Below are 57,671 nucleotides of genomic sequence, written 5' to 3'. Positions count from 1 at the left end.
GTTTACTGCAGAAGATACTGGTGTGGCTGCAAAATTAGACGGCTATCTTGATTCATATGTTGGCACCGGTTCTATTATTGATAGCCGTGATAGCTCCCTAGACGGTAACTTAGAGCGTTTAAGTGATCAACGAGAAGTGTTTGCGCGAAAAATGGCGGCATTTGAAGCGCGCTTGTTTAAACAGTATAACTATATGGATTTGATTGTCGGTCAGTTAAGTACCCAGAGTTCCGATTTACAATCACGACTCGATTCGCTTCCTGGGCTTGTGAGTCAAAATAATTAATTGAATGGTTAATTAACCGTTTAAACAATCTTTTGGTAAATCTGTTTAATCAATTTGTTTAAAAGATGACAGTGAGTTGAAAATTAAATGTCCACAACAGAACAGCAAGCGCTAATTGATGATTTGGATGCTACTGGCGAACAATGTAAGGCAGTACTAAACCGTTTAAAAAACAAAAATGACATCGAAGAGTTTGATGAGTTGGTATTGAATTTGCAAGAGTTGGTTACTAAGCGTCAAAAGTTATTGAATGTTTTGATTGCGGATGATTCGTTTGTGCAAAGAGATTATTTGGAGCGTCAATTGGAGTTGACATTAAGCCTTGAAGTGAAAGCAAAGCTAGTGTTAAACAGTTTGCATTCTGAGATACATCTAGGCAAGAAAAACCAACGCCAAGTTAATGTTTATAAGAGTATTGATTCAGATAGGTAGGTATTTATGAGAAGCTCACTACAGTCATATCGAAAAGTATCGTTAGAAAGTGAAATAGCGGTGGCTTCGCCGCATCGCATTATACAAATGATGTTTGAAGGCGCATTGCAACGTATAGCCCAAGCAAAATACGCTATTCAACAGAAAAATCCTGCTCAAAAAGGCGAGAATATCGGTAAAGCCGTTAGTATTATTGCTGGGTTGAGCGGTAGCCTAAACATGGATGCTGGTGCTGATGTTTCTGCTAATTTAGATTCGCTTTACGAATACATGTTGAGACGATTATCTGAGGCTAATGTAGCGAATGATATAGAGATGCTCGAAGAGGTTTCTGCGTTACTCAGAACCATTAAAGAAGGTTGGGATACCATCCCACAAGATATGCACGAGTTAACCTCTGAGCCTAGTTAATCGTTACCGCATACTGTATTTAACCTAAAAAAGACGCCTAGCGTCTTTTTTGCTGTCTGGCTTAGTATTTAATTCAAGAACATCATCTATTTGTTGCCGTGAGAGAGTGTTTCTAGCGAGTCGATAACTAACCTCACCACCAAAACAAAACTTGCTCCATTAGATTTTTTGAATGAAAAATCATCATTTTTAACATAAAATGCTATCTGTTGTAGATAAAATGTAACTGATGCTTGCTTATAGTGGGCTGATAATACAATATTTAACCTCAACTCGGGTTAAGATGTGGGTTATGTAAGGCAAAATGACAACATGCGGCCTATTTCATATCAAACTTGTCATTTGTTTTGCTAACAAGGCGCAGTCTCTTATTACTAGCTGCGCCAATAGCTAGCCTATTGCAAGTCAATGCAACACAGTTAGCGAGACAAAGGGCTGTTTGATAACCATTTATTATCCCTAGCTGAGGTTATTTACCATTGAGTTCGTTTTTCTTCACTGTATTTAGCTGATTAACGATCCTGTTTTAGGAATAATGCTAGAATAATGTCAGTGTTGTCAGTTTTAATGACGGCAATGTACTTTGGTTTATGTGGCGATATGCGGCATAATCATCCCGAATCAATACCTATAACAAGAGCTTTTGGCCTTCTGAATGATGCAAATAGAACAAAGAATTTTAATTGTCGGTACCCCATCAGAGCGCGTGACTCGTTTGTGCTGCATTTTCGAATTCCTAGGCGAGCAGTGCGAAATTGTCTCTAATGAATCTTTTCTAGCCCTGATCGAGCAATCTCGGTATCGCGCTGTTGTCATTGTTGATGAAAACATTAGCGTCGAGAGTATCAAAAACATAGCCGCTATAGTGCCTTGGCAACCGATGTTGTTATTAGGCGATACCGATATCAATTTATCCAATATGCTCGGCACAATTGAAGAGCCGATAAATTACCCGCAATTGACAGAGCTGCTGCATTTTTGCCAAGTTTTTGGCCAAGCCAAGCGAGAACACACTTTAACCAGTGGCAACCAAACCAAGCTATTCCGTAGTTTAGTTGGACGTAGTGAAGGTATTGCTAAAGTCCGCCATTTGATTAACCAAGTTTCAAGTTCTGATGCGACAGTATTAGTATTGGGTCAATCGGGTACCGGTAAAGAAGTGGTAGCGCGTAATATTCATTATTTATCTGAACGACGTGATGGACCGTTTATTCCGGTCAATTGTGGTGCGATTCCTGCTGAATTACTTGAAAGTGAATTGTTTGGCCATGAAAAAGGCTCTTTCACTGGGGCGATATCATCTCGTAAAGGCCGTTTTGAATTGGCAGAAGGTGGCACGCTATTTTTAGATGAAATTGGCGATATGCCGCTGCAAATGCAAGTTAAGTTGTTACGTGTGTTGCAAGAAAAGGTATTTGAACGTGTCGGTGGCAGCAAAACAATTGCTACCGATGTGCGTATTGTTGCCGCAACGCATCGTGACCTTGAAACCATGATTGTGGATAACACATTTCGTGAAGATTTATATTATCGACTCAATGTGTTCCCAATTGAGATGCCAGGTTTAAGTGAGCGTCGTGACGATGTGCCGCTACTGTTGCACGAATTAGTTAGCCGAGTGTTTAATGAAGGCCGCGGTAAGGTTCGTTTCACTCAACGCGCGATTGAATCGTTAAAAGAACACCCTTGGTCTGGTAATGTGCGTGAGTTATCAAACTTGGTCGAGCGTTTAACCATCTTATTCCCTGGTGGATTAGTCGACGTTAATGATTTACCGCATAAGTACCGTTATATAGAGGTACCTGAATATTGCGTTGAAATCAGTGAAGAACAATTAGAGCGCGATGCTTTAGCTTCAATATTCAGTGATGAAGAGCCTGTAGAAATACCTGAAACGCGTTTCCCTAGTGAATTGCCGCCAGAAGGGGTTAATTTAAAAGATTTACTAGCTGAATTAGAAATTGACATGATCCGTCAAGCACTTGAGCAGCAAGACAGTGTTGTAGCAAGAGCCGCTGAAATGTTGGGTATTCGTCGTACAACATTAGTCGAAAAAATGCGTAAATATGGTTTGAGTAAAGACTAGACCATTATCTGAATTTTGGATTTTATAAAAACACACCCTCAGGTGTGTTTTTTCGTTTTATCAGTAACTGAAAAATTAATGATCTCATGTTTCTAGTGCTTCAGATAATAGCTTGGCACAGCAAATGTTTTTTAACTTGAGAAGTAATATATTGTTACCGTTAGATAGTATTGCGATTAAGTAGTTTTATTAAGTAGTGTCATTAAGGAGTGTTATTAAGGAGTGTTATTAAGGAGTGTTATTAAGTCGTTTTATTGCATGCTGGCCGAAATATTGGTTTTGCTAAATGTGGTAAGGCCAATGAACTAAACTCATAAGGATGTTGCTTTATCATTGGCTTAAAACACGGTCTGCCGATGCTTCTATTACTATAAGAAATTGCTTGGCACAGTAAATGCATTCAGCTAGTCAAATGTTATTTTTTTGACGGAGCGACCATGTATTTAGCACGAGCGTTAACACATACAGATCATTCAGACTATGAGTTACCTGCGTCAGCTTCGTCTATCACCACAACTGATACAGAGGCGGAATCGCCAGCTATTGGGATTAATTCAGTTCAGCAGCGTAATGTGAACTTTGCTGCCAGCTTTGCTAGCAGCTTAGTCACTAACTCAGTCACTAATTCTGCCACTAACTTAGCTACTAATTCTGCCAATCCGGTTATCAGTGCTTATTCTAGTAAGGCCGCCAATATGTCAAATCAAATGGCGCATATTCTTCAAGCCATGCCATCTGGTGTGGTGATCCTTGATGGTGACGGTGTGGTTACGTTAGCCAATCCAGTTGCAACCGAACTATTAGGACGACCTCTGCAGGGGGCTCGTTGGTTTGATATTATTCATCGCGCGTTTGCCCCACAAGATGATGACGGCCATGAAGTGTCGCTTAAAAATGGTCGACGAGTAAAATTGGCTATTACACCATTAGCGCCTGAACCTGGGCAGTTGATTGTGTTAACCGATCTCACTGAAACCCGTTTGTTGCAGAAAAACCTGTCTCATTTGCAACGCTTATCGGCATTAGGCAAAATGGTGGCGACATTAGCACATCAGGTGCGCACCCCATTGTCGGCAGCTTTGCTGTATGCCTCTAATCTTGCTAGCCCTAAATTATCTGATTCTGCCCGGTCTAAATTTCAATCTAAATTGGTTGACCGGCTTAATGAGCTAGAACGTCAAGTTAATGACATGTTACTAATGGCAAGGGGACGTCAAGATGGGATGGCTGAATCAGTCTCAATGGATGAAATCATTAGCCAAGTAATGGCCAGTTGCGAACCGATTGCAGATAAAAAACATTGCCAGCTTGTTGTGGAAGATACTTCACATTCATTGATGCTTGCCAATGCGAATGCTCTCAGTTCTGCGGTGAATAATCTAGTGATGAATAGTATTGAAGCGGGCGCCACAAAAATAAAGGTCAGTGCCAGCGAGACACCTGATGGGCTATTGTTAGATGTCATCGACAATGGCAAAGGGCTCGAGCCGTCAATGCAACAACAAATCCTTGAACCCTTTTTTACCACTAAAAGCCAGGGTACAGGGTTAGGTTTAGCGGTTGTGCAGTCGGTAGTGCGTAACCATGGTGGACAAATTCAATTGTCGTGTAAGCCGGGTATGGGTTGCCATATTAGATTGAGCTTTCCACACATGAACAAAGCAAGTCATCAGGAGGTGAAGCGTGGCTGAAGCAAATATTCTATTAGTTGAAGATGATGCTGATTTACGTGAGGCATTGCTTGATACCCTCATGCTTGCCCACTATGACTGTATTGATGTAGGTAGCGCTGAAGAGGCTATTTTGGCCCTAAAAGCCAACCAATTTGATTTGGTGATTAGTGATGTGCAAATGGACGGTATTGGTGGCATGGGCTTGTTAAGCTATTTACAACAAAACCAACCTAAATTGCCAGTATTGTTAATGACCGCTTATGCCACTATTAACAGTGCCGTGAGTGCGATGAAATTAGGCGCGGTGGATTATTTGGCTAAACCGTTTGCGCCTGAAGTGTTATTGAATCAGGTGTCACGCTATTTACCTTTAAAACAAAATCATGATAAACCCGTGGTAGCAGATGAGAAAAGTTTAGCGCTGTTGTCGTTGGCTCAACGGGTAGCAGTATCTGATGCATCGGTAATGATTATGGGTCCAAGTGGCTCAGGTAAAGAAGTGTTAGCGCGCTATATTCATCAACATAGCCAACGCCATGATCAGCCGTTTATTGCGATTAACTGCGCAGCAATACCAGAAAACATGTTAGAGGCCACTTTATTTGGTTACGAAAAGGGTGCATTTACGGGCGCTTATCAAGCATGTCCAGGCAAGTTTGAACAGGCTCAAGGCGGCACTATATTACTTGATGAAATATCTGAGATGGAACTTGGCTTACAAGCTAAATTGCTCAGAGTATTACAAGAGCGCGAAGTAGAGCGTTTAGGTGGCCGTAAAACCATTAAACTTGATGTTCGAGTGTTGGCAACCTCAAACAGAGATTTAAAAGCGATGGCAACATCAGGTGAGTTTAGGGAAGATTTATACTACCGAATTAATGTGTTTCCGTTAACGTGGCCAGCGCTGCATCAGCGTCCTGCAGATATATTACCGCTAGCGCGCCATTTGCTGATTAAACATGCTAAAGCATTTAATATGGCTTCTGTGCCTAAGCTTGATGATGCTGCCACTCGGCGTTTATTAACTCATCGTTGGCCGGGTAACGTGCGCGAGTTAGATAATGTTATTCAACGAGCGCTGATATTACGGGTTAATGATGATATTGGTGTCAATGACATTATTTTAGATTGTGCCGATGTGAAGTTAGTTTCAACTGAATGTGTTGATGCGGATAAGCCAGCCGAAGTTGACGGTTTAGGTGACGAACTAAAAGCCCAGGAACATGTCATTATTTTAGAAACTCTAAATCAATGTCAGGGCAGTCGAAAAATGGTCGCTGAAAAGCTTGGTATAAGCGCCCGTACGCTACGTTATAAAATGGCCAAAATGCGTGATATGGGTATTCAATTACCTGCTTAACGCAAATGTTGTCAGCAATTCGTTAGTTTACGTTATGATTTAATAGCCTAATCAAGTCTATTTTTTTATTGTTAACTCACATTATTAAAAAAGTAACCTGTTGCATTTAATGGAGAGGTTACTTTTGCTTGTGCTTGTGTTCTCTCCCTCTTTTATCGACGAATCTTTTACTAATTGTAATACTGGCATCTAAATTGCTTTAACTCCTTATCAGTTATTGTTGTCGTCAAAAAGTCGACGAAAGGGAGTTACACCATGCAGATTAGCGCAAATCCATTAATGCAAGAAATGCAATCGCTTCGCGGCGAAATAGCCCCTTCTATTGGTTCATCAATTCGTCCCAACCTTACCCAGCAAGTGAATAACACCACGGGTGCTGATTTCAGTCAGTTACTGTCTCAAGCGGTGGGTAGCGTTAATGAGCTGCAACAAGCATCATCAAGTTTAGCGACTCGTTTAGACATGGGCGACACCACGGTGACGTTGTCTGATACCGTTATTGCGCGTGAGAAAGCCGGCGTAGCCTTTGAAGCAACGGTGCAAGTACGTAATAAGCTCGTCGATGCTTATAAAGAAATTATGAGTATGCCTGTTTAGTCGCCGACGGTTTTGAGCACTAAATAACATAACAACATTAGATATAGCAGGTACGTATTGTGAGCACAGACATTATGGTAGGTTCGGGTTCAACAGCCGATGGCGGTGTCCAACAAGAGAACAAATCTGGACTTCTTGGTGGCGTTGGTGGTGCAGATATGATGCGTCAAGTCATCATGATTCTGGCATTAGCAATATGCCTTGCTATGGCTGTTTTTGTGATGATGTGGGCTCAAGAGCCTGATTATCGCCCACTTGGTAAAATGGAAACCGCTGAGATGATCCTCGTCTTAGACGTGCTTGATAAAAACCAAATCGATTATCAAATTAACGTCGATGTGGTTAAAGTGCCTGAAGATAAGTATCAAGAAGTTAAATTACTGCTCAGCCGTGCCGGTATTCAAAGTAGTACTCAAGCAAATGATTACTTAAACCAAGATAGTGGTTTTGGTGTCAGTCAGCGTATGGAACAAGCACGCTTAAAACAAAGCCAAGAACAAAACCTAGCCAGAGCCATTGAAGAGTTAAAAAGCATTAGTCGTGCGAAAGTGATATTAGCATTACCAAAAGAAAATGTTTTTGCCCGTAATGCATCTAAACCCAGTGCCACAGTGGTCGTTAATGTACGTCGTGGTGGTTTGGGCCAGGAAGAGATTGATGCCATTGTTGATATCGTAGGCTCTGCTGTTCAAGGGCTTGAACCTACTCGTGTGACGGTAACCGATTCAAATGGGCGCTTACTCAATTCCGGTAGTCAAGATGGCGCGTCTTCTAGAGCACGTCGCGAGCAAGAGCTAGTACAACAGCAAGAGGCTGAATACCGTAAAAAAATCGAATCAATCTTAATGCCAATTTTAGGACCTGAGAATTTTACTTCTCAAGTCGATGTGAATATGAACTTTACCGCAGTAGAGCAAACCGCGAAGCGTTTCTCTCCTGATTTACCGGCGATTCGCAGTGAAATGATCATTGAGAGAAATTCGTCAGGTCAAAACTCTGGCGGTATTCCTGGTGCGCTAAGTAATCAACCACCGATGGAATCTGATATTCCGCAAGTGGCAGGTGAAGCAACAACCTCAACCATGTCTGGTGACTCATCAAAAGAAGCTACGCGTAATTATGAATTAGACACTACCATTAGCCATACCCGTCAACAAATTGGGGTGGTTCGTCGTGTTAGTGTGTCTGTTGCGATTAATTTTAAACCTGGCCAAGTTGATGAGAACGGCCAAGTCACTCGCGTGCCGAGAACAGAACAAGAATTAACTAATATTCGCCGCTTATTAGAAGGCGCGGTAGGTTTTAGTACCCAGCGTGGTGATGCGTTAGAAGTGGTAACGGTGCCGTTTATGGACCAGTTAATTGAAGTGCTACCTGAGCCAGATATGTGGGAGCAGCCTTGGTTCTGGCGCGCGATTAAATTGGCATTAGGTGCAATTGTTATTTTAGTGCTCATTCTCGCCGTAGTGCGACCTATGCTTAAGAAGCTAACCAATCCTAATGGCATCAACATGCCTGACGATATTCGTCCAGGACATGAGTTAGCTGAAATTGAAGATCAGTATGCAGCAGATACCTTAGGTATGCTTAATACCAAAGAGGCGGAATACAGTTATGCCGATGATGGGTCAATTCAAATACCTAATTTGCATAAAGATGATGATATGATTAAAGCAATTAGAGCGTTAGTGGCAAATGAGCCTGAACTTTCCACTCAAGTGATTAAAAACTGGTTACAAGACAATGGCTAATGAAAAAAAAGATAAAGCAGCTAAAGCAGAGAAATCAACAGCATTTGACCCCGAGTTAATTACTGGTGTTGAAAAAACGGCTATTTTACTGCTCAGCTTGAGTGAAGCAGATGCGGCGTCAATTTTAAAACACTTAGAGCCTAAGCAAGTGCAAAAAGTGGGTATGGCGATGGCAGCAATGGATGACTTTGGTCAAGAAAAGGTCATTGGCGTTCACCAATTATTTTTAGACGATATTCAAAAGTTTTCTTCTATTGGTTTTAACAGTGAAGAATTCGTCCGTAAAGCGTTAACTGCAGCACTGGGTGAAGATAAAGCCGGTAATTTAATTGAACAAATTATCATGGGCAGCGGAGCTAAAGGTCTGGATTCATTAAAATGGATGGATGCACGTCAAGTGGCCACCATTATTCAAAATGAACATCCGCAGATTCAAACAATTGTATTATCGTATTTAGAACCCGATCAAGCTGCTGAGATTTTTAGTCAGTTCCCTGAAAATACCCGTTTAGATTTGATGATGCGTATTGCCAATCTTGAAGAAGTTCAGCCTGCGGCATTGCAAGAATTAAACGACATTATGGAAAAACAATTTGCGGGTCAAGGCGGTGCGCAAGCGGCTAAAATGGGTGGCCTAAAAGCGGCTGCTAATATCATGAACTATCTCGATACCGGTGTTGAGAGTCAAATCATGGAAACCATGCGTGAGTCAGATGAAGAAATGGCGCAGCAAATACAAGACATGATGTTTGTGTTTGAAAACCTCATTGACGTTGACGACCGCGGTATTCAGGCATTGTTACGAGAAGTACAGCAAGATGTGCTGATGAAAGCACTCAAAGGTGCGGACGAAGCGTTGAAAGAGAAAATTCTGGGTAATATGTCTAAACGTGCAGCTGAATTGCTCCGTGACGACTTAGAAGCCATGGGACCTATCCGTATTAGTGAAGTTGAAGTGGCACAAAAAGAAATTCTGTCTATTGCCCGTCGACTCAGTGACAGTGGTGAGATTATGCTAGGCGGCGGCGGTGGTGACGAGTTCTTGTAACCATGCGCATATTCATTAGTGTGACAGTACTGGCGGGTATTTCTATTTGGATATCTGTCAGCTATCTGTATTATTAGGTTGTTAGTAGTACTCTTAATATTGTGTACTACTGTTAATATTTTTGTTTTGAGCCAATGTTTTTAACAACACAAGTGATGAATTATGCCTGAATCAAAACCGCCTAAAGATGCACTCACTACCGATAGCGAGGCTGAATTTAGTCATTGGCAGCTACCTGATATTACCAAAGATAGCAGTCTAGAACCTTCAAACTTTTTTGGTCATTTCGCTGAAGCTCACACACCTAGTCCTGTTACTGGGGCTGAGAAGTCTATGGCGCCACCGACGATGGCGCAAATTGAAGAGATTCGTGCTGCAGCTGAGCAAGAAGGGTTTGAACAGGGTAAGCAAGACGGTCATCAACAAGGATTAGAGCAAGGGCGTTTAGAAGGACTGGAGCAAGGTCATCAACAAGGTTTTACTCAAGGCGAGCAACAAGGATTAGAAGCTGGGCAAATTAAAGCCAATGAGCTTATAGCACAACTTAACCACATTATTTCCCAATTCGAGTTGCCATTATCCATTTTAGATAATGAAATTGAAGCGGAATTGTTGGCCATGACAATCAGTTTAGCCAAATCGGTTATCGGCCATGAGCTTAAGACTCACCCAGAACATATATTATCGGCGCTACGCCAAGGCGTTGACGCACTTCCATTAAAAGAACAGTTGGTTAAACTACGCTTTAATCAGGCTGATGCTGAACTCGTAAACCAATGTTACAGTGCCGAGCAACTGCAAAAAAATCAGTGGCAAATCGATATCGATCCGACGTTATCTAATGGTGACTGTATGATTGAAAGCGTTCGTTCTGCTGTCGATTTACGTGTAGAACAGCGTATTAACCAAGTGTTTAGTGAGTTAGACGCTCAATCGAATCAGTTAGCAAAAAATGTCCAGCAGCAAAAATCAACTCATCCACAATATCAAACCACAGCAGTCGATAATTTTAGTGAACATCAGCAAGCAGCTGAACTTGCTGGTAGAACCGATAATACAGAAAACACCGATAGGGACGAGATTGGCCAAGGTGATGTTGAAGAGTCTGGCGCAGAGATGGGCGCTGATACCGTTACTGAAACATTAGAGCAACACGTTGATACTTCTTCGGCAGCGTCAATCGATGCTGAAGACTCTGATGTTGTTGATTCTGATGCTACTGTAACTCTCGATACAAGCACGACGTTCAATACAAATGCGCCTCTTAATTCAAATGCACAAGCCGATACCTCAACAGCTGGTAAAGTCGCAGACGCTCAGCAACAGACGAAAGACCTATCTCAAGGAAATACCGATGAGCACTCGTCAACATAAACTACTGAACAAATTCGCGGTACATCATAAACACGTTTTACCGCTGCGACCAGTTGCAAGCGGCCAGTTAGTTAGGGTAGTTGGTTTAACGCTTGAAGCGACTGGATGCCGCGCGCCTGTTGGTAGTTTATGCTCTATTGAAACCATGGTTGGCGAGTTGGTTGCTGAGGTTGTCGGCTTTGATGACAAATTACTGTATTTAATGCCTATTGAAGAGCTCAGAGGCGTTTTACCAGGTGCCCGTGTAAAGCCTTTAGGTGAACAATCAGGATTAAATGTAGGCTTGTCATTATTAGGCAGAGTATTAGACGGTAGCGGCGTGCCGTTAGATGGTTTAGGCCCGCTTAATACAGATCAACATGCATCGCGTCATGGTCCTTATATTAATCCATTATCTCGACGAGCGATTACTGAACCGTTAGATGTCGGCGTTCGTGCCATCAACTCGATGTTAACGGTTGGTAAAGGGCAGCGAATGGGCTTGTTTGCCGGTTCTGGTGTGGGTAAAAGTGTGCTGCTTGGCATGATGACTCGAGGATCGAAAGCCGACATTATTGTGGTGGGGTTAGTGGGCGAGCGTGGTCGTGAAGTTAAAGAGTTTATTGAAGAAATTTTAGGTAAAGAAGGTCGTGCGCGCTCAGTCGTTGTGGCGGCACCAGCGGATACTTCTCCGTTAATGCGCTTACGAGCCTGTGAAACTTCCACGCGTATCGCCGAGTATTTTAGAGATTTAGGTTACGATGTACTATTGCTGATGGACAGTTTAACGCGTTACGCACAAGCACAACGAGAAGTCGCTCTTGCTGTCGGTGAGCCACCTGCAACCAAAGGCTATCCACCTTCAGTATTCGCTAAGTTACCGCGTCTGGTCGAGCGAGCGGGTAATGGCGGTGCCGGACAAGGTTCAATTACCGCTTTTTATACGGTATTAACCGAAGGTGACGACCAACAAGATCCTATCGCCGATGCTTCTCGAGCAATTTTAGATGGTCATATTGTATTATCTCGTCAGCTTGCTGATTCGGGCCATTATCCCGCTATTGATGTAGAAGCATCGATTAGCCGTGTCGCGCCAATGGTGATAAGTGAAGAACATTTAGAAGCGATGCGTAAAGTTAAACAGATGTATTCGCTGTATCAGCAAAATCGCGATCTGATTTCAATTGGGGCGTACTCACAAGGCAGCGATCCTAGGATTGATAATGCCATACGCCTACAACCTGCAATGAATGCCTTTTTGCGGCAGGGGTTTAAAGACCCGGTGACGTTTGAAGAAAGCCGAGTCATGTTGACTCAAATTGCCGCACAGTGTCAGGGATAATATCAATGACTCGAACTGACCCACTATTAACGGTATTGAAGTTAGCTACCGCAGCAGAAGACCAAGCGGCATTACAGCTTAAGTCTGCGCAATTTGAAAAACAAAAACGCCAGGGGCAGTTGGACGCGCTAAACAACTATCGTTTAGATTATATGAAGCAGATGGAAGGGCACACAGGGACTACATTACGTGCTAACCAATACCATCAATTTCATCAATTTATTCGCCAAGTCGATAGCGCTATTACCCAGCAAGTTGCCGCGGTTAAAGATGCTGAAAAACAAGTCGGTTATCGTCAAATTCATTGGCAAGAAAAACAACAAAAACGCAAAGCGGTAGAGATGCTATTAAGCCAAAAAGCAACTAAAGCGATGGTGATAGAAGCTAAGCGCGAACAAAAAATGTCGGATGAATTTGCTATGCAGCAATATTTTCGCCGAAATCTTAAATAACACTACCTGCCAAATGACTCTCTAGTCCTAATATCGTTTTACGGTTAACTTTTTTCATTACTCTTTTTGTTTATTTAATCCACCGAAAAATTAACCAGTTAATGAGTATTGGCATTTAAATTGCTTATTATCAATAATTGAAATGAAAATCGTCAGCGAAGCGACAGTGAATTCCTATTTATAAGGTTTTCATGATGACCTTATTGATATAGCGAAATGAACCGTTATATGACGCATAAGGTTTGAATACTGAGCAATTTTTTAGATGACCAATAACTTAACCTTGTTTGATTGAGTGGAGTAGATTATGCAGCAGATGAGCAATATCTTACTTGGCAGTAGCAGTAAATCTGCCGATGTGAGTACGAAGGGGAATGTACAAGATGTTGAAAATACATCATTCTTATCTGCTTTCAATCAGGCGAGTGAATCCGATCTTGTTATACGGCGCAGTGGTAATACAGCGCAGGTGTCAATGGATGCTGAAGTGGACAAAACCAGTGTTGCCTTAGCAAACGAGTTGTCTACCGAAGAAAATGCTGATGCGGAATTGATTTTTGCTCAACTTAATATGGCAGATTCATTTAATAAACGTCATTCCTCTGGCGGAAATGAATTGCCGCATGTCGATAAATCCGACGTTTATTTTGACGTAGCAGTTTCTACAGAACCTAAAAGCAATACCGTAGATGTAGATCTTCTTGAGCTTGAAGCTGATGTTTCTTCTATTAAAGATGTTCTTTCTCAGCTTAGCCCAGAAGAACTCGACAACTTAATGGCATTTGCTGATTTATCTGCACAAGATTTACAAGCTCTAGATAATCAAGATTTAAGCAAATTACTTAGTGACTTCAATTTACAAGCACAGGTTATGACTAGCAGTGATGAATCGCCTGATAGTGTGCTTAATAGTGAAGAACAGAGCCAAATTGATAAATCAGTTGCCACAAGTGTAGCTGTTCAAGGCCAAGTTAGTGCGACAAACCAGAGTTTAGCAACCGCTAAAGTCGATAAAACTGTTGCTTCTGGCGTTAGCAGTTCTGCAGCGTTAACTGCAGCTACATCAGCGATGACAATTGACCCTGAGATCATTTTAGGTGACAAAACTCGTATTGATGGCAACATCCAATTAGACACTGATAATGCCAAAGTACTAGCAAAAGCTGATTTTTCGGTGGTCCTAGATTCCTTAGCGGCAAAACGCGCCTCCGGTGATCCTTCAACCGCTGTAAATCAAACTAGTTTTGGATTAGATACTCTGGCTGACATTGGTGACACTGACAGTAAGGCGTTACAAAATCAGAGTAGTTTTACCTCGGTCCATAAAAGTGATGTTCCACAATTTCAGCTATCGTTAAGACCACAGGGAGAGCCTGGAGCTCAGATGCAAGAGATGATCCAGCGTTTTTCTCCTGTAATGAAACAGCAGTTAATAACCATGGTCAGTAATGGTATTCAACAAGCTGAAATTCGTCTTGATCCACCAGAACTTGGACATTTAACGGTTAAAATTCAAATTCAGGGCGATCAAACTCAAGTACAGTTTCATGTAGCGCAGTCGCAAACCCGCGATATAGTTGAACAAGCTATGCCTCGATTACGCGATATGCTGGCTCAAGAAGGATTGCAACTGACAGACAGCCAAGTGTCCCAAGGTGATGGTGGTAGTGAACAACCGCATGAACAATCATCTAATCAAGGTGGGGGAGACAGTCAGTTGGACGAAATTTCAGCACAAGAGGTCAGCTTGATGACAAATCCATCAAGGAGTTTACATTCAGCTATAGATTATTATGCTTAAGCAGGTAACCTATAGCAATAATATGACTTTTCAATAAAAGCTGACCACTTAGCTAAGTTTCAATATTAATCACAATGTTGATTAGGAACCAGAATGCCTGAACAAGAATTAGAATTAAACGAACCCGCTGAAGGCGGTAAAAAAAGTAATAAGCTGCTCATCTTTGGTGGTATTGGTTTAGTGTTGGCTTTACTGATTGGAGGCGGATTGTGGTTTTTCATGGGGACGGATGAGCCAGCCCCTGTTGCTGTAAACGCTGATGACGCTACAGAAGCTGTTGCACCGGTCAATAATGCTCAAGCTGATTACGTTGGCATGCCTAGGCCTTTCCTATTTAATTTACCAGGTGTCGATCGAGCTAGATTAGTTGAAATAAAAGTTCAATTAATGGTGCGCGGTGAAGATGATAGTGTGCTTACACAAAAACATATTCCATTAATTGAAGATGCATTACTAACTACTTTTAGTGCAGCTGACGTACAAAAACTCAGTACCCAAGCCGGTAAAGATGAGCTGCGTCAGTTAGCGTTACTCAATGTTCAAAATACGCTGCAACCAATAACAGGCAAGAAAGTTGTTGAAAAAGTCCTGTTTACTGGTTTTGTAATGCAATAACCAAAAGCATTAACTGCTAAGGCGATGATGTGAGTGATTTATTAAGCCAAGATGAAATTGATGCGCTTTTGCATGGTGTTGATGATGTTGATGATGATGAGATAGAAGAGGACAGCGCTGATGCGCGTTCTTATGATTTCTCTTCTCAAGATCGAATTGTGCGTGGCCGTATGCCCACGCTTGAAATCGTAAATGAGCGATTTGCACGGCATTTACGCATCAGTATGTTTAACATGATGCGTCGCGCAGCCGAAGTGTCGATCAATGGCGTACAAATGCTGAAGTTTGGCGAGTATGTACATACTTTATTTGTGCCAACCAGTTTAAATATGGTGCGTTTCAGTCCACTTAAAGGCACTGCATTAATCACCATGGAAGCACGTTTAGTGTTTATTCTGGTAGACAATTTCTTTGGTGGTGATGGCCGTTTTCATGCCAAAATCGAAGGCCGTGAATTTACACCAACAGAACGTCGTATTGTACAGTTGTTGCTTAAAATTATTTTTGAAGATTATAAAGAAGCGTGGGCACCAGTAATGGATGTGGAGTTTGAGTACCTCGACTCTGAAGTGAATCCTGCAATGGCGAATATTGTCAGCCCGACAGAAGTGGTCGTGATTAATTCGTTCCATATCGAAGTTGATGGCGGTGGTGGTGATTTCCACATTACCATGCCGTATTCGATGATTGAGCCCATTCGTGAATTACTCGATGCCGGTGTTCAAAGTGATAAACAAGATACTGATATGCGCTGGTCGCAAGCATTACGTGATGAAATCATGGACGTGCAGGTCGGTTTTGATGTCAATGTTGTTGAACATGAAGTGACATTACGTGATGTGATGGGGTTTAAAGCTGGGGATATTATCCCGATAGATTTACCTGAACACATTATGATGCGAATTGAAGGTTTACCGACTTATCGTTGTAAAATGGGTAAATCGCGCGATAATTTAGCATTAAAAATCAGTGAGAAAATTCCGCGGCCAGAAACGGTTAAAACAGAGATGCAATTAGTGACTCGCAAAGGCAAGTCGCGTGATATTTCAGATTTATAAGGTGAAGTAGAATGAGCACAGAAGATACAGGCGATGACTGGGCCGCAGCAATGGCAGAACAAGCTTTAGAAGAAGCTGAACACGTTGAGCTTGATGAATTAGTCGATGATTCCAGACCTATCACGAAAGAAGAAGCTGCCAAGTTAGACGGTATTCTAGATATTCCGGTAACGATTTCCATGGAAGTGGGTCGCAGTTTTATTAGTATCCGTAATTTACTCCAGCTCAACCAAGGTTCGGTGGTCGAACTTGATCGTGTAGCCGGTGAGCCTTTAGACGTTATGGTTAATGGAACCCTGATTGCTCATGGTGAAGTTGTGGTAGTGAATGACAAATTTGGTATCCGTTTAACGGATGTTATTAGCCAAACAGAACGTATCAAAAAACTTAAATAACTAAAAAATATAATAAACAATAATATAGCAAAGATTGGCGTGTGTTGAGCTTTGCTAAGTTGGTTGCACAAACAAGGAATAGCAGTGGCGAATATGATACTAATGCTGAGCATTATGAGTGAGGCGTTAAGCGTCCCTGAAGTGTCTAGTACTCTGGCTAAAAATGCCTCTGCTCATCCCGCTGAAGTGTCTAATGTGGCAACATTAGCCAACATGGTTGGTGGATTAATTGTCGTATTAGCGCTTATTTTTTTGTTAGCTTATATTGTAAAACGTCTTAAGTTAGTGCCATCTAATGGCGGTGTGATTAAAACGATTGCAGTAACTCCCATCGGTCAACGTGAAAAAGTGGTATTGGTGGAGGTCAATGGCCAGCAATATCTACTTGGTGTAACCTCGCAACAGATTAATCTGATTGATAAGTTAGCCACCCCCGTCGACGTTCCCATTTCTTCGTTTGCTAGCCGTCTAAAACAAGCCAAGGAACAGCAATAATGAATAAGTACACAACAGCATTGGTATTGGCGATGATGGCGCTAGTGGCAATGGTTTTATCGCCTTCAGCACTGGCTCAAGATGGTGTGTTACCTGCGTTAACGGTTACAACAGCTGCAGACGGAACAACTGAATATTCGGTAACAATGCAGATTTTATTGCTGATGACAGCAATGAGTTTTATTCCTGCAATGGTCATAATGCTCACTTCATTTACCCGCATCATTGTGGTGCTATCGATATTAAGACAAGCTTTAGGTTTACAACAAACACCCTCGAATCAGGTATTGATCGGCATCAGTTTGTTCATGACGTTTTTTATCATGGCACCGGTTTTTGATAAGATTTATGCTGAAGCTGTAGAGCCTTATATCAATGAAACCATGACCTTAACGCAAGCTTATGATGTTGGTAAAGAACCCATTAAAACATTTATGCTATCGCAAGTGCGTACCACAGACTTACAAACATTTATTGAAATTTCTGGTTACAAAGACATTCAATCTCCTGAGCAAGCACCAATGAGCGTGGTGATCCCAGCGTTTATTACCAGTGAACTTAAAACGGCGTTCCAAATTGGCTTTATGCTGTTTGTGCCTTTTTTAGTACTCGATTTGGTCGTTGCCAGTATTCTAATGGCCATGGGTATGATGATGTTGTCACCGATGATTGTGTCACTGCCATTTAAAATTATGTTGTTTGTACTCGTCGATGGTTGGGGCTTAGTGATGGGCACATTAGCGAATAGTTTCGGAATATAAGGCCGCGTATTTATGTCTCCAGAATCGCTCATTGATATCTTTCGAGAAGCACTGTCAGTTATCGTACTGATTGTGTCAGCGATTATTTTACCCGGCTTATTCATCGGTTTAATTGTGGCGGTATTTCAGGCCGCGACATCTATTAACGAACAAACCTTAAGTTTTTTACCACGTTTATTGGTGACGTTATTCGCGTTGATGTTTTTAGGCCATTGGCTAGTACAAACCATGATGGATTTTTTCTTTGAGATGGTTAATCTCATCCCACAGGTTATAGGTTAAGCCATGGATATTTTGTTTGATGAAATCAGTCAAACAATTGCCGCATATCTTTTGCCGTTTTTCCGTATTTCATCCATGCTCATGGTGATGGCGGTATTTGGCGCAAATACGACTCCCGCTCGAGTTCGATTGATGTTATCCGTGGCGATAACGATGGCCGTTGCGCCTATTTTACCCCCTATTGAAAATGTCGAGCTACTGGCATTGAGTTCAGTTTTTGTCATTGTTCAGCAAATTTTAATTGGCGTCACCATGGGATTTGTAACCTTAATGGTGATGCAAACATTTGTATTAACAGGGCAAATAATTGGTATGCAAACCAGTTTAGGTTTTGCCTCCATGGTCGACCCCGGTTCTGGTGAGCAAACGCCTGTTGTGAGTAACTTTTTCCTATTATTAGCAACACTTATCTTTTTAGCTGTTGATGGCCATTTGTTAATGATACGGATGTTGGTGGCCAGTTTTGAAACTATTCCTATTTCAAATCAAGGTATATCACTCGCTAATTATCGTGCGCTTGCTGATTGGGGTAGCTTTATGTTTGGTTCGGCATTAACAATGTCGATTTCGGCTATTGTGGCGTTGTTATTAATCAATTTATCCTTTGGTGTAATGACTCGCGCCTCGCCTCAGTTGAATATTTTCTCTATTGGTTTCCCGGTCACTATGGTTAGTGGTTTATTGATTTTGTGGTTAACGTTAGCACCTATCATGGCGCATTTTGATGAAGTGTGGATGGCTGCGCAGTTACTTATGTGTGACGTTTTGCAACTTCAATGTCAACTTAATGGCTCAGTGGTATTTTAAGGGGCACATATGGCAGAAAGTGACAGCGGTCAAGAACGCACAGAAGAACCCACATCCAAGCGACTTGAACAAGCTCGAGAAAAAGGTCAAGTCGCTCGCTCTAAAGAGTTAGGTACCGCAGCGGTACTGCTTGCTGCATCTGTTGGGTTTTCGATGACAGGTCCTGCTATTGCCAAAAGCCTCTATACCATTATGGAGCAGATATTTTCCATGGAGCGCGATCAGATTTTTGATACTAACTCCATGTTCCGTGTGTGGGGGGTCGTCGGCAATGAGCTCGCAGGGCCATTAATTAGCTTTATTGCTTTGTTGGCGTTTGTGTCTTTCCTAGGCAATATTGTGCTAGGTGGCATGTCTTTTTCAGTCAAAGCGTTTATGCCTAAAGGCAGTAAGTTAAACCCCATGAACGGCTTTAAGCGTATGTTTGGCACCCAGGCATTGGTAGAGCTTACTAAGGGGATTGCTAAGTTTTCGGTGGTAGCATTATCGGCTTATTTTTTACTAAAATTTTATTTCTACGATATTTTGACTCTGTCCAGTGATCACCTGCCGGGTAATGTATACCATGCGCTAGATTTACTTATTTGGATGTTCATCTTACTTTGCAGCTCGATGTTATTAATCGTTATTATTGATGTGCCATTTCAAATTTGGAATCACAATAAACAGTTAAAAATGACCAAGCAGGAAGTCAAAGACGAGTATAAAGATACTGAAGGTAAACCTGAGGTTAAAGGCCGCATAAGACAAATGCAGCAGGAGATGGCGCAACGACGCATGATGACCGAGGTGCCTAATGCGGATGTTATTGTGGTTAACCCAGAACATTATGCAGTGGCAGTTAAATACGATGTCAGCCGATCATCAGCCCCTTTTCTAATCGCTAAAGGTGTCGATGACGTAGCCTTTAGAATACGAGAAATAGCTCGAGAGCATAACGTTGCTATTGTATCGGCCCCGCCGTTGGCTCGTGCTATTTACCACACGACTAAAGTGGATCAACAAGTGCCAGAAGGCTTATTTACTGCTGTTGCGCAGGTCTTGGCTTATGTATTCCAGCTTAGGCAATATCAAAAAGGTAAAGGTCGTAGGCCAAAACCTATCCCGCTTAAACAACCCATACCAGATGATTTAAAGCACTAATAACTAATCTATTTTAGATAGATAATATTTGTGGCTTAATTTTTGCTTTGTATGTCTATTCGCGTCAAATAATAGTCCATTGACGCCGTGATCTGACATAAAGGGTTCATCTTAATATGGATGCAAAAGCAGCTTTTGGCCAAATGAAACAAATGAAAGTATCTACTTTTAAAGGGATCGGAACGCCTTTATTAGTACTTGCTGCGTTAGGAATGGTGGTTTTACCTATTCCTGCTTTTTTGCTAGATATTCTGTTTTCATTCAATATTGCGTTGGCTTTAGTTGTACTCTTAGTTGCTATTTATGCTGACAGACCACTCGATTTTGCTGCTTTCCCTACCGTATTATTAATTGCAACGTTACTAAGACTCGCTCTAAACGTCGCCTCTACCCGTATTGTATTGCTTGAAGGTCATAATGGTGGTGCCGCTGCGGGTAAAGTCATTGAGGCTTTTGGTTCTGTGGTTATTGGCGGCAATTATGCCGTTGGTTTAGTGGTGTTTATTATCCTTATTATCATTAATTTTGCAGTGGTAACTAAAGGTGCGGGGCGTATTGCTGAGGTGAGTGCTCGTTTTACCTTAGATGCAATGCCGGGTAAGCAAATGGCCATTGATGCTGATTTAAATGCTGGCACATTAACCCAAGACCAGGCGCGGATCCGCCGTGCTGAAGTAACTCGTGAAGCCGATTTCTACGGTGCGATGGACGGTGCTTCAAAGTTTGTTAAAGGTGATGCCATTGCAGGGATCATGATCCTAGTCATCAATATGATTGGTGGATTTGTGATTGGTATGATCCAGCATGGATTAGACTTTTCTAGCGCGGTTGAAATTTATACCTTACTAACCATCGGTGATGGTTTAGTTGCGCAAATTCCCGGTTTATTACTGTCTATTGCCGCGGCCTTAATGGTGACGCGTCAAAACGAGTCTGGTGATATGGGCCAAATGATGTTCAGTCAGATGTTTGACAGTCATAAATCATTAGCCATTGCTGCTGGGTTACTTTTTATCATGGGTATTGTGCCTGGTATGCCTCATGTTGCGTTTTTGACATTTGCATTTATTACCGCTGGTGCTGCGTACTTTATTTACAAGCGTAATGTTGACAAAAAGCAAGCTGCATTAACGTTAGCGACTAAAGGGCCGGTTGAGAGCAAGGATAAAGAACCTAAAGATTTAAGCTGGGACGATGTGCGCCATGTTGATACTATTGGTCTTGAAGTCGGATATCGCTTAATTCCGCTGGTTGATAAGTCTCAAGGTGGTGAATTATTAGGCAGGATCAAAGGCGTACGTAAAAAACTGTCACAAGAATTAGGTTTTTTAGTGCCAGCGGTGCATATTCGTGACAATCTAGACTTATCACCCAATGCGTATCGAATTTCGTTAATGGGCGTCGTAGTGGGTGAGGCTGAAGTTAGGCATGATTGTGAATTAGCCATTAATCCTGGCCAAGTTTACGGTAAACTAGACGGTATTGAAACTCGCGACCCAGCTTTTGGTTTAGAGGCAGTTTGGATAGCGCCAGAGCAACGTGAACATGCACAAACTTTAGGTTATACCGTCGTTGATACTGCAACGGTTGTAGCGACTCACATAAGCCAGTTACTGAGTAATAATGCTGCTAAGTTATTAGGTTACGAAGAAGTCCAGCAGTTAATGGATATGCTTGCTAAGAACTCTCCTAAATTAGTGGATGGTTTTGTACCAGATGTCATGCCTCTGGGATCAGTTGTTAAAGTGATGCAGAACTTACTTAACGAAGGGGTATCGGTACGAGATTTACGCACCATAGTGCAGACACTATTAGAGTACGGTACTAAGAGCAATGACACTGAAGTATTAACGGCAGCAGTGCGCATAGCGTTAAAACGTATGATCGTACAAGAAATCTCTGGACCAGAACTCGAAATTCCTGTCATAACATTGGCGCCAGAGTTGGAACAGATGTTGCATAAGTCTATGCAGGCGACTGGCGGTGAAGGACCTAATATTGAACCGGGTCTTGCAGAGCGTATGCAGCAGTCATTATTAGACGCTGCACAGAAGCAAGAAATGGTAGGGCAACCAGCCATTTTATTGACATCGGGTATGCTTAGGTCAACGCTGTCAAGATTTGTTAAATACACTATTCCAAATTTACGAGTGATTTCATATCAGGAAATCCCGGACGAGAAACAAATTAGAATTGTTTCTGCAGTAGGCCAATAGTGATAACGTCAGTTTATAGAGGTGCATAAGTGAAAATTAAACGATTTTTTGCCAAAGATATGCGCGCTGCATTGGCTCAAGTAAAAGAAACCTTAGGTTCTGACGCTGTCATTATGTCAAATAAAAAAGTCACTGGCGGAATCGAAATTGTCGCTGCTGTAGATTATGATGAACCTAAAGCCGCCATCGCATCACAAGCGCCGACTACCGGTTTTATGGATGTTAGTGACGATAGGGTGTCATTAGGCGCTAAGCCTGTGATGAAAGCTCAATCAAAGGTGAACCCACCTCCTGAGGCCGACTCTTTACAAGCCTTACTTCAAAAACAACATAATCGCATGACACAACAAATGTCTGTCAGCCAAGATGAACCGGATTTACCAGAATGGGCCCGCCAATTACAAGGGGCAAAGTCTGCTAAACCAGCATCAACTTTTCAATCGCAAGCGGCACCAGAGCAAGCTAAAAAAACCAATAAAAATCAATCTGCTGATATGGATGCTCTGCGCGAAGAAATGGCTTCATTGCGTAACTTATTGACCCATCAAGTTTCATCGTTGATGAAAGATCAAAAAAAGCGTACCGATCCTGTTGGCGCCATGCTAGAAAGTAAATTGATTGCAGCAGAGTTTTCTCCAGCCGTTGCTGCTAAACTAGCGGGGCTAAGTCAACACTATACCCCAGCCGATTTAGTGAGAGCATTACCACAAAGTTTAGCCAATTTACTCGACAATCAAGGCGACGATATAGTTAAACGTGGTGGTGTTGTGGCGTTTGTTGGTCCAACCGGTGTAGGTAAGACAACTTCTTTAGCTAAAATAGCCGCTCGCTTTGCCGCCCATCATGGCCCAGAGCAGGTAGCATTGATTACCACCGACCATTATCGTATTGGTGCCTATGAGCAATTAGCGACTTATGGCAAAATAATGGGCTGTCCGGTTAAGCAAGCACATGATTTAACCGAATTAGAACAAATTTTATATCAATTTAGAAATCGTAAGTTAGTATTAATTGATACCGCAGGTATGGGACAGCGAGATATGCGCTTATATCAGCAACTGGATAATTTAACAGCAAATAGTAGGATCCCAATTCGGAGCTACTTAGTCTTATCTGCGACTGGTCAACGTCGTGTGTTACAAGATGCTGTAGAACATTTTAAACGAATTCCATTAGCGGGTGCGATTTTAACAAAGTTAGATGAATCGATATCAATTGCAGGTGCATTGAGCGTATTGATTCAAAATGAGTTACCATTAAGCTATGTTACTGACGGTCAACGTGTTCCTGAGGACATGAAAGTAGCAGATACGTTAGAGTTGGCTAAAAAGGCTCTCGCGGCGTTAAATGAAACAGAACAACAATCGTCACAAGACACAGTGTGGTCTAATGACACAGCCTATGCATTTGAGTAAAGATATGACTCGGGATCAAGCAAGTGGTTTACGTATGATGAATCAACCAAATAACGATAAAGTTAAAGTAATTGCCGTATCCGGTGGTAAAGGCGGAGTGGGTAAAACCAGTGTGTCAATTAATACTGCGGTAGCACTAGCTGAAAAAGGCAAACGCGTATTAGTGCTTGATGCCGATTTAGGTTTAGCCAACGTCGATGTCATGCTTGGGATACGTGCTGAGAAAAATTTATCTCATGTTTTGTCCGGAGATGCCGAATTAGATGACATCATTGTTCGTGGACCTAAAGGTATTGGTATTGTTCCTGCCACATCGGGTTCTCAAGCGATGGTTGAGTTGTCGCCAGCACAACATGCTGGACTTATCCGTGCATTTAGTGAAATGCGAACTCAGTTCGATATTTTAATTGTGGATACTGCTGCTGGTATATCAGACATGGTGCTGAGTTTTTCTCGTGCATCACAGGATGTATTGATAGTCGTTTGCGACGAACCAACATCAATTACTGATGCTTATGCGCTGATTAAAATTTTAAGTCGTGAACATGGTGTGTTCCACTTCAAAATTGTGGCAAATATGGTACGTAGTTTACGAGAAGGTATGGAATTATTTGCTAAACTCAGTAAAGTGACGGATAGATTTTTAGATGTTGCTTTAGAATTAGTGGCAACAATACCATTCGATGAAAATTTACGTAAAGCTGTTCGTAAGCAAAAGTTAGTTGTTGAAGCGTATCCTAAGTCGCCTTCAGCTATTGCTTATCATGGATTAGCCAATAAAATTATGACTTGGCCAGTTCCACAACAGCCAGGTGGTCATTTAGAGTTTTTTGTTGAACGTCTTGTACAACGTAAGCCGATACAAGAAGGAAGAACGAGTGAATAAAGCCGCCGCGTATACTCAGTTCGATAACAAAACGTCTATTGTTGAACAGTATGCACCGTTGGTAAAAAGAATTGCTCATCATATGCTGGCAAGATTACCAGCATCGGTGCAACTTGATGATTTATTACAAGCTGGGATGATGGGGTTACTTGAGGCCTCATCTAAATTTGATAACAGTAAAGGGGCTAAGTTTGAAACCTTTGCAGGCATCAGAATTCGTGGTGCAATGATAGATGAAATTCGACGTGGTGACTGGGTTCCGCGCTCAGTTCATCGTAATAATCGTCTAGTAGCACATGCAATTGATGAATTGGGGCAACTGCTTGGAAGAGATGCCAATGATACAGAAATTGCTGAAAAACTTGATATGTCTCTCGATGAATACCATCATATCTTAAATGATGTTTCTGTTGGTAAAATCATAGGCATAGAAGACCTTGGCGTGTCGCAAGATGTGTTAATCACAGACAACGAAACGCCAGATGAAACCTTTGACTCGCTTGCTGAAATTCAATTCCAATCTGCATTGGTTGAAGCAATTAAGACATTGCCAGAAAGAGATGCATTAGTGTTGTCGTTGTATTACGACGAAGCATTAAATTTAAAAGAAATCGGTGCCATCCTTGAAGTTAGCGAATCGCGAGTAAGCCAGATATTAAGTCAGGCAATGCTCAGATTAAAAGCGAAACTCAAGCATTGGACACAAGAATAATAACTTATCTAGAGCAAACGAGTGTCAGCTCACCGGAGGAAACCTTGGACAAGAATATGAAGATTCTTATTGTTGACGATTTTTCAACAATGAGGCGTATCATTAAGAACTTGTTGCGAGATTTGGGATTTAATAATACCCAAGAAGCAGATGATGGCTCAACAGCCCTACCTATGTTACAAAAAGGCGATTTTGATTTTGTGGTAACAGACTGGAATATGCCTGGAATGCAAGGTATTGATTTACTTAGAGCAATCCGTGCAGATGATTCGTTAAAGCATTTACCTGTGCTAATGGTAACTGCAGAAGCTAAGCGTGAACAGATTATTGCTGCAGCGCAAGCCGGTGTAAATGGTTATGTCGTAAAACCTTTTACCGCAGCTACGTTAAAAGAAAAGTTAGACAAAATCTTTGAACGACTCGCATAAGCAAGGATAAGTCATGCAGGCATCAATATCGGGGTTAATCACTCTCGAACAGGCCCAAGAACTTGTTGAATTGCTTACCTTGGGTCAACAAGATAAAGCCGATGAAATGATCAGAGAGCTTGCAACGCCATTGCAGCGTGAGCTTTTTGAAGAAGTCGGTAAACTAACTCGACAACTCCATAGTGCACTAAAAGATTTTCAAGTTGATAACCGTTTATCTGAATTAGCCAATACCGAAATACCAGATGCTAAAGAAAGATTGAACTATGTTATCGACATGACAGAACAAGCTGCAAATAAAACCATGGATGCAGTTGAAGAATGTCTACCTTTGGCCGATACCATCATTAGCAATATACAATCAGTGACGCCAATGTGGGATAAATTGATGCGTCGTGACATAGAAATGGGTGAGTTTAAGTCACTTTGTCATGATGTTCAGCAGTTTATGTTACATAGTGAAAATGATTCTAATCGTCTTCGCGAGTTATTAAATGAAATTTTGATGGCGCAAGACTTCCAAGATTTGACGGGGCAAATGATCCGTCGAGTGATTGATTTAGTTCGTGAAGTAGAAAGTAATCTGGTCTCAATGCTAACGGTATTCGGAGATCATACTACCGAATCATTGCCAACTATAAACGAAAATAAAATAGAAGCAGAAGGTCCCATCATGCATGCTGAACTGCGTGAAGATGTGGTGACAGGTCAAGATGAAGTAGACGATCTGCTATCAAGTCTGGGTTTCTAATTAGGAGTCAATTTAATGTCTTTTGATGTTGATGAAGAGATACTCCAGGACTTTTTAATTGAAGCTGGCGAGATTTTAGAGCTTCTACAGGAGCAGCTAGTTGCCCTTGAAAATAATCCTGATGACAGTGATTTACTCAATGCTATTTTCCGTGGATTCCATACTGTTAAAGGTGGGGCTGGTTTTTTAAGTCTAAAACCGATGGTTGACGTGTGTCATGAAGCTGAAAACACGTTCGATTTATTACGCACCGGTAAACGTGGCGTAAATGCAGAATTAATGGATATTATTTTGCAAGCGGTCGACGCGATTAATTCCATGTTTGCTCAAACTCAACAGGGAGAATCACAAGACCCTGCTGATTCTGCATTACTTGCTAAACTCAAATTATTAAGTTCAGGTGCGCCATTACCTTCAGAAATGTCGGCAGATGAGCCAGAACCAATTGAAAATATTGTTGAATTCAGTGATCCTGAATATGTCGAAGATATTAGCATTCCCTCAGCGGAAGTATCTGACACTGGTAGTATTGATGACATTGATGAGTCAGAATTTGAGGCGTTGCTTGATGCCTTACATGGTCCGGGTAAAAGTCCTGTTGCAGCTAAACCTTCTGAAGTAAAAAAAGACAGTATTGATTCAAAGCCTGCCGCAAGTAGTAGCGATGAAATCACTGATGATGAGTTTGAAGCATTATTAGATGAATTACATGGCTCAGGTTCATTTGAAGCTAAAACCAAAACTGCAGCTCCAACTAAGCCTGCTGCAACGCCTATTGTTGAACCCCTTGTTGATTCTGATGAAATAACTGACGATGAATTTGAGCGTCTTTTAGATGAATTACACGGAAAAGGTACTGCGCCAGTTGCTAAATCGCAAACGCCTCCTCCAGCTCAACCTACTAAAGCCGTTGCTCCTGTGCAAGCAGCAAAAGTTAGCCCAGCTCCTGTTGTTAAACCAGTAGCGACATCAGTCCCTGTAGTTGCTCCAAAGGTTGAACCTGTAAAAGACAAAACACCTGCTAAAGCGGCGTCTGTCCCACAAGGTGAAACAACGGTTCGTGTTGATACTGCTCGTTTAGATCAAATCATGAATATGGTTGGTGAGTTAGTGTTAGTGCGTAACCGATTGGTTAGTTTAGGCATTAATCGTGAAGACGAGGAGATGTCCAAAGCGCTAGCAAATCTGGATTTGGTTACGGCTGATTTACAAGGTGCGGTGATGAAAACCCGCATGCAACCGATTAAGAAAGTTTTTGGTCGTTTCCCGCGTGTTGTTCGTGATTTAGCACGTACCTTAAATAAAGAAATTGATTTAATCATGATTGGTGAAGAAACCGATCTTGATAAAAACTTAGTTGAAGCGTTAGCCGATCCTTTAGTCCACTTGGTTCGAAACTCAGTCGATCACGGTATCGAAATGCCGATAACTCGTGAAGCTAGCGGTAAATCTCGAACCGGTACCATTACCTTATCGGCTAGCCAAGAAGGTGACCACATCCTGCTTAAAATTGAGGATGATGGCGCGGGAATGGACCCTGAGAAGCTAAAACAAATTGCGATAAGTCGTGGTGTGCTTGATGAAGATGCCGCTTCGAGAATGACCGATAACGAAGCTTACAATTTGATTTTTGCCCCAGGGTTTTCAACCAAAGTTGAAATTTCAGATATTTCAGGCCGTGGAGTGGGCATGGATGTGGTGAAAACCCGCATCAACCAACTTAACGGTACTGTTTATATTGACTCAATGAAAGGTAAGGGTACTGTTCTCGAAATTAAAGTGCCATTAACCTTGGCTATTATGCCGACATTGATGGTTGATGTGTCTAATCAAGTTTTTGCACTACCATTATCAAGTGTGAATGAAATCTTTAATTTAGATTTAACAAAAACCAATATAGTCGATGGTCAATTGACGGTGATTTTCCGTAATAAGGCCGTGCCATTATTTTACCTAGAACATTGGCTGCACAGTAAAAAATCAACATTTAAACATGGTGATAAGAAGCATGGTCATGTGGTTATTGTTCAGCTTGGCACTATGCAAATTGGTTTTGTTGTAGATGCATTGATTGGACAAGAAGAAGTGGTCATTAAACCGCTTGGCAGTATGTTACAAGGTACTCCAGGTATGGCGGGTGCGACAATTACATCCGATGGTGGTATTGCACTGATTTTAGATGTGCCAGGACTGCTAAAACATTACGCTAAAAGCAAAAAAATAAAATAAAAATAAAAGTTCCATTATTTAAGGAATTAAATGGCCATAAAAGTACTAGTTGTAGATGATTCTAGCTTTTTTCGACGTCGAGTCAGTGAGATTGTCAATCAAGATCCTGATCTCGAAGTCGTTGCCGTTGCTGTTAATGGCAAAGAAGCTGTTGATATGGCTGCAAAGTTAAAGCCTCAAGTCATTACGATGGATATTGAAATGCCTGTGATGGACGGTATAACTGCTGTCCGTGAAATTATGGCTAATAATCCTACTCCCATTTTAATGTTTTCATCGTTAACTCATGATGGTGCTAAAGCGACACTTGATGCGTTAGAAGCAGGTGCACTAGATTTTTTGCCAAAACGTTTTGAAGATATAGCAACCAATAAAGACGATGCGATTCTTTTGTTACAGCAACGAATTAAAGCATTAGGTCGACGTAGGATGTATCGGCCAAGTTCGTTAACACCTACTTCATTACCAGAATCTCGTCGTTCAGCTATTGCGGCTCCAGATATCAACACGCCTCGTCGTCCGCTAAGCAGTCGTTTAGCTTCCACAGCAACGCCTGTAGCGACTCGTTCTAGTTTATCCACAACTTTAGCAGATCGTCAGAGCGCTAATCCGACAACGTCTTCAATATCGTCTATTCGGGCCAGTGGTAAGCAATATAAATTGTTACTCATCGGGACTTCAACCGGTGGGCCAGTAGCATTACAGAAAGTATTAACTGCATTTCCTGCAAATTATCCTCATCCCATAGTGTTGATACAGCATATGCCTGCGGCGTTTACTCCAGCCTTTGCAGCTCGTTTAAATACCTTGTGTAAAATTGAGGTAAAAGAAGCCGAAAATGGTGATGCCATGCGCCCTGGTTGTGCCTATTTAGCGCCCGGAGGCATGCAGCTCATGATTGAGCGAAGCGGAATTTCTGGAAGACTTAAAGTCATTTCCGGAACCCAAGAAATGAACTATAAACCGTGTGTTGATATTACTTTTGCATCAGCATCCAAAGCTTTTGGCGGTGATGTTTTAGCGGTTGTATTAACGGGAATGGGCGCAGACGGTAGAGAAGGTGCCAGAATGTTAAAGTCTGTCGGTGCCACTATTTGGGCGCAGGATGAAGCAAGCTGCGTGGTATATGGTATGCCCCAAGCTGTAGCATCAACCGGTATCGCAACTCACTCTATTTCATTAGATAATATGGCTGAAGCTATTTTAAAAGAGTCTAGTCGTGGCTAAGCCAGAATACTCATTGCAGACGAAGCAAAAACTGGGATTTTTTTTGTCCTTTATTGCCATAGTAGTATTAGCGGGTTTGTATATTGACGCTGATCAAAAAGTGACGTTATTAGAGCAGGATGTAGTACGATTAACGGCGTCTCAAGTGTTATTGATGGTACCCGATGATCAGGCCGCTAATATTGCTAATTGGTTAACTCAACATCCTGAACAAACTCAAGCAATCATAGCGTCAGCAGGAAGAAAACAAGCACAAAGTGTGCTGTTTGGTCCGGGTTCTTTAGATGATGCACCGCTTACTGATATTGATAAGGTAGAGCACGATACTGATGTTTCTGCTGAACAAAATGATCAAGAAGTCATAGTGTCAGAAGATGCTCAGGGGGTTAAAGTGATCCGTTTACCTAATGGTGGCATCCGTGTAACAACCCGCGATGATAAACAACACAAGTAGTAGTCAATTTACCATAACAATATCATTATAATGAGTTGAGAGGCTTCTTTGAAAGTATGGACGGTAGCTAACCAAAAAGGTGGGGTAGGTAAAACCACCACAGTAGCCAGTTTAGCCGGAGCATTGGTTAAACGTGGCCAACGAGTGTTGATAATCGATACCGATCCTCATGCTTCATTGGGCTATTACTTAGGTATTGATTCAGACGAAGTGCCTTGCTCGCTTTATGATGTTTTTTTGAATCATCAAACACTGACCCAAGAGTTTATTTTACAAAATGTGCTTCCAACTCAAATTGAAGGGCTTGATATCATTCCGGCTAATATGGCGTTAGCGACACTTGATAGGTCACTAGGTCATCAAGAAGGAATGGGGTTGGTGTTACGTAACTTATTGTCATTGCTTGAAGATAAATATGATGTTGCTATTATCGATTGTCCGCCAGTATTAGGGGTGTTAATGGTTAATGCATTAGCAGCAAGTCATCACATTATTATTCCTGTTCAGACTGAGTTTTTGGCGATAAAAGGACTCGAACGTATGGTGAAAACCATGGAAATAATGGGGCGTTCTAAGAAAACCCGTTATAGCTATACCGTATTACCTACAATGTATGACAAGCGCACTAAAGCGTCCCCAATAGCGTTACAATTTTTGCAGGATAAATATGCTTCAACACTGTGGCCCAATGATGTAATACCTGTAGATACAAAATTTAGAGATGCAAGTTTGGCTCATTTACCCGCATCACATTATTCAGCCAGTAGCCGAGGTGTAAAAGCATATAATCGTTTGCTGGATTTTTTATTTTCTCAGGAGTTTACTCATGTCAAAATCGGTTGATGAAACTGTTTTTGATTATTTCAGTCTTTTATTACAGGAATCGCCTAAACCGATTACTGAGCAAAGCCTTGAGGTAAAACCAAGTCTTTCTGTTAATTCCGTTAATGACATCACCGATAAAGTGTCCATTATTAACGACGACAAACCGACTCGTATGTCGGCTGAAATGACGTTATCGGCACATTATTCACAACTAACATCATCTAAAGCCTCTCCTGTCATTGCTAGGCAATATGCAGAGCCAACTACCAGTGTCGATAAACAGGCACTTGAAAAATTATTATCTGCTGTGTCTAAACCCAGAGTAGAAACCGATTTAACGCAACAGATTAAAGCCAGTGCAGAACGAGTTCGTCAGGCTATCACTCATATTGAGCCTGAAGTTGGCATTAGTCGTGCAAAAATACAACAAACAGAATTAACGAATAAAGAAATCAAGCCGTTAGTCGATATAAACAATAACGAAAGTTCACATGCTGATATAAAAGACGCTATTATTAAGCATGAACAGTTGGTAGAGAATTCGCCGACGCAAGAGCACAATGCGCCACAGACTCAGGTTGGACACCAACCGCCCAGTATTACTCATGATTTGCAAGAGTTACTTGAAGATGAATTTCAGGTGTTATTCTTCAATGTAGCAGGGTTAACACTCGCGGTGCCATTGGTGAGTTTGGGTGGGATTATAAAAATAGAGAAGATAAGCCATCTTATCGGTAGGCCATCTTGGTTTAAAGGGGTGCAAACCCACCGAGATACTAAAATAAATGTGGTTGATACGTGCGCGTGGGTGATGCCTGAAAAATATACTCCAGAATTAGCACAGACAGTAAATTATCAATATCTTGTTATGCTTGAAGATAGTCAGTGGGGATTAACGTGCGAATCGTTAGTTAACGCCGTTAAAATAGATAAATCACACGTCAATTGGCGTGAGAAACCGGGTAAGCGTCCTTGGCTTGCTGGGGTAGTAAAACAACAAATGTGTGGCATTTTACATGTTCAAGCATTAATCAAAATGCTTGATGCAGGTTTAGGTTGTCAGGATTCGATTGACCGAGGTTAACTATGAGCAATTCTAGAAGTGTAGCAGCGGCTACTGCAGCTAAAGACGATTTAGTATTACAATGGGTTATATTTAAGCTAGATAATGAAACCTACGGTATTAACGTAATGCAAGTTCAAGAAATATTACGTTACACCGAAATTGCTCCTGTACCAGGTGCACCAGATTATGTTTTAGGTATTATTAACTTACGCGGAAACGTGGTAACGGTTATCGATACTCGTTCACGTTTTGGTTTACCATCAGCAGAACTGGATGATTCTACTCGAGTGGTTATTATTGAAGCTGAAAAACAAGTGATCGGGATTTTAGTTGATAGTGTAGCTGAAGTGGTTTATTTACGTCGCTCAGAAATTGATAACGCGCCGAATGTGGGCACTGAAGAAAGCGCTAAATATATTCAAGGCGTCAGCAACCGCGATAACGAATTATTGATTCTAGTCGACTTGGATAAATTATTATCTGATGATGAGTGGGTAGAGTTAACACAAATTTAATCGTAATCTGATGAAAAAAGCCAACCGAATTACTGTTGGCTTTTTTGTTTGGCTTTAATTTTGTTTTTTTGGTTGAAGCAACAAAGGTATGTTAATGGGTGATGAATTTCTAATTGCAGCTTTAGTGTACGTTATTGCATGTCTTGGTTTGGTACTTTACTTACAAAAACAGTCGAGTAAATTAAAAACTAAAGTTAATGCCCTAACAGTGCTAGTAAAAGAAAGCGACCGTCAGCGGGAAGCTGTTAAACGTGAACTACACGAATTGCGCAGTGGTACTATTGGTGTAGGAAGGCGAGTTGTCGAATTAGAGAAAAAACTCTCCAAGCAATTTGATATGCTGGAAGAAGCTAGCCAGCAAGACCCTCAAGCCAAATTATATTCTAGGGCAGTAAAAATGGTGGGTTTGGGGGCCGGTATTGAAGAGTTAATGCAAGAGTGTGAGTTACCTAAAGCAGAAGCTGAATTAATATTACGCCTACATCGAAAATAGCCCGTTAACCATTAGCTTGCAATAATAAAAGCCATCGACTTGATGGCTTTTTAGTGGGAAATTTTAATTTTCTTTCGGCTAGGCGTACTATTTGCGGCGCATTTTTGCGACAAACATGCCATCACTGTTAGCTTGCTGAGGCCAAATTGTCAGCATATTACACGGTTGCCCAGTAAAAGGATGGATGACCGGTTCAAGTTCAAACTCGGCTGTTTCAGATAAAAAGTCTTTTACAATTTGTTCATTTTCACTAGGTGATAAAGAGCACGTAGCATAAACCAATTTACCGCCTACTTTTACTGCCACTGCGCTACGTCGTAAAATGGCTAGTTGTAGCATCGGTTTATCTGTTACTGCACTGGCATCATCAAGCCATCGCATATCTGGATTTCTACGCCAAGTACCTGTGCAGCTACAGGGTGCATCGACTAACACTCCGTCAAAGGTATTCGCATCTACGGGCAATACGTCGCCTTTCCAAGGTGCAACACTAATATTATCAAAACCTGCACGTTTGGCACGCTTGCGTAGCTCTTCCAACGGTTTAGTTCGAATATCAGATGCAATAATACTGCCCGTTAAGGCAGAGCTTTGCTGCAACATTAATGAATATAATTGCAGTGTTTTGCCGCCAGCACCACTACAAGCATCCCACCATTTTTCATGGTTACTTGGTTGACAAATTTGACCAATTACTTGCGAGGCTAAATCTTGGATTTCAAGATGACCTTGTTTATAAACATTTATTTCATTTAGATTAATACTCTTATGACCTAAATTTATGGCATCAGAAAAGTAACTATTCGCTTTTGCTTCAACGCCCGCTTGTCGAAGAGATTCGATCACTTTTTCTGTTGATAATGTTTGTGCACGAGCCCAGATCGGAGGTCGACTGCTCATTGCATTAACAACAGCATATTGATTAACATCATCAATAGGGCAAAGTTGCCAAAACCATTGTGGTAACAACTGGGTTAGTTGGCAGGTATCAATGCCACTTACATTAATAAAGGCGGTTAATTTGTCATTCAATGAAGCATTATTTATCAGCTCAACTTGGTCCGGGCGGGTTTGAGGCCAACTTGCGAAGTCATTCCAGGCAGTAGCAACGTCATTCCATTCATGTTGTTCCAACATCGCGCATGTGCTTAGCTGTTGAAACCATGTAGTGTGTTTTTGGCTTGAATTTAATTGCTTTAACCAGCCCCACCAGCGAAATAGACCAAACAAACTTTCGCGGATCACTCGCCTATCTTTTGACCCATGTTTTTTATGTTCACGAAAATATTGGCCAATGATTCGATCGGCAGGCATGTTGGTACTCATAACCTGATTAAACAGTGTCTCAATAGTGGTTGAATAACTTAGGGCTCGCTTTTGTGCTGGTGTCGTCGCAGCTATTTCTTGCGCATGTGTCTCGTCTGATGTGGTTGCGTTAGACATGGCGGGAATATTATGACTCATGAATTGACCTGATATTGCCGCACAGCACATAACCGATGCTGTACAGGGGACTATTTCTTGCTAGTTTAACACGGCTTATCTAAATGATGAGCTAAAACTATGTTGGTCAAAATGACATCATACCTTAGCGACAATCTTGTAATAATAAATAATTCTCAAAGGTTATCACCCGCGTTCTGTGTTAAATAACCTGAGCTCGGGATAATAAACGCCTTTCAAACAGCCCTTTGTCCTGCTAACTGTGTTGAATCGACTTACTATAGGCTAGCTATTGACGCGTCAATTCGCCTTGCTAGCATAACAAATGACAAGCTTAAAAGTGAGCTTGGTTAACATGCTGATTTTAAATAGCTAAGTTCATTCCTTATCCCGAGTTCAGGTTAAATACGCTTATTCACGTCGTCGAAACGACGCTTCTATGATGATGTTATGATTCACTCTCACTAAAAGTCTAAATCTAATGCAAAACATAGATAGGCCATTAGCGCGCGGGTATGTTGATATTCTTGTGCACAAAATTCAACAAAATCAGCCTGACATACTTGTTCTGAACTAATTGGTTTGATGGCAATAAAGTCTTTTCGCCTGAGCTCGGCAATCATTGGGTGATGTTTATCAAATCCTCGTGGAGGTCTAATTAAACTGTCTCCCGTTAATTCAAATCCTGCTTGTGATAGTTGAGTTAATGCTTTTTGATAAGCATTAGGGTTTTCATCAATACAATGACGAATGGCATTGAGATCTTTTGATTCTGGGTGCCAAATACCCGCGGCAATGAAGCATTCATCATTAGCGATGTGAACATAAAACCCCGGAGCATGGACATCTTTGGCTTGAAAGTGTTTAAACTGAATGCCGACATTGGTTTTATAAGGCGTTTTATCTTTGCTAAAGCGACTGTCGCGTTGTGGACGCATTAGACTGCCGCCAACTTTTTTAGCCACGGCGATGAATCGTGGCGACATCGCTAAAATAGGCCCTTGCATGGCTTCTATAAACTGTAAAGCTGGCGTTCTCACTTGATCTTCGTATTGCTGTTGGTTGGCTTTAAACCATTCTCTATCGTTGTTAACTGCTAGACTGTTTAAAAAATCGAAACTATGTTGACTGAACATGACGGTACCTTTTTTTACAATAGCGATGCAGATATTAATGTTATAATTTGGCTATCATGTTAAACAATGTCTACTTTGAGTGAAATAGCTAGGGTTGATTTAAGCCATTAATATTGTGCACGTTATTTGAACATTTAAATGTTAACTCTGTATTTTTTGTATTAAAAAACAAGGTAAACGTTAGTTTTTGGCGCTTTAGGTATGGTCGTGTTGTTGTTGTAACTTACTGACATAGAAATTTTTTTTAGATATGTTGTTAATGTTAGTTTGATATAAATAAAGTGTTGGTGTTAAAATTGTTTTGAAGGCTATATTTTTGACAAAAACTTTGTCGGTTAACGTTTGGTTAACAAAGCGTATACGTTGAGCAGTGCAATCAAAAACTTAATTGTGGCGTCTGCTCAAATATTGAATTTATAGAAAGATAACACTTTGGAATGAATAATTCCTCTACAAGAAAGGATTGACCATGACTGAACATTCCCTCGGTATTGTGGGTTGGCGTGAATGGGGCACTTTTCCTGATATTGGCAACGAAAGAGTCAAAATCAAAGTGGATACTGGCGCAAAAACATCTTGTTTACATGCGTTCAAAATAAAACCGTTTCAAAAAGAAAACCAAAAATGGGTTCGAGTCTGGCTTCATCCTGACCAAGGTTCAGATCGTGAAGTCGTATGTGAATTTCATGTATTTGATCGCCGAGATGTTAGTGACTCTGGTGGTCATGTCACGAAACGCTACGTGATAAAAACGCCGATCCAAATCGGTGATCAGCTTTTTGACATCGAACTGACGTTAACCAATAGAGATCACATGAAATTTAGAATGTTATTGGGACGCCGCGCATTAGAAGGGCGTTTTTTGGTTAATTCAGCAGAATCATTTCTAGCAGGAGAATAACAAATGCATATTGCAATAATGTCGAGAAATAAGAATTTATACTCGACAAGTCGGTTAAAAGAAGCTGCTGAAGCTCGTGGTCATATTGTCAATATTGTTGACCCATTAAAGTGTTATATGAACATCAACATGAATGCGCCTAGCATCCATGTTCGCGGTGAAGAACTGCCAAAATTTGATGCGGTTATTCCGCGTATTGGCGCATCTGTCACCTTTTATGGCACCGCGGTATTGCGCCAGTTTGAGATGATGGGAACACATCCATTAAATGAGTCGGTCGCGATTACTCGCTCACGTGATAAGTTACGTTCATTGCAACTATTATCACGTAAAAATATTGGTTTACCAGTAACAGGTTTTGCCAATAAACCGGCAGACATCCCCGATTTATTAGACATGGTCGGTGGCGCCCCTTGTGTGATTAAGCTACTTGAAGGAACCCAAGGTATTGGTGTTGTCTTAGCTGAAACTCGCAAAGCGGCTGAATCTGTTATTGAAGCCTTTATGGGCCTAAAAGCTAATATCATGGTGCAAGAATATATCGCAGAAGCCGGTGGTGCAGATATTCGTTGTTTTGTTATTGGTGACAAAGTGATTGCCGCGATGAAACGCCAAGCATTACCTGGCGAGTTCCGTTCTAATTTACACCGTGGTGGTTCTGCTAGCATTGTTAAATTAACGCCTGAAGAGCGCTCAACCGCGTTACGTGCCGCTAAAACAATGGGTTTAAATGTTGCTGGCGTAGATATTTTACGTTCTAAACACGGTCCATTAGTGATGGAAGTTAACTCATCTCCTGGTCTTGAAGGTATCGAAAAAGCTACCGGCATTGATGTTGCTGAAAAAATCATTCAGTTTATTGAGAAAAACGTTAAATCCACCAGTTCAAAAACGAAAGGTGTTGGTTAATGGTAAAAAAGCATGAACCGTTTGTTATCGGTGATGTTAGCGTAGCGGCAGGCACTCAACAAAGTGTCAAATTGCCCGCAGCAAAACTGTATAACGATACACCGATGGATTTGCACGTTGAAGTGTTTCACGGCACTAAAGCCGGACCTGTTTTATTGGTTTGTGCAGCAATTCATGGTGATGAGTTAAATGGCATTGAAATATGTCGACGTTTGCTCGGTCGTGTTAATGCTAAAACCTTAACGGGAACCTTATTAATTGTTCCCATCGTTAACGTGTTTGGTTTTATTCAACAATCTCGTTATTTACCGGATCGTCGCGATTTAAATCGCTGTTTTCCGGGCTCTGCTAAAGGTGCGCTAGCGAGTCGTTTAGCCCATTTATTCAGCAGTATTCTCGTTAAACGTGCAACCCATATTGTCGATTTGCATACCGGTGCTATCCATCGCGATAATTTACCGCAGATCCGTTGTGACACCGACGATGAAGTGATGCTCGACATGGCAAATGCCTTTGGTGCTCCGGTGATAATGTCATCAAAAGCACGTGAGGGTTCAATGCGTGGTTATGCCAACAGCCTGAATATTCCTTGTATTTTATATGAAGCAGGTGAAGCACTGCGCTTTAGTGATATGTCGATTAAATCTGGCGTTAATGGTGTTATCAATGTGATGCGCTGTTTAAGTATGACTAAAGGCAAAATTAAAACTAAAAGTACCAGCGTCAATGCCAGCCGCAGTTATTGGGTCCGCAGTGAGTCTGATGGATTAGTAAATATTAAGCTTAAATTGGGTGAGCGCGTCTCTAAAGGGCAGGTGTTAGCCAATATCGTTAACCCTTTGGGTGGTGAACCATTGCCATTGCTAGCGCCGACAGACGGAATTATTATTGGCAACAGTAATATTCCCGTGACCAATGAAGGCGAAGCCTTGTTTCATATTGCGCAATTTAGCGGTGACGAGATAGAAATCATCAACGATAACCTTGACGATTTTATGCAAGAATACGCTTAATACTTTTGTACATTGATGTTTGTTTTGTGTAAATGGCCCTGTTGCTGCTCAAATTGAATATTGTTAGCAGATTGAGAGCACGACTTGGATCATTTGAGCGTCAAATTAATATGTGGGGCAATACATTGCCTCACATATTAAGCCTTCACCACTATATCCCCTTAAGAAATAACTCACTTTTGCAGTTAACCTGTTAAGCTCTGCCCTGGGTAGTCGCTTGGGTAAATCGAGAGAAACGTCTTAGCAGAATTTATCTATATCACTGTGCGTGTGGTAAGTGTTAGGGTTAAATTAATTATTTAATTGACAATTTTCAAATACATATCAAACTATAATGACTTATGATAAATAGGGATATGGCACACTCATAATAGTGATGACATTTCTCCACCACCTTATTAAATGGAAGTTCTGTCTATGCACCTTTGGTGTAACAGATAGCATTAATGAGTGTTCTTATTCACTATACCGAGACAAGGATGTCAGTGCCTATGCGCAATAATCAACCCATTACCCTTAATCAATACCACTTCGATGATGATGTTCGTTTAATTTCAGGAACCGATCTGCGCGGTCATATTATCTACTGCAATGATGCTTTTGTTGACGTCAGCGGCTTCGACAAAAATGAATTGATTGGTAAGCCACATAATCTTGTGCGTCATCCTGATATGCCAGGTGAAGTGTTCAAAGAGATGTGGGCCTGTATTTCAGCTGGTAAAGTATGGATGGGGCTGGTTAAGAATCGCCGTAAAAATGGTGATTATTATTGGGTTAGTGCATTTGTTACGCCAGTATTTGATAATAATAAAGTCGCCGGTTACGAGTCCGTTAGGGTGACTGCATTACCAAGCGAAATTGCCCGTGCTGAAGCGGCTTATGCCAGAATAAAAGCTAAAAAGTCACCAAGACCACTTCATGCAAAAATAAAACATCAAGTCATTAAATTATTACCGGCTTGGTTACCCATGTTTATTTTGTCCCTTGTATTAACTGAATTTTGGGGCGTTCTCCCTGGTGCAATAGGGTTATTCACGCTTGTAGTATCAACGGCATGGTTGGGCTATAAACAGCAACAAGATTGGTATGAAGTGGTCCAACTTAATCCTAATTCGTTCACAGATCTCATTGTTGCAGAAACCTATTTTGCTGACTTTGGCGCCAAAGCGCAGGCAAAATTAGCGTTGGGTTGCGAAGTTGCCCGTTGTCGTACTGCGATGACGCGGATTGAAGATGCTGCAAAATCATTAGATGGCATTGTCGAACACACCCAAATAGAAGCTGAGTCAACGGCTAAAGCGGTGAGCTTACAAAGTGGAGCAACACAACAAATTGCCTCGGCAATTACCCAAATGTCCACTGCTATCCAAGAAGTGTCCGCGAACGTTGAACGTAATGCTTATAGTGCAAAAGAAGCGTTAGACAATGTTAATGCAGGGGCTCAACTTGCTAATGAAGCTAAGCAATCTATTGATGAGTTAAATCTCTCTGTCGCGGATATCGCCAAAACAGTACGCGAGTTATCTGAATCTACAAGTGAGATAGGTCAAGCCGCCAGCCTGATTTCGAGTATTGCCGATCAAACTAATTTGTTGGCCTTAAATGCTGCTATTGAAGCTGCTAGGGCGGGGGAACAAGGTCGTGGCTTTAGCGTTGTTGCAGATGAAGTGCGCTCCCTAGCACTGAAAACCCGCGAATCCACCGACAGAATTCACAGCATTGTGAGCGTATTAACGAAGCGAGCCAGTAATGCCGTTCAAGTGTCGGTTAGTGGTGAACAAGCGGCCAGTAAAGGTGTTGAAATTGTTGATAAAACACGTAATGCATTAGCGTCGATTAACCAATCCGTTGAACAAATCACCCTACTTACTTTAGATATGTCCGCGGCGGTAGAGCAGCAGAGTGCAGTAGCTGAGCATATTAATCAGCAAATTATTGATATTGCTGATTCTGCAGAAATTACTAAAGCTTCATCAGAAAAATCGCTACATAACAGTAGTGAATTGGGCCAGTCAGTGTTAATGGTTCGATCTATTATCAGGCGCTTTGCTGTAGGGACCTTAGGTAAGAAATAGACGATATACCACAGCATCTTTTACAGCGTCAAAATAGGCCAGAAATCATTGTGATTACTGGCCTATTTTATTGTGTCTCTTACTAAAGATTTTATTACGCTACTGATTAGAGTTTAAAGCGTTCAACAGAGGTGGTAAGTGAGTGAGCTAATTGATTTAATTGCTGGCTTTGCTGTGTCATTGAAGCTGACTCATGGGCATTTTGTTCTGCTGAATCGGCTGTTTGAGTCATCGTTTGCTCTATTTGTTGGCTATGGCTTACTTGTTCATTGGCTGCATGAGTAATGCTTTGGCTCATGCCATTAATGGTGCTAAGCGCCGCCTCTATTTGTTCGATTGCATCATGCAACGACTGGCTTTGTTCTACACATTCACTGGCTTGTCTTTGCCCTTGTGAGATGGCTGTCACGGCATAGGTTGTTTCTTGTTGTAAGGCACTAATCATGGTTTGAATTTCGGCGGTTGCTAATTGCGTTCTAGAGGCTAATGAACGCACCTCATCAGCAACAACGGCAAATCCACGCCCATGCTCACCCGCCCTAGCGGCTTCAATAGCAGCATTTAAGGCCAACAAATTAGTTTGATCGGCAATCGCACTGATGGTGGTTAAAATCCCACCAATATTATCACTGTGTTGACTGAGCTTTGCCATAGTCTCGACTGAGTCGCGCAAGCTGGTTGATAAGGCTTCAATACGGAAACGGTTATCATTAGCAATGGTTTTTATTTGTACTCCTTGCGAAGAGGCTAATTTAACATGTTGTTCAGATTCTGAAGCTTGCTCATTGACTTGATTTGAACTGTGATGTATTTGCTCTGCAAGCTGTTTAGCTTGATTAATATTGTTAATTTGTCCGGCGGCCGAATGAGATATTGTCTCGCTTTGCGCTTGCGAGCGAAGAGCTGATTCATCTAGCAAGTGTGCATCACGGCTAATGGCTTGCAATAAATTAGTTAGATCGTCAGACAGTTTATTGATGTTATCCATCAGCTCGCCAAATTCATCATTATTTCGTTTGGTTAATCGCCGTGATAAATCACCGCTGGCAATGCGCGATAATGCACTGTTAATGGCTTGTAGAGGGCCTAACATGGCTTTTGAGGTAAAGTAATAGATAAACATCGCCATTAACACAAACACCACTGCCATTGTAATAGCAAAAGTTTGTGCGGTACTTACTTCATCAATCGCAACCATTTGTAATTGATGGAATCTTTCATTGGCAAGTTTGACCAATTGATCTAACTGAGTGTTGGTGGCATCAAAAAAGGTGTTAGCTTGCTGGTTACTATTTTCGGCTAAGCGCTGCTGATTGACGACATTTGCTTGTGCGAGGTATAAGGTCCCAGGGGTGTCGGTGAACTGTTTAATGGCTTGCAAGTTAGTGCCAAAGTCGACAAAAAGCGTAGTTGCACCCAATGGCTCTGCTTGTTGGGTTAAGTAGTTGCCATTAACCGTAATATTACCTAATAACATGGCCACATCTTGTTTATGAATATTAACGGCATCAACAGAGGTTAATCGGCCAAGTTCTGTCATGGTATTGCCCAGAGTAAACAGCATGTCGTCGATGCGTACTCCGCCGCCAATGACTTCGTTTAATAACTGCTGCTCGCCTGAAGGGGCTTCTATCAGTTCTAAATCAATCATATTATTACTGGCATTAATTCGAACATCATCAAATTGTTTTTTTAATGCAGTGAAGTTGTCGCGGTTTTGTCCAATTTCAAGTTTAGCGCCGAACATGATGTGCGATTGCTGTTCGTACTGCTGGTATGATTTTTGAGCTTGAGTTAATGACTGAAGCATTGTGGGTTGATCAGCAACTTTTGCCGATAATGTCTTTAATACCTCTCTGAACTCTAGTTGCAATTGCTTGAACTGCTTATAACTGAGGTCAATATTGTCATTATCGATTTGTGAATAAGCTAAACTGCCGGTTTTAGCCATTTTTAATAAGGTAATTTGTAAGGCATTTGACTGGTTTTGTACCGGTACTGCTAACGTTTCGATATTAATATTGGCTGTTTGAATTTTACTCAAGGAATGATAAAAAAAACTACTTCCAGCAAGCAGTAATAAGCCAATTGAGGCAAATCCTAATGCTATTTTTTGTTTGATTGTCAATTCGAATATTGTCATTTAGTCTCTCATATTGTTATTTTTTTGACGTCATTCTTACTGTATTAATACTTAATCAAGCATGATTTTTGTCCAATAGTGACAAACTCTAGAGTAGTTGGTTGTTAAAATAATGTAAATGACATTGTGTAAAAATAGAAATATACCTTTGTTTTTATAGTTATATTTTACTTTTTCAATCCAAATAGGTATTGAGCATGTGTGCCAATTGATTATGATTAATGGGCAATATCATTGAACCATTCACAATCTAATAGGCAAGCGATAATGCTTTGGGTATGATTTAAAAAGAGTCGTTGTTCTATTTTGAAATAATTCGCTTTATTGTTAGAAGGATTACTCTTATCACTATTTCAATTATTCGAGGTTAATGTGAGTTTACAATCCGTTTCACTAACGCAATCAGATGGCCAAGTACGCCTCGTCTCGCCATCAAAAATCATTTGTATTGGGCGTAATTATGCTGAGCATATTGACGAGCTCGGTAATGAAATTCCTGATGATATGGTGGTGTTCCTTAAACCAAACTCAGCCATTACCACTACTTTGTGTAGTCACTTAGGTGAGCCTTTACATTATGAAGCCGAATTATGCTTTATGGTAAATAATGGCCAGTTTAGTGCGGTTGGTGTTGGGCTTGATATGACTAAGCGTGAGCTGCAAACCAATTTAAAAACTAAAGGCTTACCGTGGGAGCGTTCTAAAGCTTTTGATGGTTCGGCGTTATTCAGCGAATTTATTACTATAACCGCAGACATCAAAGATTGGTGCTTTCAATTAACCATTGATAATGCCGTGACGCAATTAGGTCATCAGCAATTAATGATGTACCAGCCACACGCTATTTATAACGCCGTCAGTGAGTTTATGAGCTTAAATGATGGTGACATTGTGATGACAGGCACACCTAAAGGCGTAGGCGTGGTGACGGAAAATACTACCTTTGAGTTGAGCTTATGGGCAAATGTACCATTTACTGTATTTGAGGCTGCGCTGTCGGGGGAAAAACCGATTGAACAGCTTTGTGGTAACCCAAAGATCGTTAAGCAATGGCTGGCTAAATAACGTTAGGCCGTGCAATAAAGAATACTCGAAAAAAATGACCCTCTGACTAAAGAGGGTCATTTTTTATGAAGACATTAAATGGGTATTAATGCTATTGCATTAACGCTACGGCTTCCATGTCTAGCTCGATATCAGTGCAACCTTTCGCGCAATAAATCCCTGGGGCCTTAGCGTTTTTTGGTGCCTTTTTAGTATTAGGCGGTAATTGCAGTGTTAGTGGTTTATTACAGTCGCTGCAAGTTGCGCTGTTGCCTTTAAGCATGCGTTTTATCAGATTTTTTTGTTGATTAAACGATGCCAATGTCGGTTCATTAATCGCTGAAAAATCGAGTTTCTGGGTATCGCTCATGTCGGTTCCTATCTTTCTCGCTGATCTCGCAATAAAGCGAGATCAATCTATTCACTTGGTCGATCACTTTACTTGATCAACTGGGCGCCAGCGTTGTAATGCTACCGGAAGGCTAACACCTTGTGCTGTTAATAAATTAACTCGGGCCAAATAAGCTGCGCCATGCATTAAGTGTTTGGCTAAGTCTACTGCATGACGCTGGGTGTAGTCATCTAAATAACTGCCTTTAGCCCATGCGTTAAATGCGCCGAGTGCCGGACCAGCCCAGATTTGATAATCCATCTCGCGACCAAGCTCACCAGTGTTTGACCAACGGCTAGACAGACCTAAGTACCAACGGAAAATTAACGCCATTTTACGTTTAGGATTATCTTTAGCACGCTCGATTTGCTTTGGGTCGCGCTCATTGAAATGCGCTACCGTGCCAGCCCAAATATCATCCAGGCTTGAGCGGAATACTTGTTTTTCAAGTTTTTCACGCTCGTCGCTTGGAATGGCTTCAATCGAGTCATAGCGGGTATAAATTTCGTATAACTTGTTGGCGCGCATTGGAAATAAGGTGCCACGTTTTACGACTTGCAGCTTAACGCCCATTTCGAACATATCGGCAGCAGGTGCCATCGTCACATCGGCCATTTCGGTGGTGGCCAGTAATTTACGCGTATGCTCGCTGGCTCCCGCTTCGACACAAGCCTGATTGATTGAACCGGTAACAATGTAGGCTGCGCCCATATGAAAAGTCGCCAATGCTGCGTCAGGCGTGCCAACACCACCACCGGCACCAACCCGAATAGGGGTTTTATACTTGTACTGTGCTTGTACTTGATCTTTTAATGCCAAAATAGTCGGCAGTAAAGTGACTAATGGTCGATTGTCTGTATGACCGCCTGAATCTGCTTCAGCAGTAATATCATCAGCCATAGGCACTAATTGAGCCAGTTCCATTTGCTCTGCGCTAATAAGACCTTCATCCACCAACTGTTGCAGTATTTTAACTGGCGCAGGTTGCATAAACTTAATCGCCACTTCAGTACGGCTGATTTTCGCAATTACTTTATTGTCTATTTGCACATCACCGTGTGCGTCACGGCTTAAGCCTGCTGCGCGGTAATAGACAATTTGTGGGGTTAAGCCTAAAAAGGCAGATGCCTCAACAGTACGCACTTTGTGTTTTAAAAATAGCTCGACACTGCCACGTTCAAGTGCGGGTTCACTTGGGCTGTGGATTAAATTAAACGCATAAGGCCCGTTTGGCAGCGCGGCTTGAATGCGGTTAATCGCTTGCTCAACTCGAGATGGAATTAACCCAGCTGCGCCAAATGAACATAAAATACCAGCCTGACCTAACGCAATAACCAGTTCTTCAGAAGAAATACCATTGGCCATTGCCCCAGCATGATAGGCGAATTTTACCCCATGCACGCGGCGGAAATTACTGTCACCTAAGCTTTGGGTACCAAGGGCGGGAGCAAATGCGCTGACTGGCAGTGCATTTGCTGCAGTAATTGCATCGGTTACGACTTGGGCTTGCTGAGCAACGCCTAAGCCTTGTTGCGTGTCGTTAACCACATAACACGCTTGTGATAAATCTTTAAGCTTTTTGTCCATCCCAGTAGGGTCAAAATTGACGTGTTGCTGGCTAACTTGCCATGGCCAAGGAGAAAGCTTTTCGTTATGCACTTGTGTTGTCATTATTATTCCTATTTGGCCTAAGCTTCTTCAATACAGATGGCGATATCTTTGACTTCATAAATACGCAGACCATCTTTACTGAGGTTTGCGTCGCCTATTATGATGCGTTTACCGTCTTCATCTTTTACTGCACTGATATGTACATCAAGTGACATTTGTTTGTTAAGTGGGTTAATTTGACCGCGATATTTCCATTTAATATCCGACAATATTTGGCCAAATTTTGGATTAGTGAAACCTTTACCTAGGTCTGTACTGATGGCGTAAGTTTGCATCAACTCGATCACGGCTTCAACACCTAATGAGCCGGGCATCACCGGATCTTGATGGAAGTGGAATTGGAAGAACCAATCACTTGGATCAATAGTGCGTGACGCAGCAAGATAGCCTTTACCGTATTTGCCGCCTGCTTCAACAATTTCGGCTTGGTCGATAAAGTTAAGCTGACCGCCCGCTAAACAATAATGCGGTTGGCTCGTTGGCGGAGTAAACACCCGTGACTGTTTATCCAATAAATTAACGCTGATGTCTGCCGCGACGTTATTATCAATATGCCATGGCTGAGTAATTTTGCCATTATCGATGCCGAGCTGGTTTTTGAGCGCATCACCTTTAAAGTAACCAAATACCGCACTACCCGTGTAAAACGGCTCATTATCGACACTTAACTCAAAAGTGAAGCTTTGAATAATGTTACTGCCGGCAATGACGGTTGATAATAGCTTTGAATCATTGACGATAGTTTTGCCGCGTAAATCCACATGACGTAATAATTTTCCGCCACCGTCTAAGTTACGGAAAAATAGCTCTTGCCCAGGAAAGCCTAAGGTGGTGCCCATGTAGCCAGAAATAAAGCCATTGGGTTGTAATGAAATTTCCATTAACACCGAATAAGGCATTACCGCTTGGTGGCTGTTTTTAGCAAAGTACCAAGCATCTGCTGGTACTTCGTATTCAGCGATACACGATGATGGCTTTTTCAATTCGCCGCGTTTACCGTTAATTTCTACCACGCGAGTGGTTAACTGTAAATCGCCACAAGGTGTGCGCGGCGGGATAAGTCCGCGGTAAATACTAAAGTCAGGACCAAAGCATTTTTCGATATCGCCAGTAGCAAACTCAAACATATGGTATGGGGTAAATGGCACTGTATCGGGCACGCGATTAGCGTACTTTGAATCGGCGCTTACTATGGGCGCTTCAACGTGTTTTAGCGGAATAACGCCCTTGTTACTCGGGGCGTTTAAATCTGGAACTTGCGCCATTAACGGGGCTTTGTTAGCAATCACTTTACTGCTAGCGTTTGAATCAACGGCAGGGCTAGCGTCTAACGAGATAAGCGGATAACGAGTACATTCGGCATCTTCTTTAATCATTACACCCAAGTTTTGGAAATCGACCACGACTTTACCATTGAGTAAAATATCAATATTGGCTTTGGCATAAGGACGGGGATGAATACCTATTTCAGTCACTTCCATGCGATAGGTCAGCTCTGCCGTTTGTGGTAACACTTGGCCACGACAACGAACTTTTTGCGAAGCATTTTCCAACGGTTGGAATCGGCCATTTTCTACTAGAGTATGCATGCCAATGTGGATCATAAAGAACTGTAATAGCTGGCCACAACCTTCGGCCATTAACGAGCCTGCCATCACTTGGTCGCCTTGGAAATGACAAGGGAAATACCAATGGTCTGGCGCAATGTGTTTATGACCTTCGAGTAAGCCTAAGCCCCACGCGCCACCTTGTGTTTGTAATTGACTCACTCGCTCAATCATTAAGAATTTTTCTGAGGCAAAACAAAGCGATTTTTGTATTCCAGTTTGCAGTTGGTGCGCGACATGGTCGCCACCAAAACAGCTGCCAATATCACCAGTCAGTAAATGATGGATTTGACCATAATCAAATGCCGTTTGGCTACAGTGGAGTAATGGGGTAAAGGTTGGTTTATTTGGATTGTTGAGCACTTGTTGGCGATGTTTTATTTCATCTTCAGTTTGAATAACCCCTTTACCATCGGCCAGCTCTTGGTCGGTAAAGAAGCCCGCACAGCCACCATCCATTTTTAGGATCATCTTGTCGCCTACGAAACACTCGTAAGAGAAAAAGAATAATAACGTGTCGCCATTGCTGGCAAAGTTATTGATTTTAATGTCGTAACGCAGTGTGTCGCCGCCACGAGGTAAATCGGCTAAGAAGGTCAAAGTACAATCTAATAAGCGATAAACCCGCTCGCCTTTGTTTTCAAAGTCGATACCTAAATAACTGATCAACATTAAATCGCACTGGCCCGATTCTACCGCGACAGCCCAAGGGATTTGACCATCCACTAAATACGGCGCATCGACGGGGATGTCGTATTCTGTAGTCATTGAACACGGTTTGTATTGATTCATGGTGGCATCGAGTTTAGTGACGCGTGACACCAATAAATAATCTGTTGTCGGTAAGCGAACTCGGCGCGAGTAACTGTCGATAATGGCGTAATCTGAGCCAAATACTTTAGCGATATCGCCTTCGGCATATTCAACTAAATCAGCGTAATTCCAAATACACGGTTTATTCGCTGGAATAGGTGCAGTGTAAGCGGGCACACAAGCATGATTAGGTTGGATTAACCTGGCAGGGCTAATGGTTTCACTCTTAACCGCGGTTTGTACTGCAGCATTAACCGCATAAGTATTAGTAGCCGGAGACGCGACTTGAGTCGCAGCTGTCTGATGGCTAAAACCAGCCAATTGAGATCGTAATAAACTGTCGGCTACTTTCAAGCCTGCATCTCTGCTGGCCAAATAAGCTAAATGCGCTTGTTGTGCTAACCACTGATTTTGTTGAAATGCCGTTAAATGTGCAGGTGGGATAGCATGATTTGTCATACTGGCAACCCTTGGTTGCTTTGGAATTGTTTTATCGGGCATATTTTCTGACATAAGAGGCTCGGCGATATTCTCGCTATTATTGACGCTAAGAGGATTATTATCACGAATAGTTGGTTGCTTACTTTCAATGGTGTTGACTACAGTTGGGGCGATATCTGCACATTGATTGATAATACTGTCGAGCGCATCAAGTGGGCTGTCGATAATGTGTTGGTAAATATCTCGACCACCTAAACTGACTTGTTTAATTAAACTTAACTTACTGCCCGTAGCCAGTTGTTGAGTTAAATTATTGCCCAGTCTAGCGTGCAATGCGTGTTGTTGCGCCGCAGAAACAGACAGATTAACTTGTGAGTATTGATTGTCGCTGCTGGTGAATACACTGGCATTGATAGACGGTTTATCGATATGACGAGTTTGCACTAAACCATGCAGCAAACTGGCCATGCCAGAAGCGGCAAATGTATGACCGAGAATATCATGAGCTTTACTCAATAACGGCGCTGAGCTGACCGCGATTGCAGCATCAGTTAATCCTTGGGCAAACTGTTGGCCTTGAGTTGTTAATATACATTCAGGTGATTGGTTTAACTCAACAACATCTGCTGATAATTCAGCTGGTAATTGTGACAATGGCGTAAAGTTAACGCTGTCGATACTGGCATAGCTGTCAAGCTGAGAGTGTGCAGAACTAGTTTGTTGCAGCACGAGCGCGCCAGCCCCTTCACCCACTAGCCAATCTGTTGAACTTAATCCTTTGGCGTTAAGTTTTGCGGTATTGAACAACATATTTTCAATGCTGCCAGACAGGTCAACAGCGGCAATAATGATTGCATCTAATGGCTCTTGTAACGAGCCTAACGCAAACAAGTTTTGCGCCACATCGATACAGCGGTTAACTGATTGCTCGCCCGCAGAAATGGTAAATGCCGGGCCGTTGAAATCCCATAATGAGGCTATCCGCGACGCCATAATATTACCAATAAAGCTGGTGTACTGGTTAAGTTTAGCGGCGTCGAGCACACTGTCCATCGCAATGGTTTCAAGACTGTCATATTCCGCTGTAGATAATTGAATACCTTGAGCGTTAAGGCTTTGAGCTATTTGGCTGTGTAAGTTAACTCGACCGCGGAATTGATGAAGTTCAAGTTCGGTTTCCATGGCAACTAACACTGCGACTTTACTGCCTGGTGTCAGTTTTGCATCGGCGATAGCTTCATCGGCGACTTTAATCAACAGTAGTTGTTGCGATATTAAGCGATCATCTTCATTGGGTGGCACTTTAAAACGCAAGAAATCAAAATCGAACTGATCGATATACGCGCCTTGCGGCACTTGGGTGATGCCATATTGGGCTAATAGTTCAGGATGTTTGTCTAAGCCTTTCCAGCGTTGAGTGGGTAGCGTGCTAAAGATGGCTTGTTTGGCGATGATTTTTTTCGCCAGTGCATCAATACTGCTGCATTGACCAAAATGCGCCGCCATGCCGGTAATGTGCATCGGCGTTTCTGCATCAACTAACGTTGAGTGACGAGTTTTAGTGCTATTATTCTGAGTGCTGTCAGTGACAGCTTTAGCTTGATATGACTCAATCAATAAATGAGCGTTACAACCGCCAAAACCAAATACTGATACGCCAGCATGGCGGGCTTTATTGCCAACTTTATCGGGCCAAGGTAGCACTGCATTTGGCAAGGTCGCTTGGCCAAATAAGCCATTAGGCGAGGCGATAGGTGAGCTGATATTAATACTCGGTGGCAACACGCCTTGGCGCATCGCAAAAATCATTTTCATGATCCCTGGCATGCCTGCAGCGGTGAGTAAATGGCCTAAATTGGATTTAGCGGAACCAATTAATGGTGTGGCGCTACCTTGAAGTTTATCTTCAAAAAAACGCTCCATCGAGGTTAATTCAACTTTGTCGCCTAATGGTGTCCCCGTAGCATGACATTCAATCACTTCAATGCTGGCAGGGGTGATACTTGGATCGATTGCTGCTGCATCGCGATAAGCGCGCTCGAATGCTTGCACTTGGCCTTTGCTGTTTGGGCTTAACACAAACTGGCCTTTGCCATCGTTAGACAAGCCAATGCCACTGACTAAAGCGTAAATATGGTCGCCATCACGCTCGGCATCTTCAAGGCGTTTGAGCACTAATACCCCAGCACCTTCACCAGCGAACAAACCTTTACTGTTACTATCAAATGGGGCGGAAATACCGTGGTCGGGATAGGCATGAAATATCGAAAAGCCCATATTGATAAAGAACGGATCGGCTCCCGATACCGCGCCAGCCAGCATCATGTCTGCTTTGCCGGTATGCAAGTAGTCGCAGGCCAATTTTAATGCGTAAACTGAACTGGCACAGGCGGCATCTAAACTCAGTTGCGTACCACCTAATCCCAAAGCATCGGCAACAATTTTAGAGGCGTTATGGGCAATGGCACCATTACGCAAGTTAACCGTTTTTGGCATTACATTATTATTGTTATTGGCATTTTCTGCGGTATTGTTTTGCGATGCTTGATTAAACGATTGCAGACTAAAGTTTGGCTGTTGGAGTTTAGTCTGTAAGGCTTTTTCGACTGCGCTGTGATAAAGCGGCACAAATAGCTCGTTAGACTTGGCAGTAGGGAACGATAAGGTGCCCATGACAATACCAGTGCGCTGCAGCACGTTATGATTAAGGTCAATACCTGCATCAGTTAACGCATTTCGCGCTGTGTCGGTTGCCCACAAGAAACTGTCATCCAAACCAGTAAAAGCGTCGGGTTCAATACGATAACCTTGAGGGTTAAATTGAAAGTCCTGAATGTAGCCGCCTTTATCACAATAAAAACGGTCAGATTCGCCTTGTACACCCAAGTAGTCACTCGGTGAAGCATTGAGTTTGCTCGCACTGATTTGGCTGCGCGAATCTTTTTTGTCTAATAAGTTTTGCCAAAATTTAGCCGGAGTATCCGCGTCGGGATACTGATTGGCTAAACCGACAATGGCGATTTTAGGGGTGGCTTGAGAACTCAATGAGGTTCTCCTTCTAATGATGTTTCACTGCAACGAGACAGTGGTGAGCCGCCGGCTATTGCCGTCTGCTGAGATAATGTGTTAATTGCATCGTCAAGGCTGCGAAAAAAGGGCGTTAATGACATCGGCACGCGATGCGCTATTAATTGTCCCAAACACTTGAGTAAACTGCTGACATCGTCGCCGCCCTTGGCATTAACAGCAATCGCCATCGCTGGGGACGTGTTACCACTCTGAGCATTGATTTTGTCTATTAAGGTGGTGGTTTGCCTATCGGCTCCGACTTCTACAAATAATCGGCAGCCTTGCTCTCGAGCATTGTGGATTAACTGAGTAAAATCCAACTGATGACAAAAAGTATCGGCAATCGATTGTGCAATAGCGTGCGAGTCTAGCGTGACAGGTGCTGTTTGAGCCGCCGAGATAAACTGCAATTGCTTGGGTAAATTTTCCAGCAGCGGTTGCTGATAAAACTGGCGTACATCGTCGACAATATTTAGCGCGGCTGGCGTATGCATTGCGGTAATTCGATTGGCTGTAATACCACGTTTACCTGCTTGCTTTAACAATGCTTTACAACTGGATTCACAACCTGCGATAACACAGGTATCGCCTTGAATAATGGCAATATAAACGCGTGGATAATCCGTTAAATGGGGCGTGAGTTCATCAATACTGGCTCGAGTCACAAAGCTGTTCCAGACAATGGGTTCGTCATCGGTTAATTGCCATTGCTGGCGAACACAGCGAAGTTCTCCAGAAATATCTTGGGTAAAGATACTGCTGTTTTGGGTTGCTTCAATCATAGTATGTGGCGCTTGCCATACATCTAAACTCGCCCACATGGCAGCTTCACCCATGGAGTAACCTAAGGCAAACCTGGGCCCAATGGCAAACTCTTGCTGCAACAGCTTGGTTAAAATATAACTGGCGCCAACACCGGCAATGGCTAACTGGCTTAAGCTCATCTGTGTGGCACGGTTTTTATCTGCCGCGTAAATAAACTCGGTTTGTAACATCGACTGCATGTCACCTTGGCTTTCGAGTTCGGCATACACATTGGGGAACACTAATCCCATTTGACTGAGCATGTTTGGATACACAGTACCTACGCCGGGATAGACAAAACTCAAGCCATGATCACCAAGCGGTGCAGAATAGAAGCAACTGCCAGCTGGGGTTTTATATTCTATCGGCGGCTTATCGCTAACGTCAGGCTCTAGATGAGTCGACATCATTGCCAACATCACACTAACTTCTACGATTAATCCGCTACGATCCTGCGCCATTAACACTAAGGCTAGGGGGGCATCAGTTTGATAATCGGCCAATGTACTTTTGATAAGTGTAAGTAAGCTTAAATCGTCTGTCGCCGAATTGACCTGTGCAGAAAAAGCCATTAGCTTAGTGTGCAATTGTGCCAATGAAGTGGCACACAGTGGCAGCCATAAACGTTGGGGATTAACCAGTTGCTTTGAGGCGACTAATGCACGTCCTTGGGTCAAGATCATTGCCTGAACATCGTCGCCAGTTTGGTAACATAACGCTGCAACCCGACTTTGGTGGAGTGGGCTAAACCAATACTGACTGTTGACCTTATCTTGTGCTGGTATGTTACGACTGGCGATAGACTCTACTAGGGTAACCATTGCTGCTAATGCGGTTTGTGCATTGTTAGCCGTATTGGTTTTTGCATTGCTATCTAACGCGACAATCTGCGGTTGAGTATGTAAACGTTTTGCATGGTTCAGCGCCAGTGTTATTGCTTCTGCCTGATTGCTACCAAGTGCAATACCATTGAGATAAGCATGCGCATGAACGCCATGTTTCGCGGCAAGTAACCCCGGCATTATCCACAACCGATCGGCAAGATTGATCATTTCATCTGCAGTGGATGATAGCCGCTCTATGCTGTGTAATAACGCCAGTTCAAAACCGTCGCTATGCTGATTATCAATCGCAACCTTGTGCTCATTAACCGAGTCGATATTGGGTTTGCTCAGCAACAAAGCCAAGCGCATTGGCTTGGTTTGTTGCTGCAAAATACGCTCACTAATGGATTTTAGCGCCATGTTATCTGTGGCTGTCACACTGTGTCCTTGTGTGATAGTTCTGCAGAAGCTTGATGTGGAATAAATGCCCCATTCAAACTCTTACTAATGGTTACTTTAGCATTGAGCATTTGGCAACTCAGGCGGCCGTCTTGATGATATAAACTCACGTTAGCCACCAGCATTCTGCCGCTGTGCTTAACCACATCAAGTTGAATATAACCTTTATCACCATTTGCAAATGGCCAAGCGGTAACACACTCACCGGTTGATGCCGGTAAACTTGCGGCATCGTATTTCAGTCTTGCCCATACCAGCATGGCTTGTAGTAGCAAATCTTCAGCGAAAATTTGGCTACCACCTAATACCGATGACGGGATAAAACCTTGGCAATCGCTAGCATTAATGCGCGGCAATTGAACCTGACACAATAGTTGATCATCATCAAACGCCAACACTTGCTTAATGCCTTGCAAACGCGGGCCATGAAACAAGGTTCCGTTTTGATACAGTTCAACCCCTGAGCTCAACGGCACTATATGCGACCACTTTGTCAGGCTCGCTGTATCAATCACGGGCTTGGCAATGTCATCAGTCAAGACGGTGCTATTGATCACCAATTGAGCTTGGTATTGCGGTTTCATGGCGGCGCTTGGATCGCTTAACAAACGAGAGGAGATCAGCGCGCTGATCCCTGCGTCAGTTTGCGTTAGTTCCAGTTGCAACAAATGTGGCTCATTGGTGTCAAAAATAACCCCTTTAAGCAATTTGTATTCAGCAATACTGACAGGCACATGACATAACGTTTCTGCCGCATCACGCATCCATTGCATGGCGCATACCGTTGGTAATACCGGATTGCCAGCAATACAATGATCGCTAACAAAAGGCATTTCAGCCGGGGTTAATACTCGAGTCACCGTCTGACTGATAATATCAGTAGCCGATGACTCAATCGTAACTGCCTCAGTCGTAACTGCGTTAGCCGTAAATGCTTTAGTCACAAGTGTATTAGTAGCAAATGTCAGCGAACCCTTGGCAATAAGCAAAGCGTCCGCATTAAGCTTTTTTACAGCGTTGTCCTGCTCTGATGAACCTTGCATATCAGAGCCAATAAGCAGTTGTGCTCCTTGTTGGCTTAATAAACTGTGGGCAAATAACTCGGCACCTGCTTGTAGCGGAATAACGTAAACGCCACGTTCAACAAACATTTTCTTTAATGCTGAGCTGACCATACCGCCATCCCAAGGGCCCCAATTAAAACTCATCACTTTAGCTTGCGGTAAAGTGTGCGCTAGTTTCAGTGCAGTTTTGTTGAGGATTTCATTCGACATTGCGTAATCACTCTGTCCGGTATTACCGTAAAAACCGGCTGCCGATGAAAACAGTGCAATAAGCTTAATCTGCTGTGGGTCTAGTGCATTAATAATGCTAGCAAGCCCAGTCACTTTGGTGTGGTATACCCGGTTAAGTTCATCCAAGGTTTTATCTTGAATGTGCTTATCGGCTAACACGCCCGCACCGTGAATAACCCCATTAATGGTTAATGAGCCACCCTTGGCATTCGTCAGGCTGTTAAGGCTGGCAGCTACCGCGGTGGCATTGCTGACATCCATCGAAACATACTGAGCACTGGCGCCAACCTTGCTGAACGCGTTTAACGCAGCATCTATTTCTAGGCTGCTGCTAATTGGCCACACTAATGCATCAATCTGTTTTGGCGTCGGTTTGTTGCCTTGAGATTGAATATAAGCGATGGCTGCGGCTTTTAACTCAGATGCTTTTTTGCCTTGCGCCCAAGCTGGTAAGTCTTTGCCAAAATGCTGGCTACGACCCGCTAACACAAAATGTGATTGGCATTGTTTGGCTAAGGTGAGGGCGCATTCAAACGTTACGCCTTTTGCGCCGCCGGTGACCAAAATAGTGTCATTTTTGTTTAGGCTTGCTGGTGCAAACTGTTCGCTAGCGTTGCCGGCAACTAAGGTTACTCGACCTTGATTACTGATCCCCACTTCATTAATGCGATCCGCGCTAGCATTGGCACCATTGATATCAAATAACTCAGCAACGATGGCATCGGCAAAGCTTGTAGTATCAATATTGTTGGCAATGTCTAATGCGCGGCAAAACACCTGTGGCCATTCATGGCTTAGGGTTTTGCTCAGGCCAGATAAGGCTGCTTGATTGAGCTCTGCTGTTGCTAGCTGAGTATTATCAAGATAACCAAATCCGCCGTCTAAACGGCTCACGGTAAAGTAGCATAAGCGCGAAGCTTGAGTTGGTTTAGCAAATTCAGCATGAAGATGCTTAGCCCATAAAAACGCGTTGTCGACAGCGGCTTTTGCTGCAACAGTGCACGACATTAATTCGCTGCTGTTAGCGGTAGCTTGAGGCTGTAAATGAATAAAGCCTGCAATGGCATGTTCAGCGCCCAAATCGGCTTTAATATCGGCAATGACTTGTGCAATTTGGGCATCATCAATGCTGCTCAATGTATAGCTTTTAATATCGCTGCTTAAGGGTGAATGTGCCACGCTAATGGTTTGTGGGTTACGAATAACGGCGACGGTTAATCCCTTTGCATTTAGCTTTTCTGCTAGTAAACCTGCACTGTGGCCATCGTCTGTGATGACAATACAAGAGTCTGTTGAAAAGCAATCTGCGAGTTTATCCGCCGCTGGTAACTTTTTTAGCGCTACCTCGCTGTGTGGAGGTAATGCCGCGGTGTTAACGTCAGCCTTGTTTGCAGTTGATGCTGGTGCGACCGGCGCAATAGTGGTTGCTGCAGGCAATTTGGTTTGCATGTAGCTAACGATTTCACCTAGGGTGCGACATTCGGCTAAATCTTCTGGGTTCAGCTCAGGTAAGCCTGGTAGTTCGTCTTGCACTGTACCTAGAATTTCAACGCGTTTGATTGAGTCGATACCTAAATCGGCTTCCATGTCCATGCTCAGTTCAAGCATTTCAGCAGGGTAACCGGTTTTGTCGGCGACCACGCTTAACATCGTACGCTGGACGTTTTCTGCGCTTAAGCTGGTTGATTCAGGTGCAGCAGTGATAGACCCTGCTGTTGCTGTTACCGATGTTGATCCTGTTGACGCTGCAGTAACCGTGCTGGCCGCAGGCAATTTTGTTTGCATATAACTGACGATTTCGCCCAAGGTACGACACTCGGCTAAATCTTCTGGGTTCAGCTCAGGTAAACCGGGTAGTTCGTCTTGCACTGTGCCTAGAATTTCAACACGTTTGATTGAGTCGATACCAAGGTCTGCTTCCATGTCCATGCCCAGTTCAAGCATTTCCGTTGGGTAACCAGTTTTATCGGCAACTACAGCTAACATGGTGCGTTGGACGTTTTCAGCGGTTAAGCCCGTTGCTGCCGGTGCAGCAGCATTTGCCGATGTTGATCCCGTTGACGCTACAGCAACCGAGTTGGCCGCAGGTAATTTAGTCTGCATGTAGCTGACGATTTCGCCTAAGGTGCGACACTCGGCTAAATCTTCTGGGTTGAGTTCAGGTAAACCTGGTAGCTCGTCTTGCACTGTACCTAGAATTTCAACACGTTTGATTGAGTCGATACCAAGGTCTGCTTCCATGTCCATGCCCAGTTCAAGCATTTCCGT

The 57,671-nt window shown here is 42.4% G+C and carries 47 protein-coding genes (1 of these 47 running past the window's edge); 39 read left to right on the top strand and 8 right to left on the bottom strand.

The genetic code is table 11. The features are described from left to right. From fliD to AAEY99_RS16900, 34 genes are all read left to right on the top strand, one after another. Positions 1–286, top strand: partial view of a flagellar filament capping protein FliD gene (fliD, locus tag AAEY99_RS17065; RefSeq protein WP_351011337.1) — the end only. The gene continues 1,079 nt to the left of window position 1, outside the view; the window shows 286 of its 1,365 coding nt (coding positions 1,080–1,365); its start codon lies off the left edge, out of view; its stop codon occupies positions 284–286. Between the two features lie 87 nt (positions 287–373). Continuing rightward, the gene (locus tag AAEY99_RS17060) at positions 374–718 is read left to right on the top strand and encodes a flagella biosynthesis chaperone for FliD, FliT (RefSeq protein ID WP_351011335.1); all 345 of its coding nucleotides are present in this window, start codon (positions 374–376) and stop codon (positions 716–718) included. 6 nt (positions 719–724) lie between these two features. Beyond that, complete coding sequence (fliS, locus tag AAEY99_RS17055; protein ID WP_351011333.1) at positions 725–1,129, top strand: flagellar export chaperone FliS; 405 nt, start codon at positions 725–727, stop codon at positions 1,127–1,129. Positions 1,130–1,784: 655 nt separating this feature from the next. Further along, positions 1,785–3,215: a sigma-54 dependent transcriptional regulator gene (locus tag AAEY99_RS17050; RefSeq protein ID WP_162022657.1), complete on the top strand. Its 1,431-nt coding sequence runs from the start codon at positions 1,785–1,787 to the stop codon at positions 3,213–3,215. 695 nt (positions 3,216–3,910) lie between these two features. Continuing rightward, on the top strand, positions 3,911–4,906 hold the full coding sequence (locus tag AAEY99_RS17045) for a sensor histidine kinase (protein WP_392342401.1): 996 nt from the start codon (positions 3,911–3,913) through the stop codon (positions 4,904–4,906). Then, positions 4,899–6,248, top strand: a complete 1,350-nt coding sequence (locus tag AAEY99_RS17040) for a sigma-54-dependent transcriptional regulator (RefSeq protein WP_351011329.1) — start codon at positions 4,899–4,901, stop codon at positions 6,246–6,248. Before AAEY99_RS17045 ends, AAEY99_RS17040 begins: the two co-directional genes overlap by 8 nt. Before the next feature lie 255 nt (positions 6,249–6,503). Beyond that, positions 6,504–6,845, top strand: coding sequence for a flagellar hook-basal body complex protein FliE (gene fliE, locus AAEY99_RS17035; RefSeq protein WP_101085397.1), 342 nt, complete (start codon positions 6,504–6,506; stop codon positions 6,843–6,845). Positions 6,846–6,916: 71 nt separating this feature from the next. Beyond that, positions 6,917–8,596: a flagellar basal-body MS-ring/collar protein FliF gene (gene fliF, locus AAEY99_RS17030; protein ID WP_162024302.1), complete on the top strand. Its 1,680-nt coding sequence runs from the start codon at positions 6,917–6,919 to the stop codon at positions 8,594–8,596. Beyond that, positions 8,589–9,644: a flagellar motor switch protein FliG gene (gene fliG, locus AAEY99_RS17025; protein WP_101085394.1), complete on the top strand. Its 1,056-nt coding sequence runs from the start codon at positions 8,589–8,591 to the stop codon at positions 9,642–9,644. The genes fliF and fliG overlap by 8 nt, the downstream gene beginning before the upstream one ends. A gap of 162 nt (positions 9,645–9,806) precedes the next feature. Then, complete coding sequence (gene fliH, locus AAEY99_RS17020; protein ID WP_351011327.1) at positions 9,807–11,018, top strand: flagellar assembly protein FliH; 1,212 nt, start codon at positions 9,807–9,809, stop codon at positions 11,016–11,018. Beyond that, positions 10,999–12,339, top strand: coding sequence for a flagellar protein export ATPase FliI (fliI, locus tag AAEY99_RS17015; protein ID WP_101085390.1), 1,341 nt, complete (start codon positions 10,999–11,001; stop codon positions 12,337–12,339). Before fliH ends, fliI begins: the two co-directional genes overlap by 20 nt. 5 nt (positions 12,340–12,344) lie before the next feature. Then, entirely contained in the window at positions 12,345–12,791 is a 447-nt protein-coding gene (fliJ, locus tag AAEY99_RS17010) for a flagellar export protein FliJ (protein WP_011636660.1), read from the top strand. A 307-nt stretch (positions 12,792–13,098) separates the two neighbouring features. After that, positions 13,099–14,592 (top strand): flagellar hook-length control protein FliK, encoded by a 1,494-nt coding sequence (locus AAEY99_RS17005; protein ID WP_351011324.1) that lies wholly within the window; start codon positions 13,099–13,101, stop codon positions 14,590–14,592. A gap of 93 nt (positions 14,593–14,685) precedes the next feature. Next, on the top strand, positions 14,686–15,207 hold the full coding sequence (gene fliL, locus AAEY99_RS17000) for a flagellar basal body-associated protein FliL (protein WP_351011322.1): 522 nt from the start codon (positions 14,686–14,688) through the stop codon (positions 15,205–15,207). Between the two features lie 29 nt (positions 15,208–15,236). Then, positions 15,237–16,265 (top strand): flagellar motor switch protein FliM, encoded by a 1,029-nt coding sequence (gene fliM, locus AAEY99_RS16995; protein WP_011636663.1) that lies wholly within the window; start codon positions 15,237–15,239, stop codon positions 16,263–16,265. 11 nt (positions 16,266–16,276) lie between these two features. Continuing rightward, entirely contained in the window at positions 16,277–16,660 is a 384-nt protein-coding gene (gene fliN / locus AAEY99_RS16990) for a flagellar motor switch protein FliN (protein ID WP_011636664.1), read from the top strand. A 93-nt stretch (positions 16,661–16,753) separates the two neighbouring features. Next, on the top strand, positions 16,754–17,155 hold the full coding sequence (gene fliO, locus AAEY99_RS16985; RefSeq protein WP_242445114.1) for a flagellar biosynthetic protein FliO: 402 nt from the start codon (positions 16,754–16,756) through the stop codon (positions 17,153–17,155). After that, a complete protein-coding gene (gene fliP / locus AAEY99_RS16980; RefSeq protein WP_162022664.1) occupies positions 17,155–17,916 on the top strand; it encodes a flagellar type III secretion system pore protein FliP in 762 nt (253 codons plus the stop codon). The genes fliO and fliP overlap by 1 nt, the downstream gene beginning before the upstream one ends. A 12-nt stretch (positions 17,917–17,928) precedes the next feature. Beyond that, positions 17,929–18,198: a flagellar biosynthesis protein FliQ gene (gene fliQ / locus AAEY99_RS16975; protein WP_011636667.1), complete on the top strand. Its 270-nt coding sequence runs from the start codon at positions 17,929–17,931 to the stop codon at positions 18,196–18,198. A 3-nt stretch (positions 18,199–18,201) separates the two neighbouring features. Next, the gene (fliR, locus tag AAEY99_RS16970; protein ID WP_101085381.1) at positions 18,202–19,005 is read left to right on the top strand and encodes a flagellar biosynthetic protein FliR; all 804 of its coding nucleotides are present in this window, start codon (positions 18,202–18,204) and stop codon (positions 19,003–19,005) included. 9 nt (positions 19,006–19,014) lie between these two features. Beyond that, positions 19,015–20,148, top strand: a complete 1,134-nt coding sequence (flhB, locus tag AAEY99_RS16965) for a flagellar biosynthesis protein FlhB (RefSeq protein WP_101085380.1) — start codon at positions 19,015–19,017, stop codon at positions 20,146–20,148. Positions 20,149–20,264: 116 nt separating this feature from the next. Continuing rightward, a complete protein-coding gene (flhA, locus tag AAEY99_RS16960) occupies positions 20,265–22,364 on the top strand; it encodes a flagellar biosynthesis protein FlhA (RefSeq protein WP_011636670.1) in 2,100 nt (699 codons plus the stop codon). A 29-nt stretch (positions 22,365–22,393) separates the two neighbouring features. After that, positions 22,394–23,779 carry a flagellar biosynthesis GTPase FlhF gene (gene flhF, locus AAEY99_RS16955; protein WP_162022667.1) on the top strand — a complete coding sequence of 462 codons (1,386 nt, stop codon included), beginning with the start codon at positions 22,394–22,396 and terminating at the stop codon, positions 23,777–23,779. 4 nt (positions 23,780–23,783) lie between these two features. Then, positions 23,784–24,665 (top strand): MinD/ParA family protein, encoded by an 882-nt coding sequence (locus AAEY99_RS16950; RefSeq protein WP_011636672.1) that lies wholly within the window; start codon positions 23,784–23,786, stop codon positions 24,663–24,665. Further along, positions 24,658–25,377 carry an RNA polymerase sigma factor FliA gene (locus AAEY99_RS16945; protein ID WP_101085378.1) on the top strand — a complete coding sequence of 240 codons (720 nt, stop codon included), beginning with the start codon at positions 24,658–24,660 and terminating at the stop codon, positions 25,375–25,377. Before AAEY99_RS16950 ends, AAEY99_RS16945 begins: the two co-directional genes overlap by 8 nt. A 44-nt stretch (positions 25,378–25,421) precedes the next feature. Continuing rightward, positions 25,422–25,805 carry a chemotaxis response regulator CheY gene (gene cheY, locus AAEY99_RS16940; protein WP_011919599.1) on the top strand — a complete coding sequence of 128 codons (384 nt, stop codon included), beginning with the start codon at positions 25,422–25,424 and terminating at the stop codon, positions 25,803–25,805. 13 nt (positions 25,806–25,818) lie between these two features. Next, positions 25,819–26,556, top strand: a complete 738-nt coding sequence (locus tag AAEY99_RS16935) for a protein phosphatase CheZ (protein WP_101085377.1) — start codon at positions 25,819–25,821, stop codon at positions 26,554–26,556. A 15-nt stretch (positions 26,557–26,571) separates the two neighbouring features. Then, the gene (locus tag AAEY99_RS16930; RefSeq protein WP_351011319.1) at positions 26,572–28,785 is read left to right on the top strand and encodes a chemotaxis protein CheA; all 2,214 of its coding nucleotides are present in this window, start codon (positions 26,572–26,574) and stop codon (positions 28,783–28,785) included. Positions 28,786–28,815: 30 nt separating this feature from the next. Next, on the top strand, positions 28,816–30,012 hold the full coding sequence (locus AAEY99_RS16925; RefSeq protein ID WP_351011317.1) for a protein-glutamate methylesterase/protein-glutamine glutaminase: 1,197 nt from the start codon (positions 28,816–28,818) through the stop codon (positions 30,010–30,012). Next, complete coding sequence (locus AAEY99_RS16920) at positions 30,005–30,466, top strand: membrane anchored protein in chemotaxis locus (protein ID WP_351011315.1); 462 nt, start codon at positions 30,005–30,007, stop codon at positions 30,464–30,466. Before AAEY99_RS16925 ends, AAEY99_RS16920 begins: the two co-directional genes overlap by 8 nt. Before the next feature lie 48 nt (positions 30,467–30,514). Beyond that, positions 30,515–31,309 (top strand): ParA family protein, encoded by a 795-nt coding sequence (locus AAEY99_RS16915; RefSeq protein WP_101085373.1) that lies wholly within the window; start codon positions 30,515–30,517, stop codon positions 31,307–31,309. Then, complete coding sequence (locus AAEY99_RS16910; RefSeq protein WP_101085372.1) at positions 31,293–32,375, top strand: chemotaxis protein CheW; 1,083 nt, start codon at positions 31,293–31,295, stop codon at positions 32,373–32,375. The genes AAEY99_RS16915 and AAEY99_RS16910 overlap by 17 nt, the downstream gene beginning before the upstream one ends. Positions 32,376–32,377: 2 nt before the next feature. Further along, positions 32,378–32,872, top strand: a complete 495-nt coding sequence (locus AAEY99_RS16905; RefSeq protein ID WP_011636681.1) for a chemotaxis protein CheW — start codon at positions 32,378–32,380, stop codon at positions 32,870–32,872. 94 nt (positions 32,873–32,966) lie between these two features. Then, the gene (locus AAEY99_RS16900) at positions 32,967–33,365 is read left to right on the top strand and encodes a DUF2802 domain-containing protein (protein WP_059747932.1); all 399 of its coding nucleotides are present in this window, start codon (positions 32,967–32,969) and stop codon (positions 33,363–33,365) included. A gap of 87 nt (positions 33,366–33,452) precedes the next feature. On the opposite strand, the gene AAEY99_RS16895 is transcribed toward AAEY99_RS16900, so the two are convergent. Continuing rightward, positions 33,453–34,829, bottom strand: a complete 1,377-nt coding sequence (locus tag AAEY99_RS16895) for an RsmB/NOP family class I SAM-dependent RNA methyltransferase (RefSeq protein ID WP_351011314.1) — start codon at positions 34,827–34,829, stop codon at positions 33,453–33,455. A 443-nt stretch (positions 34,830–35,272) separates the two neighbouring features. Beyond that, entirely contained in the window at positions 35,273–35,944 is a 672-nt protein-coding gene (locus AAEY99_RS16890; RefSeq protein ID WP_192115330.1) for a DUF2461 domain-containing protein, read from the bottom strand. A 469-nt stretch (positions 35,945–36,413) separates the two neighbouring features. On the opposite strand from AAEY99_RS16890, the gene AAEY99_RS16885 reads away from it, so the two are divergent. The 4 genes from AAEY99_RS16885 (at position 36,414) to AAEY99_RS16870 (ending at position 40,842) form a co-directional block, all read left to right on the top strand. Further along, positions 36,414–36,845, top strand: a complete 432-nt coding sequence (locus AAEY99_RS16885; protein ID WP_182743862.1) for an ATP-dependent zinc protease family protein — start codon at positions 36,414–36,416, stop codon at positions 36,843–36,845. A 3-nt stretch (positions 36,846–36,848) separates the two neighbouring features. Beyond that, positions 36,849–37,754 (top strand): 30S ribosomal protein S6--L-glutamate ligase, encoded by a 906-nt coding sequence (rimK, locus tag AAEY99_RS16880; protein ID WP_101087737.1) that lies wholly within the window; start codon positions 36,849–36,851, stop codon positions 37,752–37,754. Beyond that, the gene (locus AAEY99_RS16875) at positions 37,754–38,767 is read left to right on the top strand and encodes a succinylglutamate desuccinylase/aspartoacylase family protein (RefSeq protein ID WP_101087738.1); all 1,014 of its coding nucleotides are present in this window, start codon (positions 37,754–37,756) and stop codon (positions 38,765–38,767) included. The genes rimK and AAEY99_RS16875 overlap by 1 nt, the downstream gene beginning before the upstream one ends. Positions 38,768–39,258: 491 nt before the next feature. After that, positions 39,259–40,842: a methyl-accepting chemotaxis protein gene (locus AAEY99_RS16870; RefSeq protein ID WP_351011311.1), complete on the top strand. Its 1,584-nt coding sequence runs from the start codon at positions 39,259–39,261 to the stop codon at positions 40,840–40,842. A gap of 106 nt (positions 40,843–40,948) precedes the next feature. Here the strand turns inward: AAEY99_RS16870 and AAEY99_RS16865 are convergent, their stop codons facing one another. After that, the gene (locus AAEY99_RS16865) at positions 40,949–42,985 is read right to left on the bottom strand and encodes a methyl-accepting chemotaxis protein (protein ID WP_351011309.1); all 2,037 of its coding nucleotides are present in this window, start codon (positions 42,983–42,985) and stop codon (positions 40,949–40,951) included. A 372-nt stretch (positions 42,986–43,357) separates the two neighbouring features. Between AAEY99_RS16865 and AAEY99_RS16860 the strand changes: the two genes are divergently transcribed. Next, on the top strand, positions 43,358–44,050 hold the full coding sequence (locus tag AAEY99_RS16860) for a fumarylacetoacetate hydrolase family protein (RefSeq protein WP_351011307.1): 693 nt from the start codon (positions 43,358–43,360) through the stop codon (positions 44,048–44,050). Between the two features lie 91 nt (positions 44,051–44,141). Here AAEY99_RS16860 and AAEY99_RS16855 read toward each other — a convergent pair whose 3' ends face one another. From AAEY99_RS16855 to AAEY99_RS16835, 5 genes are all read right to left on the bottom strand, one after another. Beyond that, entirely contained in the window at positions 44,142–44,399 is a 258-nt protein-coding gene (locus AAEY99_RS16855; protein ID WP_162022676.1) for a hypothetical protein, read from the bottom strand. 63 nt (positions 44,400–44,462) lie between these two features. Further along, positions 44,463–46,091, bottom strand: coding sequence for an eicosapentaenoate synthase subunit PfaD (gene pfaD, locus AAEY99_RS16850; protein WP_351011306.1), 1,629 nt, complete (start codon positions 46,089–46,091; stop codon positions 44,463–44,465). 17 nt (positions 46,092–46,108) lie between these two features. Further along, positions 46,109–51,997, bottom strand: a complete 5,889-nt coding sequence (locus AAEY99_RS16845) for a hotdog fold thioesterase (protein WP_351011304.1) — start codon at positions 51,995–51,997, stop codon at positions 46,109–46,111. Further along, positions 51,994–54,087: a PfaB family protein gene (locus AAEY99_RS16840; protein ID WP_351011303.1), complete on the bottom strand. Its 2,094-nt coding sequence runs from the start codon at positions 54,085–54,087 to the stop codon at positions 51,994–51,996. Before AAEY99_RS16840 ends, AAEY99_RS16845 begins: the two co-directional genes overlap by 4 nt. Then, positions 54,084–57,671: SDR family NAD(P)-dependent oxidoreductase (locus AAEY99_RS16835; protein WP_351011302.1), on the bottom strand; the 3,588-nt coding region annotated here is incomplete at its 5' end. The genes AAEY99_RS16835 and AAEY99_RS16840, both read right to left, overlap by 4 nt.

Origin of the sequence: Shewanella sp. S1-58-MNA-CIBAN-0166 (genome assembly GCF_040310085.1) — a bacterium.
Classification (GTDB): Bacteria; Pseudomonadota; Gammaproteobacteria; order Enterobacterales; family Shewanellaceae; genus Shewanella.
Note: the sequence above shows the minus strand (reverse complement) of the source record. Positions and strands in the feature narration are given on the sequence as shown.

Bases quoted from the DNA above. Each gene is read 5' to 3' on its own strand.
- AAEY99_RS16855 (WP_162022676.1), bottom strand. From the start codon at position 44,399: ATGAGCGATACCCAGAAACTCGATTTTTCAGCGATTAATGAACCGACA.
- fliL (WP_351011322.1), top strand. From the start codon at position 14,686: ATGCCTGAACAAGAATTAGAATTAAACGAACCCGCTGAAGGCGGTAAA.
- fliQ (WP_011636667.1), top strand. From the start codon at position 17,929: ATGTCTCCAGAATCGCTCATTGATATCTTTCGAGAAGCACTGTCAGTT.
- AAEY99_RS17060 (WP_351011335.1), top strand. From the start codon at position 374: ATGTCCACAACAGAACAGCAAGCGCTAATTGATGATTTGGATGCTACT.
- AAEY99_RS16925 (WP_351011317.1), top strand. From the start codon at position 28,816: ATGGCCATAAAAGTACTAGTTGTAGATGATTCTAGCTTTTTTCGACGT.
- AAEY99_RS17050 (WP_162022657.1), top strand. From the start codon at position 1,785: ATGATGCAAATAGAACAAAGAATTTTAATTGTCGGTACCCCATCAGAG.
- AAEY99_RS16870 (WP_351011311.1), top strand. From the start codon at position 39,259: ATGCGCAATAATCAACCCATTACCCTTAATCAATACCACTTCGATGAT.
- AAEY99_RS16895 (WP_351011314.1), bottom strand. From the start codon at position 34,829: ATGAGTCATAATATTCCCGCCATGTCTAACGCAACCACATCAGACGAG.
- AAEY99_RS17045 (WP_392342401.1), top strand. From the start codon at position 3,911: ATGTCAAATCAAATGGCGCATATTCTTCAAGCCATGCCATCTGGTGTG.
- AAEY99_RS16875 (WP_101087738.1), top strand. From the start codon at position 37,754: ATGGTAAAAAAGCATGAACCGTTTGTTATCGGTGATGTTAGCGTAGCG.
- fliH (WP_351011327.1), top strand. From the start codon at position 9,807: ATGCCTGAATCAAAACCGCCTAAAGATGCACTCACTACCGATAGCGAG.
- AAEY99_RS17005 (WP_351011324.1), top strand. From the start codon at position 13,099: ATGCAGCAGATGAGCAATATCTTACTTGGCAGTAGCAGTAAATCTGCC.
- flhB (WP_101085380.1), top strand. From the start codon at position 19,015: ATGGCAGAAAGTGACAGCGGTCAAGAACGCACAGAAGAACCCACATCC.
- fliI (WP_101085390.1), top strand. From the start codon at position 10,999: ATGAGCACTCGTCAACATAAACTACTGAACAAATTCGCGGTACATCAT.
- fliS (WP_351011333.1), top strand. From the start codon at position 725: ATGAGAAGCTCACTACAGTCATATCGAAAAGTATCGTTAGAAAGTGAA.
- AAEY99_RS16930 (WP_351011319.1), top strand. From the start codon at position 26,572: ATGTCTTTTGATGTTGATGAAGAGATACTCCAGGACTTTTTAATTGAA.
- fliN (WP_011636664.1), top strand. From the start codon at position 16,277: ATGAGCACAGAAGATACAGGCGATGACTGGGCCGCAGCAATGGCAGAA.
- fliO (WP_242445114.1), top strand. From the start codon at position 16,754: ATGATACTAATGCTGAGCATTATGAGTGAGGCGTTAAGCGTCCCTGAA.
- AAEY99_RS16935 (WP_101085377.1), top strand. From the start codon at position 25,819: ATGCAGGCATCAATATCGGGGTTAATCACTCTCGAACAGGCCCAAGAA.
- AAEY99_RS16910 (WP_101085372.1), top strand. From the start codon at position 31,293: ATGTCAAAATCGGTTGATGAAACTGTTTTTGATTATTTCAGTCTTTTA.
- AAEY99_RS16885 (WP_182743862.1), top strand. From the start codon at position 36,414: ATGACTGAACATTCCCTCGGTATTGTGGGTTGGCGTGAATGGGGCACT.
- AAEY99_RS16905 (WP_011636681.1), top strand. From the start codon at position 32,378: ATGAGCAATTCTAGAAGTGTAGCAGCGGCTACTGCAGCTAAAGACGAT.
- fliR (WP_101085381.1), top strand. From the start codon at position 18,202: ATGGATATTTTGTTTGATGAAATCAGTCAAACAATTGCCGCATATCTT.
- AAEY99_RS16890 (WP_192115330.1), bottom strand. From the start codon at position 35,944: ATGTTCAGTCAACATAGTTTCGATTTTTTAAACAGTCTAGCAGTTAAC.
- AAEY99_RS16900 (WP_059747932.1), top strand. From the start codon at position 32,967: ATGGGTGATGAATTTCTAATTGCAGCTTTAGTGTACGTTATTGCATGT.
- AAEY99_RS16950 (WP_011636672.1), top strand. From the start codon at position 23,784: ATGACTCGGGATCAAGCAAGTGGTTTACGTATGATGAATCAACCAAAT.
- pfaD (WP_351011306.1), bottom strand. From the start codon at position 46,091: ATGACAACACAAGTGCATAACGAAAAGCTTTCTCCTTGGCCATGGCAA.
- AAEY99_RS16865 (WP_351011309.1), bottom strand. From the start codon at position 42,985: ATGACAATATTCGAATTGACAATCAAACAAAAAATAGCATTAGGATTT.
- fliJ (WP_011636660.1), top strand. From the start codon at position 12,345: ATGACTCGAACTGACCCACTATTAACGGTATTGAAGTTAGCTACCGCA.
- flhA (WP_011636670.1), top strand. From the start codon at position 20,265: ATGGATGCAAAAGCAGCTTTTGGCCAAATGAAACAAATGAAAGTATCT.
- rimK (WP_101087737.1), top strand. From the start codon at position 36,849: ATGCATATTGCAATAATGTCGAGAAATAAGAATTTATACTCGACAAGT.
- fliE (WP_101085397.1), top strand. From the start codon at position 6,504: ATGCAGATTAGCGCAAATCCATTAATGCAAGAAATGCAATCGCTTCGC.
- fliP (WP_162022664.1), top strand. From the start codon at position 17,155: ATGAATAAGTACACAACAGCATTGGTATTGGCGATGATGGCGCTAGTG.
- fliG (WP_101085394.1), top strand. From the start codon at position 8,589: ATGGCTAATGAAAAAAAAGATAAAGCAGCTAAAGCAGAGAAATCAACA.